The organism is Leptospira selangorensis, assembly GCF_004769405.1.
Taxonomy (GTDB): Bacteria; Spirochaetota; Leptospiria; order Leptospirales; family Leptospiraceae; genus Leptospira_B; species Leptospira_B selangorensis.
Genome location: NZ_RQES01000010.1, coordinates 460,486 through 518,156 on the forward strand (window position 1 = coordinate 460,486; position 57,671 = coordinate 518,156).

The following is a 57,671-nucleotide window of genomic DNA, read 5'->3' on the forward strand; positions in this document are numbered from 1 at the left end:
TAGAGACTTGGAATCCATCACCATAGACAGAGACACACAACATCATAAAGATAAATTATCCGCAGAATTTGCAGAGTTAATCTATAATGGACATTGGTTCTCTTCCAGAATGGCTGCAGTTAGAGCATTCATTTCTGAAACTCAAAGATTCGTGACCGGAACCGTAAAAGTGAAATTATATAAAGGAAACTGCATAATCGTAGGAAGAAAATCCTCCGTTTCACTTTACAATCCGGAAATGGCAACTTTCGAAAAAGAAGAGTTATACAACCAGAAAGATGCGGAAGGTTTTATCAACCTTTACGGATTACCTGCAAAAGAAGCTGCAAGGCTGAGAAAAAAATGACAAGAATTGCTGTTTATCCTGGCTCCTTCGATCCTTTAACTAGAGGGCATTTGGACATTCTCCACAGGTCCGTAGGTCTATTCGACAAAGTGATCATCGGTGTCGCGGTAAACTCCAATAAAAGTCTCCTTTTTTCCATCGAAGAAAGAATAGAATTCATCAGAGAAGCAACCAAGGGTTGGGAAAATCTGGAAATAGACACTTTCGAAGGACTGACAGTGGACTATTGTAAAAAGAGAGGAGCTAAAAGTATCATCAGAGGACTTAGAGCAGTCACTGATTTTGATTACGAATATGCAATTTCTCTAATGAATAGGAAACTTGCTCCGGATGTGGAGACAATCTTTCTGATGTCCTCAAACGACTATTCTTTCGTATCTTCTACAATCGTAAAAGAAGTGGCAAGACATGGAAGGGATGTATCCGCCCAGGTCCCGGATCACGTCAGCAAAGCATTACTTAAAAAATTATACCACAAGTAACTAAGGAATAAAAATGGCTAGAACATTTATCATGATCAAACCCGACGGAGTGAAAAACAAACATGTCGGCGATATCCTACAAAGAATCGAAAAAGAAGGATTCAAAATTTTAGGACTTAAATATCTTAAACTTTCCCTGGAAGATGCAAAACAATTCTATAAAGTGCATTCCGCTCGCCCTTTCTATAATGACCTTTGTAGCTATATGTCTTCCGGCCCGATCGTTGCAGCTGCTTTAGAAAGAGACAATGCAGTTCAACATTGGAGAGATGTGATCGGAGCTACCGATCCGAAAGAAGCTGCTGCAGGCACTATCAGAGCTCTATTTGCGGAAAGCAAAGAAGCAAACGCAGTGCACGGTTCCGATTCTGATGATAACGCTGCATTAGAGATTAGCTTCTTCTTCAAAGGAAACGAACTGTTCTAATAGAACCGATCTTTCCCTTTATAGACCCGGTGTCCCTGAAAAGACCACCGGGTTTTTTATTATTATCTTCTAATATACAACAACCTAACATTCGTTCTATATAAAGAGCCTTCTCGATCGACGTTCTTGTCGGAGAAAAAAATCCGGATTATAACGAATTTTTCTTGTACTTTTTGGAAATATCTTTCTCTATTTTTCCTACGTAGGCGAAATAAAACCACCGTTTCGACCGAAGCTAATAATATGAACGCAGTGACCAAAGAGCAGATCATTAAGCATAGCCGTATCATAGAAAAATACAGAACAAAGGATACTTTGTTCGACGGCTCCCCGGATTGGATGGACGATGTTTTGGAAGTGATCTACTCCCAAGACGATTTTATAGCGGAAAAACCCGATATAGATCTGGATATAGAGTAATCCTAATCCTTCTTCTATCTTTTAAAAGTTCTTTAAGCCGGGGCGACCGCTCCGGACTCTCTTAAAATTTTCATTATCTCAGGTTTACAACTTCCACAACCAGTTCCCGCTCCTGTCTTTTCAGATATAGTTTTAAGATCACATACACCATTTCGGATCTCTTCTTCTATATTACCTTTTCCTACTCCATTACAAGAACAGACCAATGCACCTATTGGAGGTTTAAGCGGAGAAGATCCGGTCAAAAGTTTATCTCTCTTATCTCCGAGCTCAATACCGGAAGAGATCATCGCCTTAAATTCTGAAAACTCCGACTTGTCCCCAACCAAGATCGCTCCTACTAAACGATCTCCTTTGATAATACATTTTTTATAGCGGCCCTTTCTTTTATCGAAGAATACGATCTCTTCGTATTCTGGACCTGCCTCGTCCATCGGAACATCAGGCAATCTCAATGACACCAATTCTAAGCCGGGGATTTTAAGAAGATTTGAATGCATTGATCCTGAATAAGAACCAATCTTGTATCCGTACATATGCCAAGCTGCGAACTCAGCCTGCTCTTCCGTGGCGGCAACGGTTCCATACATTCCAGTAGAATGTTCAGCGACTTCTCCTATTGCGTAAATATCCGGATCGCTGGATTGTAAGAAATCATTCACTAAAATTCCAGACTTACAATTGATCCCTGCTTCTTTTGCTAATTCCAAATTCGGGACCGTTCCTACTGCGAATACAATCCCATCCGGGCGTATGCTAGAGCCGTCTCTGAACTTAATACTTTCCAGTCTTTCAGTTCCGTACACTTTTGAAATTTCGGTATCGAATAAGATCTGGATCCCTCTGGCTTCTACTTCTTTCCTTAAAATTTCTCCTGATATCTCATCCAATTGTTTGGACATCAATCGATCCGTTCTCACAAGAACAGTCACATTTACATGCAAAGATCTTAATGCAGCAGCAAGTTCTAAACCGAGCAAACCTCCGCCTACGATCAACGCATGGGTATTGGGGACAAAAAACCCTTTGATCCGATCTGCGTCGTTTTTGGAACGAAGGCTAAAAACGCCCAACATCTTCTCTGGAATATACTTGGGGATAGAAGGTCTACTGCCGGTTGCAATTATCAGTTTATTATAAGAATATAAATTACCTTGGGAATCTCTGACCTTCTTCCCTTCCGGAAGTATTTCCGAGACGGAAATAGATGATTTAACCTCAATATTCCAGGATTCGATCTCTTCTTCGCTGACCGCAGATAATTGAGAAAATTGTTTTTCTCCGCTGATCAGATCCGGCAGTAGAATTCTGTTATAAAATGGATGTTCTTCCTTACATAATACTGTGATCTCATCCTCGGGAGAGATCGCTCTGAACTTTCTCAGGAAAGCAATAGTTCCGTTGCCTCCACCTATAATCAGTATTTTTTCCTTAGGTTTTTTGTAAGGAAGAACTTCTACTGCCGAAATTTTAAAACCTGGTTGTTTGGAAAACGGATCAAACTTTGAACTTGTAAGATTATTCGCTCTTGCCTCATCGTTTCCATTTTTTCTTCCCCAATGCATAGGTAAGAATACGGTACCTTGTCGGATACTTTCGGTAATAGTAGCCCTAACTCTAACACTTCCTCTTTCGTTTTTGACTTCTACAATCTGCGATTCTATAATGTCTCTTTCTTTCGCGTCAATCGGATGGATCTCAAGATAAGGTTCTCTCTTATGTTCTTTGAGTTTTCTCACCTTTCCGGTGCGGGTCATTGTATGCCATTGGTCCCTGATCCTTCCGGTGGTAAGAATTAAAGGAAAGTTCTCATTCGTTTTTTCTGAATTATCTTCCGGTTCTACCGAATGTATTTTTGCCTTTCCGCCAGGACGATAAAACCTTCCATCGGAAAATAATCTTGGAGTTCCCTCATGATCCTTGGAAGGGAAAGGCCATTGCACGGATCTTCTATCTTGTAAGATAGAATAATCCAAACCTCCGATATCCAGATTTGTACCTTTAGTAAGAAGACAATGTTCTAGGAAAACTTCTTCCTCATTTTTATAATTGAAAGAAGGACCAAATCCCATCTTCTCTGCAAACTCTGTTAGTATCCAAGTGTCTGCCTTTGCATCTCCAGGAGGATTGAAAATTTTAGGTAGATACGTTATTCTTCTATCTGAGTTTGTCATGGTACCTTGCTTTTCTGTCCAACCTGCAGCAGGCAGCACATAATGAGCAAATGGAATGGACTCATGACGATTTGAAATATCTTGGACAACTACTAACTCAGCATTCCTAAGTCCCGCCTCCACCGTTCTTGCATCCGGAAGACTTACCGTTGGATTTGTACAAATAATCCAGATAGCTTTCATCTTTCCGTTTTTGAGATTTTCGAACATCTCTGTGGCAGAATAACCCGGCTTGTCCCGAATAGATTCCACTCCCCAAAAATCCGCTACTTCCTTTCTATGATTTTCATCTGCAAGATTTCTGTGAGCAGGAAGAAGATTACATAGCCCGCCTACTTCTCTTCCTCCCATAGCATTCGGTTGTCCCGTTAAGGAAAATGGACCGGACCCAGGTTTGCCTATCTTACCCGTGATCAGATTCAAATTGATTAATGCTAAATTTTTATTCACTCCAACTACACTTTGGTTCAGGCCCATTGCCCAAAGAGTTAAAAATCCTTTTGAATCAGAGATTAAACTCGCCGCTTCTCGGATCGAATTTTCTGAAACTCCGCAAGAGTCCGCATATTCTTTCATACTGATAGAAAAAACTTTTTCTTTCAGCTCTTCGAAACCTTCCGTATGTGATTTGATAAAATTGGGATCTAAAGAATTGGTCTCTATCAGGCTTCTTGCAATTGCATTGAATAATAATATATCAGTTCCCGGGATAATTTGAAGATGTAAGTCCGCGTTCTCACAACTCTCGGTTTTTCTTGGATCGACAACGATAATCTTAACATTCGGGTCCGAATTTTTTCTGGCTTCTATTCTTCTAAAAAGAATCGGATGACACCAAGCCGGATTTGCACCTGCTATCAAAAAACAATCTGCAATTTCTATATCGTCATAAGAGATAGGAACACTGTCCTCACCCAGGGACATCTTATAACCTACAACTGCAGAACTCATACATAGTCTGGAGTTAGTATCTATATTATTTGTATTCAAAAAACCTTTGGTGAGTTTATTCACCACATAATATTCTTCCGTTAATAATTGTCCGGAAACATAAAATCCTACCGAATCAGGTCCGTGTTCTTTGATCAGATTTTTAAAACGAGAAGCGATCTCCCCTAACGCAGAATCCCAATCGGTCTTTTGTAATTCTCCTGTTTTAGGATTTCTTACCATTGGATGTAAAAGCCTGTCGCTTTTATCCAAAACGGTGTGATGCAGATTCATCCCTTTTGAGCAGAGCATTCCTTTATTCGCAGGATGATCCGGATCTCCTTGGACCGTAAAACTAGTCTCACTCTCTTTTTGAATCAATACACCGCATCCGACCCCACAATAGGAACAGGTACTTCGAAATCCATTTTCTGTATTCACAACCAATTTATAGCAATTTTCATGCCAATATATAAATTTTATATTTGATTCGACTAAACTTGCAGTATTTCAGAATAGAAAATGAGCGATTTCAAATTGTGCGCTTTTAAATTAAGCATCATGTACAAAATGTGCGTAATTTCTAGCAATTTTATCCTATGTTATTAGATTCAATCGCGAGTGAATTTATATATGCGTTCGAAAAAGAAGGTCTTAATCCAAATTTTTATATCATTCTATCTTAATATAAGATTTTTCAAAAACTCTTCCAAAAACTTGGCACGACTTTTGCTATAAGATCTATGTGAGCGTTTCTGCTCGTTAACGGAGAGCTTTAAATGAAAAAATTTCGTGAATTTCTATCCTTAGGTCACTTTCCATCGCTCGTGAGCTCCTTTCTATACTTTGACTTCAGCTTCATGGTATGGATGCTGCTTGCCGCTTTAGGCGTCTTTATTTCAGAAGAATTCAAATTAGGCCCTGCTCAAAAAGGGATGTTGGTCTCTGTTCCTTTATTAGGAGGAACATTATTAAGGATCCCTATGGGTCTACTTTCAGATCGTTATGGATCTAAGATTGTGGGTCTTTGCGGAATGGGCGTCACAATGCTCACGCTACTACTTGGCTGGAAATTCGCTCATACTCTTCCTGAAGTGGTCCTTGTAGGATTATTATTAGGAACCGCAGGAGCAAGCTTTGCAGTTGCTCTTCCTTTAGCTAGTAGATGGTATCCTAAAGAATACCAGGGTTTAGTAATGGGAATCGCAGGCGCTGGAAACAGCGGATCTGTGATCGCTACATTCTTCGCTCCTGATCTTGCAAGAAACTTCGGATGGCATGCAGTTTTCGGTCTTGCTCTTATTCCTTTAGCTTTTGCTTTCGTATTCTTCTTATTCTTTGCAAAAGATTGTCCGGGAACAATTTCCAAAAAACCTTTAAAACAATATTTGGTACCTATCAAATCCAGAGACGCTTTATTCTTCTGTTTGCTGTATAGCGTAACGTTCGGTGGATTCGTAGGTATAGCAAGCTTCCTTCCTATCTTCTTCCATGACCAATATGGTGTGGATAAAGTCACCACAGGGTTTTATACATCTTATTGTATCTTAGGTGCAAGTTTAGTTCGCCCTATCGGTGGATATCTTTCCGACAAATTTGGCGGAGTAACGGTTTTACTTGGAGTATTCGCTGGAGTTGCTTCTTGTCTAATCGCGGTCTCTTGGTTGCCTTCCGTAGGGATCATCCTTCCTACATTCATCACTTTAATGATCTTCTTAGGTTTAGGGAATGGTTCCGTATTCCAACTCGTTCCTCTTAGATTCAGCAAAGAGATCGGGATCATCACTGGATTTATAGGTGCGTTCGGAGGTTTGGGAGGATTTTTCGTTCCGAATCTATTAGGAAGTTTGAAAGCGATTTCCGGAACCTTCTCCGTCGGATTCGTAGTGTTGTCCGTAGTAGTAGCGTTATCCGCCTTCCTTCTATTCCTGATGAACACTTATGTTTGGGAAAAAAATAGAAAAAACGAATCCTTAGAATTGGAGTCGGCTTAAGCCGACTCCTTAAAAGGGAAAGGAGATAGATAAAAATGAAACGGAAGTTAGTTATTCTTGGAAATGGGATGGTGGGTCATAGATTCGCCGAAAAAATCGCAGAGTATGGTGGAACGGAAAAATTTGAAGTAACTATTTTAGGCGAAGAACCTAGAAGAGCCTACGATAGAGTTCATCTTTCCGAATACTTTACAAATAGATCCGCAGATTCACTTTATCTTTCTCCTTCCGATTGGTATAGAACCAACGGGATACGCTTATTGCTTTCCGAACCTGCTATCTCAGTGGATACAGTTTCCAGAAAGATAACTACTTCTGCCGGAACTGAATTACCTTTTGATGAATTGGTAATCGCAACAGGTTCTTCGGCTTTTGTGCCGAATTTCGAAGGTGTGGACAAACAAGGCGTTTTCGTTTATCGCACGATTGAAGACCTAGAAAAGATCATGTCTTATGCTAAACAAGTTTCCAAAGTAGCAGTACTTGGCGGCGGTTTATTAGGTTTAGAAGCAGCCAAAGCAGTTTTAGACATGGGAAAAGAAAGCCATGTAGTTGAATTCGCATCTCGTTTGATGCCTAGACAATTGGATGAGGCCGCTTCTTCCGTTCTAAAATCCAAAATCGAATCCTTAGGCGTTCGTATTCATTTAAATAAAGAAACCAAACAAGCATTAGGCGAATCTAGCTTTCAAGGACTGGAATTCGTAGATGGTTCCGTTTTAGAAGTGGAGATGTTAATCGTATCCGCTGGTATCCGGCCCAGAGATGAACTTGCAAAAAATTCCGGAATTGAGGTCGGACAAAGAGGTGGGATCATTGTAGACGATGAGTTAAGAACTAATGTCTACGGAGTTTATGCAATCGGAGAAGTTGCACTTCATAAAGGAATGATCTACGGACTTGTGGCTCCAGGTTATGAAATGGCGGAGATACTCGCTTATAATCTTTGTAGTCCTGGACAAAAAACGAAATCTTATGCAGGTTCGGATCTTTCTACAAAACTAAAACTGATCGGAGTAGATGTTGCTTCTTTCGGAGATGCTTTAGGCCAAACAGAACATCTTCCTATCGCTTATACAAATCCTCGTACAGGTGTGTATAAAAAATTAGTTCTTTCTACTGACGGTAAAAAGCTGAAAGGGGGAATTTTGGTAGGAGATGCGGATGCATATTCTAACCTTCTGACTCTTTACTTAAATAATGTAGAACTTCCTGCAGAGCCAGAGTCCTTGATTGTTGGAACTCCTTCGGAAGAAGGTTCCGCATTCGGCTCTCTTCCGGATGATGCAAAGATCTGTTCTTGTAATAACGTTTCTAAGGGAGATCTTTTAGGTGCAATCCGTTCAGGTGCTTGTTCCGATCTGAAAGGTTTGAAAGAATGTACTAAGTCTGGAACCGGTTGTGGCGGTTGTATCCCTCAGATGAATTCCATCTTGAAGGAGGAACTTCGTGCACAAGGTAAAGTAGTCACCGAACATGTATGCGAACATTTTAAATACTCAAGACAAGAGTTATTCCAGATCGCAAAAGTAAAAGGGATCCGCAGCTTCGAAGAGATGATCCGTACTCATGGAATGGGGAATGGTTGTGAAGTCTGTAAACCTGCTGTGGCTTCTATCATCGCAAGTATTTACAACGAACCGATCCAAAAACATAGAGAGATCCAAGATACCAACGACAAGTATCTTGCAAACATCCAAAGAGGCGGGACTTACTCTGTTGTTCCACGTATTCCAGGCGGAGAGATCACTCCGGATAAATTAATCGTGATCGGTCAGATCGCAAAGAAGTATGATCTTTACTGCAAGATCACAGGTGGTCAAAGAATAGATCTACTCGGTGCAAGAATGGAACAACTTCCTGATATCTGGAAAGATCTAGTAGAAGAAGGTTTCGAAAGTGGACATGCATACGGTAAAGCAATGCGAACCGTTAAAAGTTGTGTGGGTTCTACTTGGTGTAGATACGGAGTACAAGACAGTACTGCGTTCGCAATCCGTATCGAAGAAAGATATAGAGGGATCAGGGCTCCTCATAAATTAAAATCAGCGGTCTCAGGTTGTATCAGAGAATGTGCGGAAGCAAGAGGTAAAGACTTCGGTATCATCGCCACTGAAAAAGGTTGGAATCTTTATGTCGGTGGAAACGGAGGTGTAAATCCTAAACATGCAATCCTTCTCGCAGCCGATTTAGACGAAGAGACCTGCGTTAAGTACATAGACAGGTTCATGATGTTCTATATCAGAACTGCCGACAAACTTGTTAGAACTTCCGCATGGTTGGAACAATTAGAAGGTGGAATAGAGTATCTGAAAGATGTGATCATCAATGATAGACTTGGCATCAACAAAGACTTGGAAGAAGAGATGAACCATCTTGTTGGAACCTATGTTTGCGAATGGAAAGACGTTGTGGATGATCCTGAAAAACAAAAGAAATATAAACATTTCATAAACAGCGAAGATGCCGACCCTACAGTACGTTTTATAGAAGAAAGAGGACAAAAACGTCCGGTTGATTGGCCTAAAAAAGAATTGGTTTCGAACTAGGAGATAAAAATGAATACAACCGCAAAAGAACCTGTTTGGATACCTGTCAGTACAGTAAGTGAATTTCCTGAAGATGGTGGAGTCTGCGCCAAAGTTTACGGAGAACAAATCGCGATCTTTCATTTCAGTTCCAGAAATGAATGGTTTGCGTGCGAGAACAAATGTCCTCATACGGGAGACATGGTTTTAGCAAGAGGGATGATCGGTGATTCTCAAGGAGAACCTAAGGTTGTATGCCCGATGCATAAAAAATCTTTTTCTCTTAGGACCGGTGCTTGTATCAGCGGAGATGAATATTCCATAAAAACATTTCCGGTTCATATCGAGGACGGAACCGTTTATATCGGGATCGAAAGCCCGGGAACTCAGGGTTAAGATCATGAATCCTTCCATAGGAAAAGTATATCTAGTAGGTGCTGGTCCGGGAAATCCGGACCTTCTTACAGTCCGTGCAGTAAAACTTTTAAGAAAAGCGGATATTGTTTTATACGATGATCTTGTTTCCGCGGGAGTTTTGAAATACTGTAAAAAATCCGCGGTATTAGAATACGTCGGAAAAAGGATCGGACAACATAGTTGCCTTCAAACGGAGATCAATCAAAAATTAGGAGAATATGCTAAACAATATTCTAATATAGTTCGTTTGAAAGGAGGAGATCCTTCCATTTACGGAAGAGCTGGAGAAGAAATAGAATATCTTGCATCCTTAGGAATCGAATGTGAAATTTTAGCGGGAGTTACAACTGCTTCCGGAGCTGCTTCTAGTTTAGGAATTCCGCTCACTCATAGAGAATATGCGAGAGAGATACTTTTCTTATCAGGCCATAAAAAGACGGGTAAAAATCCCGAAAGTTTCGAGGATTTAAACTTAGAAGGTAAAACTGTTTTGGTTTATATGGGACTGAACAGTTTGGAAAGTATCCGGGAGAATTTACTGGAGTCCGGAAACTCTGGCTCTACTCCAATGGCATTCATAGAAAACGCCACTCTTCCCAACCAGAGATTGGTATTAGCAAATCTAGATACTTGTTTGGATAAAGCGGAAGAGTTTCAGATCAAGACGCCGGCATTATTGATCTTCGGGGAAATCGTGAGTTTTTATACTGAGCTGCAAAGGTTAAAAGAAGAAGGTAGGATCTCCTACTGTTAGGAAAACTACTCGCAGTTTTCCTTAGCGGAATTATATTGATTCCTGCGGATTTCCGCTAAGAGGAAGCATGAACGATATAACCGGAAAAAAAACAACTCTTAGAACTGCCCAGGCAGAAGGTTTTGTATTTTGCAAACCGGAAACCATTATTAGGATCAAAGAAAATACTCTTCCTAAAGGTGATTTATTCGGAGTTGCGAAGGCAGCCGCACTTCTCGGCTCTAAAAAAACTTCGGAATTAATTCCTCATTGCCATCCAGTTTCCATTGATTCATTTCAAATTGAATTCGAAGTTCTTTCCGACAAAAACGCCGTCAGGATCTTAACAACCGCCAAATCTATCGGAAAAACAGGTATAGAAATGGAAGCTTTAACCGGTGTTAGCGTAGCTTCATTAGTGATTTATGATTTACTAAAACCTATAGATAAAGAACTGGAAATTTCCTCGATTCGCCTTTTAGAGAAGAAGGGTGGAAAAACGGACTCTCAGATAACAAAATTTGCAGCAGGTTCCAAAGCCGGGATACTAGTCTGTTCCGATTCCACCTTCCAAGGAAAAAGAGAAGATGGTTCCGGAAAAGCGATCTTAAATCTATTAAAAGAGCATGATGTAGAAACTGTTAAATCTGAAATTCTTCCCGATGAACCGGAACAGATACGAAATAGAATATTAGAATGGTCTAAACTAGGTTTAGATCTGATCGTTACCACCGGAGGAACAGGTCTCGGCCCCAGAGATAATACACCGGAAGCAATAAAAGAAATTTTGGAGCAAGAAATCCCGGGTATTGCAGAAGCTATGAGATCTTTCGGACAAGATAGAACTCCATTCGCGATGTTATCCAGATCAATTGCAGGCAGGATCGGCAAAACCTTAGTAGTGTCCGTTCCTGGAAGTACAAATGGAGCCACTGAAAGTTTACAGGCAATTCTTCCTGCAGTATTTCATGCTAAAAAAATGATGAGAGGAGAAGGACATTGATCTCCGTCCAAGAAGCTCTAAAACTAGTAGAATCTTCTGCGAGTGAATCTTCTCCCGAAAATACTGATTTAGAAAATTCTCTCGGCAAAGTGCTAAGAGAAAAGATCTATGCGGATAGAGATTACCCTCCTTTTCATAGGGCAACTATGGATGGATTTGCTTTGAAATCGGAAGGTTTTTCCGAAGATCGAATTTATTCTTATACAAGAGAGTTACGTGCGGGAGAGTCTTTTCAACTAGAAAGCGGAGAAGAAGCCATCCGTATCATGACAGGCGCTCCAGTTCCCGAAGGTTTTGATCTAGTCATCAAAATAGAAGACTCTGAAGATTTAGGAATTTCTAATGGAAAGAAACAAGTTCGCTTTCGAACTGAAAAATTCGGCTCCTTCTCCAATATAGCGATCCAAGGAGAAGATCTAAAAAGAAATCAAGAAATCTTAAATGAAGGAACGTTGATCACTGCCTCTGTTCTTTCTTTACTTTCTTCCTTAGGGAAATATTCAGTTCAAACTTCTAAACTTCCTAGAGTAAGAGTGATCTCAACAGGTAACGAGATCGTGGGTCCTGGCGAAATTCCAAAACCTTGGCAGATCAGAGATTCCAATTCTTATTCTATTCGATCTTTATTAAAAAAATATGGTATAGTTCCTCTATCCATCACTCGAGCGGGTGACGATCCGATTATTTTGGAAAAAGCAGTATTGGAAGGTTTAGATTCTGATCTTCTTATTCTCTCCGGTGGAGTTTCTATGGGGAATTTAGACCTGGTTCCTAAAATCTTGGAAACTTCCGGTGTAAAAGAAATCTTTCATAAGGTAAGAATCAAACCCGGAAAACCGATTTGGTTTGGTAAGAAGAATGAACAGGCGGTCTTTGGTCTACCCGGGAATCCATTCAGTGTTCAGGTTTGTTTCCGGATTTTTGTAGAGGCTTATTTACGAAAATTTTTAGGACTTTCTTCGGAGAAACCTATCCTTCTGCCGTTTGCAGGAGAAAGAAAAAAGAAAAACAAACTGACCGAGTTCTTTCCGGTTTCTTATGAGACCAAAGTCCAAACTTTTTTGTCTGAAAAGAAGTTTAACGGAAGTGGAGATATTCGAGCAGGAATTTTTTCAGACGGACTAGGAGTCCAATTTTCAGAAACGGAAAATTTGAAAGAGGGAGATCTGTTGGAATTCCATCCCTGGACCTAATCCAGATTGACCCAAGTGGCTCATCGATTGAAATAAGACTATAAATTATCTCAAAAATGTTTTGTAGGAACTCCTACATCGGAGGGTCTGTATGAGCTCTAAGAAAAAAATCGCTGTAGCTAAGGGGGATGGGATCGGTCCTGAAATTATGGACGCCACTCTTAGGATCTTAGAGGCGGCAGGTGCGAGCATCGAGCCTGTCTTTATAGATATCGGGGAGCAAGTCTACAAAAAAGGCCATAGTGCAGGAATAGAACCTGCATCTTGGGACATTCTTCGCGACACAAAAGTATTTTTTAAAGCTCCAATTACTACTCCACAAGGAGGCGGTTATAAAAGTTTGAACGTAACCGTTCGGACTACCTTGGGACTTTTTGCTAACGTTAGACCTTGTATTTCACTTTATCCGTATGTAGATACGAAACATCCTAAATTAGATGTAGTTATCGTAAGAGAAAATGAAGAAGACCTTTATACTGGAATAGAACACAAACAAACTTCGGACACTGTCCAATGTTTAAAATTGATCTCAAGACCTGGATCAGAAAAGATCATCCGCTATGCTTTCGAGTACGCTAAAGCGTATGGAAGAAAAAAAGTAACCGCAATGGTAAAAGATAATATTATGAAGCAGTCCGATGGACTGTTCCATGATATATTCAAAGAAATTGCAAAAGAATATCCTGATCTAGAAGCAGCAAGTGAGATCATAGATATTGGTGCGGCCCACTTAGCGGAAAGACCTCAGGTTTACGACGTGGTCGTAACCTTAAACTTATACGGAGATATTATTTCGGATATAGTAGCTCAGGTCGCAGGCTCGGTCGGTATGGCGGGATCCGCAAACATCGGAGAAGTTGTCTCTATGTTTGAAGCAATCCACGGCTCCGCTCCGGATATCGCAGGAAAAAATATCGCAAACCCAAGCGGACTTATCAATGCGGCAGTAATGATGTTAGTTCACTTAGGACAACCTGATATTGCGGCAAAAATCCAAAACGCTTGGTTACTCACCATCGAAGAAGGAATTCACACCGGAGATATTTACAAAGCAGGTGTTAGTCGCATCAAGGTTGGTACAAAAGAATTCGGAGAAGCGGTAATCGGGAACCTAGGGCATCTTCCGGAAAAATTCAAACCAATCTCTTTCGGAAAAGCAAAAGCGATCCATATTCCTGAATACAAAAGAAAAACCTTACAAAAAGAACTAGTAGGCGTGGATGTATTCTTAGATTGGGAACCTGGGACTTCAGAGGAACTTGCTAAAAAACTAAGTGCAATCTCCGGAGACTTAAAACTCAGAATGATCACCAATAGAGGAGTTAAAGTTTATCCGAATGGAGCTCCTGAGACTTTTTTAACAGATCATTGGAGATGTAGATTCGTTAACCCTGAAACTCCAGACACGGAATCAGGAGACGGTTTTATAAAAATACAATCTGAACAGATCGCAAAATTATTACTTAGAATTTCAGAAGCTGGATTGGATAGTATCCAAACGGATAATTTGTATAAGTTCCAAGGAAAAAGAGCGTTTTCCTTAGGCGGGGGAGAGTAAATTAAACTTGGTTCATTAGAATTTTTTTAAAAGAATCCAAAGACACAGGTTTGATTATATAATCTTTTACTAATGGAATTTCTTTAGCTCTTCTTAGATCAGAATCATCTACAGAAGAGCTAACCATATAAATTTCAGGTTTTTTGCTGAGTAAGTTCACAAAGTTCGCGTACTCGTCTAAAAATTGCCAGCCGTCCATAAAAGGCATATTAATATCTAAGAATATAAAATCAGGAATGATATCCGGCTCACTCTGGTGTTCTTTCAAAAAGCTGATCGCACCTTCTCCGTCCGGAAATACTTTTAAACTTTCGACAGCACCTGTCTTTTCGATGGTTCTTTTAGCGATCTCGACAAAGATCGCATCGTCATCTACAAGTAATAGTTTCTGTTTTTTAGATAGCGAATTCATTTGCTTTAGAAAGATGTATTATAAATTTCGTGCCCTGTCCAGGGGTACTTTCCACATGGATTTCTCCTCCCAAGGATTCGATTTGGTTTTTGGTCATGAACAGACCTAAACCTCTTCCGTCCGTGTTTCGGTGAAATCTTTTGTGTAATTTAAAAATTTGATCCCCATGTTTATTTAAGTCAATTCCTAAACCGTTATCCTGCACTTCCAAAACGTGATTTCCGTGAGACCAATATGTCCTAAATCGGATCACTGGATGAGGGGATTCACATCTATATTTCAAAGAATTAGAAAGTAGATTTAAGAATATACTCTCCAAATAGACCGGAGGGTAGACAATTGAAGGAGATTCAGAAAAATCTGCAATGATTTCGGCATCACATTCCAATATTTGGCCTAAAAACATTGCCTTTACTCTGGAAAACACCGATTCGAATAGTATTTCTTCCGAAACAACCTTTGGACTTTGTCTTATTTTGATAACTTCAACGATTTCGTTTAATGTTTTAAGTAATTGGTCAGAGGTAGTCTTGAGATAGTCCATATATTCGACTTTCTCTTCTTCCGTTTCCGCTTCTTCTAAAAACTTTACTAGCGTGGAGATGTTACCGATTGGAGATCTCATATTATGGGATACAATCTGGTTAAATTCCTCTAACTGAGAGATCCTTTCTTTTAAATGAGTTCCTACTGATCTAAGCCTTGCATTTTTTTCTCTTAGGATATTTTCTAAGATCCGTTTGCGAGAGATATCCTGGATCTGAGCAACGATGAACATTAGTTCTCCCGAATCTTTTCTAACTGCAACTCCAGTGATAAATACCCAAACTATATGTCCTTTTTTATGGATGTATCTTTTTGCAAATTGAGCGCCGTTTCTTTCCCCATCGATAATTTTGCGAAATGCTTCCGCACCAATATTTAGATCTTCAGGATGAGTAACGTCTTGGAAAGATTTGAAAAGAAGTTCGTCGGGTTCATATCCTAACATCTTTGCAAAGGACTGATTGAGCTCCAAAAAATGCCCATTCTTATCCAATAGAATGATCCCGTTACCGGAACTATGAAATGCTTCGGAAAATTTTTTCTCGCTTAAGCGGATCTCTTCTTCTACCAATTTAGAAAGAGTGATGTCTTGCATCGCACCGTATACCCCAACAATCCTTCCATCTGAATATGCGGGTTTACCTTGGGTCCGAACCCAGATCACTCTTCCAGTCTCTGTGACCATTCTATGTTCCACAGAGTACGTCTCACCTTTTTGATAGACTCTTAAATTATTCTCTCTTAACTTTTCCATGTCTTCAGAATAAGAATATTTCTGATACACAGTATCTCTATCAATACCTAGAGAAGGGTCTCTTTCTAAGATCCTATAAATTTCAGAAGACCAATACAAACTACCTGTTTCGATATTGGATTCCCAAGCCCCTACTTTTGCGAGTTCTGCCATGATAGATGAGAATTTTTTTTCCTGCTGCAAACTCTCCGTTAGTCGTACTTGATCGGTAACATCTCTAGAAGTTGTGTTTAAATAAGTGACCGTACCTTCTTTATTTTTAATTGGCTGGGTCAAGGTTTGGAACCAAACATAGTCCCCATCCTTCTTCAAAAAACGATATTGAGTAGCGACCGTAGGTCTTCCCTCTTTGGCAGGATTATGAGAATCAATAATAATACGTTCCCTATCATCAGGATGAATAAAGTCGTATGGATTCCGACCCAACATTTCTTCCGGTTTAAAACCGGTAAGAGTTTCGATGATAGGATTTACATAAAGATAGATCCCTTCCGGGTCGTGTAAGCAGATTAGTTCTCGGCTTGTTTCGATCAAGATCTGGTACAAATCTTGGTTTTGATCCAATTTGATTTTTTCCTGACCTGTTCTTTCTTCCATAAAATGTAAGAACTTGCTCTATTAGCTAATACATATAAAGACGACTTAGACGAGTACAATGCGAACAAAAAAGGTCGAAAATCCCGAAATGTAAGGGATTTATTGCTGCAAAATAAACTGATCTAAGATTTCAAATTTCACTCAGAACTAAACTTTTCGTCCTAGAACGAGTGATCTGTTTTTGAGGATTCGGTCCCGAAAAAGGAACCATTTTTCGCGTGAGTTTTATCTCTTTTAGAAGAATCAAAAAGAGGAAAAGTAAATTAGAAAAACGTAATTTGATTAATAGGAGAAGTTTTCCGGTCCGGATAAGACCGAAAACTTCAGGCCTGATTATTCTCCGTCGTCTCCGATCGCTTCCACTGGACAGATTTCCATAGCTTTACGAGCGGCAATCGCTTCTTCCGGACTGGCAGGCTGTTTATGAAAATATACCTTAGACTCATCGTCGGTATACTTCAAAAGTTGAGGAGCCTCTTCCAAGCAGTCATTACAAGGCACACAGCTATTATCAATATAGAATTTGCCCGGAACGTTTTCCGGAACTTTGTCATTCTTATCTGCCATGAATACTAAGGATTATCGAACGTTTGGAACGTCAAGTTGGTTTTCTATATAGAAACGGGTAGGATAGGATTGACAACTCCAAGAATCGAAGGAAAACACTGCAATGGCAAATTCAGCCCCACGTTTATCCCGCAGAACATTCTTGAGACTGGGACTCGCCGGTTCAGGAGCTCTAGTACTTGGGGGATCTATCTGTATCTTAAACAGATCTTCCAGACAATTACCTAAGGCACTATTTTTCTCCGAATCAGAATTAGAAATCCTAGCTGCATTATCAGAAGCTATCTTACCTGAAGCCGCTAACGCTCCAACATATAAAGAAGCAAAGGTATTGGAAAGATTAGATGAAGAATTTTATTTCGTGGATCCTTTCTTATCCGATGATTTTAAAACTTTAATAATGGTTTTAGAGTACCTTCCGTTCTTTCATTGGAAGTTTTCCAGATTCTCCAAACTTTCTTTAGAATCTAGAAGAGAGTTTTTATCGGAATTAAATCATTCCGACTCGGATACCGTAAGAGCTGTTTGGGCAAATTTAAGAATGCCGATCTTTCTAATGTACTATGGACACGAATCCACTTTCAAAACGATTTCGTATGACGGACCTTTTTTAAATCCTCCTGAAAAATTAAGCGAATCCAGGATCTATTATCGCAAGTTAGTAGGAGGTTCCGATGTCGGGTAAAATTTACGAATGGAAAAATTTAGGCGAATCCAAAGAGATCCGCACGGAAGTTTTAGTAATCGGAACCGGTTGTGGTGGTGCAACTGTTGCTTACGAGTTAGCAAAGGCAGGGAAGAAGGTAACCTTGATCGAAGAAGGAGGTTACTACCATACAGGATCATTCGATAATCATGAATTGAATATGGCCGGCAAAGTTTCTGCAGAAAGAAATATGGCCACCACTGCGGATGGAACAGTAAATATAGTATATGGAAAAAATGTAGGCGGCGCCTCAGTTCATTATTGGGCTGATAGTTATAGGACTCCGAAAGACAGATTAGAGCTCTGGAAAGACAAATTCGGAATATTAGGCCACAGTGCGGAAGATCTAGAACCTTTTTGGAAAGAGTTAGACGACACACTGAATGTCCATCCCGCCAAAGAAGAAAATTATAATAGAATGAACCAATTGGTTCGTAAGGCTTCCAAAGAATTAGGATGGGAAGGAAATCCAGTCCCACAAGCACGTAAGAACTGTCAAAAATCCGGACACTGTATGCAAGGATGTATGTTCGGAGCAAAACAAAGCCAACTAATCACTCATATTCCGATGGCAATGGCTTTAGGCGCAGATCTTTACGCTGATACCAAAGCTTTAGAACTGGAATATGAAGGAGATAAGGTAGTCGGATTAGAAGCAGTTGTGATCGACAGACCTTCTCAAAAAGAATCAGAAGTAAAATTACGTTTTAAAGCGGACACAATCGTTGTCGCAGCAGGAGGATTCGGAAGTTCTACATTTCTTCTTAAAAACGGACTTAAGAAAAAATTACCTGCATTAGGAGAATTTTTAGCCATCAATCCTTCTCCGTTCGTTCATGCGCTTTATAAAGAATCGATTATACAATGGAGAAATATTCCATCAGCATACGGGGTGGAAGAATTTAGATTGGCACGTTATGCAGGCGGCACTTATAGAGAAGGCGGCTATCTCATAATGGCAAATCAATTACAACCGGGAGCGATAGGCGCTCTTGTACCAGGATTCGGAGAAGAACATTTCGAGATCATGAAAGAACTCCCTAGACTGGGAGGGACAATAGGTTGGATTGACGATCCGGATTCCGAATTAGGAAGAATAGAGATCAAATCCGGTGGAAAAAGAGAAGTGCAATACAGTTTCGGACCGCTCACTAAAGAGATACTCAAAGACTGTATTCGCAAACAAGTTATCCTAAACTTTAAAGCAGGCGCATACAAAGTCATCCTTCCAGATCTAAAAAGAACGGTCTTAACTAAACCGGAAGAAATAGATATTGTGGATTCTCTTCCATTAACTCCTGCATCTATGGCGATGGCTGCTCCTCATCCTGCGGGTGGATGTAGAATGGGACTGGATCCAAAAACTTCAGTCGTGGATTGGAAACATAAGGTGCATGGAATTTCGAATTTATATATAAGCGATTCCAGCGTGTTCCCTACTGCGGTTTCTGTGGATCCAAGCTATACGATTATGGCATTCTCCAAAAGAGCCGCCCAATTTATTTCTGAGAAGAAGTCTTGAATATCCACGTGGAACTTTTGGATCGAATCTCCTTGACCGGACCGCTCCTTAGAAAAACATCGTAATCGCAACCAAGAACCGGAGAGGTGTCCGAGCGGTTTATGGTACTTGCTTGGAAAGCAAGCGTAGGGTAACACCTACCGGGGGTTCGAATCCCCCCCTCTCCGCCAGTTCTTGCTTCCGGTGGATCTAATATGGAACCGCTAGGTAAAACATTTCTTTGGATCGGGGCATTCTTCCTGATTATTGGGGCCATAATCGTTTTCGGCTCCAAACTTCCATTTATCTCTTCTCTAGGAAATTTACCCGGAGACTTCAAAATCGAAAGAGAAAATTTCAGATTTTATTTTCCTTTCGCAACTTCCATTCTGATCAGCATCGGACTTTCACTTCTTCTGTATCTTTGGAACAGATTTATACATTAAACAAACTGCATGGATCCGGAAAACACTCCTCGTTTTAGCGATAGATTCGAATTCATTTCGGGCGAGAATGATCTATATTCTCTTTTGGAATCTTTTAAAAGATCGGGAGAAGATTGGATCGATCTTACAATTTCCAATCCCACAAAAGTAGGACTTGTTTATCCGAGAGAAGCCATACTACATTCTCTGGAAAAACAAGAAAGTATGGAATATGATCCGAATCCTAAAGGAACCCAAAATGCCAGAAAATCTATCATTGGTTATTATAAGGAAAAAGGTCATACTATCTCGGAAGAAGATCTGTTTTTAACGTCTTCTTCCTCCGAAGCATATTCTTATTTAATAAAATTATTATGCAATCCTGGGGAAGAAGTTCTCATCCCTTCTCCAGGATATCCTCTTTTTGAATTTTTATCCTTACTAGACGGAGTAGAATTTAATTCTTATAAATTGGACCAAAACGCGGAATGGAAAATAGATTTCGAAGACTTAAATTCTAAAATTACTAACAAAACTAAGATCCTATTTTTAGTTTCTCCGAATAATCCTACGGGAAATTTACTTACCTCGGAAGAATTCGAAAAACTAAAAATCATTTCTAAAACCAAAGGAATAGCATTGGTCTTAGATGAAGTATTCTCCGATTATTTACATGAAAAAGATCCAAATCAAATCGATTTCTTTCAGACTGATTTTCCTATATTTGTTGTGAATGGGATCTCTAAAATACTTGCACTTCCCCAAATGAAACTTTCCTGGATCCATGTAGGAGGTCCTACAAATTGGAAAAAAGAATGTAAGGAAAGATTAGAGATCATTGCAGATACTTACTTATCCGTAGGAACTCCTATCCAATATGCTCTTCCAGAATTATTCCAGTGGAGAAATATGATCCAGAGCCAAGTGCTCAGGAGAATAAGTAGAAATCTTCAAGTCCTGGAAAGTTTTCATTCTTCTAATCCCGGGATCGTTTATACATCTCCCAAAGGAGGATGGTATGCCGTTTTACAATCTCCATCTTTCTTAAACGATGAAGACTTCTCCTATAGATTATTAGAAAAAGAGAAAGTTCTGGTCCACCCAGGTTCCATGTTCGGATTCGAAGAAGATTTAGGAAGTATAGTGATTAGCTTAATCTCCGAAACAGAACTGTTCCAGGCAGGATTAGAAAAAATTTCGACGTTCTTATAGAATCGCTTTTTGAACGAAACTTTTATATTGTTTCGGCGTAAGACCGGTCGCCTTCTTAAACTCCACGTTAAAAGAAGTTTTAGAACCAAATCCTACTGCAAATGCAATGTTTAGAATATTGTCCTCAGTATCGTTTTTTAGAAGAAGTTTGGCCTCTTCTATCCTTTTAGAATTCAAATACGCGGCAAATCCCATTCCAAGCCTTGAATTTAAAAGTTCGGACAATTGGTGAGTGCTTAATCTTATCTTGGAAGCCACCATCTGGATTGTAACTTCTTCCTCTGTGAATAATTTTTCCGTACTCATCAGATGTTCCAAGGCATTCAGGGATTCATCCACATCCAAACCTGCAATCTTAGAACGAGCGTATCTAGGCTTATTTATAAAACCTCTCAATGCCTCAAGAAGGCTATTCTTCTCCTCTATATTCTGAGAATATTTTTGAATAATATTATAAAGAAGAATGAGAAGGTCCGCTGGAAAGAAAAGCGGCACTGAATACACCGTAAAAAACCCGTATTCCAAAAATCCCATATAGTAAAAAATACTGATATATCCGAATGTGAGATATATTCCCCAGGAAACCAAAAACAGGTTTAATTTCCGATTTCCCCTTCCTCTCAAATAGATCCCTGAAATCATTATCAAAGGAATAGAAATAGAATATATAATCATGATGGTCGTAGTAAGATAGACGATCCTATCCATCGTAAAAATGAGCGGAAGTGTCAGACCCAGAATAACGGAAAAAAAGAATAAGATCCGATCCACCCAAGGCAGAAAAGTCTCCGTTTCCAAAAACTTTCGAATGAATTGGAATCCGAAAATCCCCCCTAAATTAAAGAAAAAGTAATTCACTTTTTCGGCCCAAAGAGGCGAATCTTCCCAAAAAAACTCTATTGCATTTCCGTAATTTACGTCGTAAGAAGCTCCCATACAGAAAGCATAGCAAGTATATAGTAGGAATTCCTTATATTCCGTTGCTCTATAATATAATAAAGCGACTAGGATAAGCATTCCGTATAAGCAGGCAGAAAGTGAAAACACTCCTGTTTCAATCGCTAGATTAGCTCGGACACCCGCCTCATCCATGATATCGATAGGAAATGACATAATGGATTCTGATTTGATCCGAACGATAAATTCTTTTTCTTCTCCAGGCTCTCCTTGTAAGAGTAAGGTTGGGTAGAGAACATTTTTAACAGGCCAATTACTTTTTGATAATGTATCTCCAACTCTTTGTATAGGGGTTACCCCATTTGGGGTATATAATTCAGCTAAATCGTGAGCCTTCCAACGAATTACGAAGTAAAGATTTTCACGAATTTCTTCGCGAAATCGAATTCTGAATTTTAACCAATACGATCTTTTAGAAAAATTGAAATTTAGAGCGTTTGATCTATTTTTTTTCCAACCATCGTTTTGATTCGATGGAGGAGGAATATTTTCGGTATAGGTTTTTTCCCAAAGATAAAGTTCGGGCGTAATGTTTTTATTATGTTCGTTTGTTTTTAGGGTGAACGGAAGTTCTTTAGCGAAGATGGAACCGAAACTCGAAATAAGAACGAGAAGAAAAAACGAAATTCGGATCATGTGTTAAAAAACATTTTTTCGTAATTCAATTAGGTGCAAACAAAAAACGTTCATGTATATAATTCCGAACGATTTTCGATTCTATTTAGTATATTATCGAATTGTTACTCTCCAGTATGAGTTATTACTTAACTCATATACGTTAACTGGAGTTTAAACCAACGCCATTATGGCGTTTTCTATTCGCCTTGCCTCGGACGAGTTTAATCCGCTTGTCCGAATGATTTTCAGGCCCGCATCCGCGGGCCTTTTTTTATCTTTTTCCAAAAATTCTTCCGAAATCCAGTCACAGTAAAACGGCAAATTCGATCCTATTACGCGAAATCAAAAAAGGATATTCACATGCATCCAAACGAAGCCAAAATCAGAGACTTTTATAAAAGTTTTCATTCTAGAAACTCTGCAAGTATTTCAGACTTCTATTCACAGGACGTTGAATTTTCAGATCCTGTTTTTCCTAAATTAAAAGGTGGGGCAGTACCCGGAATGTGGTCAATGCTCTTAGAAAGAATGGATCCAAATGCGACAATAGAATTGGTAGAAGCAAACGCTAGCGCAGAAACGGGAACCGCATATTGGGTGGCGACTTATCTGTTCTCAAAAACGGGAAGAAAGGTCCAAAACCATATCAGATCGGAATTCCAATTTAAAAACGGAAAAGTGGTTAAACAAAAGGATAGATTTCCTCTCTGGAAATGGACCAGAATGGCTTTAGGCGCTCCTGGAGTTCTTTTGGGATGGTCACCTTTAGTCCAAGGAAAGGTAAGATCGGAAGCCGCCAGAAATCTGGAACATTATCTTAGGAAAAAAGGGATCACCGCTTAGAATGGAAAAATCCGTAACGATACAAGACGAGTTTACGGATACAATCCGAATCGCTCTAGAAGGAAGACCTAGAGCGATGGAAATTCTTTTGGAAAAAATACAAGATTATATCTTTAATCTTTCCTTAAGAATGTTATGGGATCCTCAAGAAGCGGAGGATGCGACCCAAGAGATCTTATTCAAAATTTCAAATAAACTTTCAGGATTTAGATTCGAGAGTAAATTTACGACTTGGGTATATTCGATCGCGAGCAATCATCTTCTAACCATCAAAAGACCGAAGAACATCGTATATTTAAGCAGAATACGCCAAGAATATTTAGCCAAACCGAACTCTATCTCTTTGGAAGATCAGGTAGAAGACAAAATTTTAGAAGAAGAGATCAGATTCGGTTGTGTACATGCAGTTTTATTAAAATTGAATTCTGCGGACAGAATAGTATTTGTTCTATCTTCCGTTTACGGTATGAGTAGCGAAGAAGGAGCCGAAATTTTAAGTATTAGTTCCGAAAACTTCCGGCAAAAACTTTCTCGTTCCAAAAAGAAACTGTCCGAGTTCTTATCCAAAGAATGCGGGATGTGGATCGATAATAATAAAGCTTGTCCTTGTATAGGATTGTCAGGTCACCTTTTAAATCGGAACAGGGATAATGTTTCCTTCTTTACGGAACTCAAAAAACTAAAAAGGAAAAGTCCTAATTTAGAAGATTCTAAAGTATTAGAACATTTAAAAGAACTAGATCGACTTGCTTGGATCTATAAAAGCCAAGGAATTTACGAAACTCCTAAGGAAATTTTAGAAAAACTGGGACCTTCAACTTAATATTCTCAAAGATCTATTCAGCTTCAGTCCAATCCTTCGGTTTTGTTAGACCCAAACGTACGAAGTCTCTTAAAAAACCTCTGTATCTAGTTAGAACTTCACTTTTATTATGTTCGGCGGGTCTAAATATTCCTTTTTTAGAAAATAACTTCATAGGCTCTTCTTTAATATCCGACCAAGTCCCCACTTCTAATGTTAAAGGAAGAAATTTGGAACTCCAACTCTCTTGCTCTGAATACAATTCTTGGTAATGATCATAGAACTTATCCCAAAGATCTCCATGAGTTGTGTAACTCGCACTCTGAGGACCATAAGCAAAATTGATATGCCCACAATGATCTTTAAAGTGAGAAGCAATCTTTTCGTATAAAACGGTATCCGTGCAAGGCCTATGAGTATAAGCGTAAGGCCACCAAACATTGTCCACTGTTCCAAAACCGGAGTGTAGATCTAAAACAGGCAAAATTGAATCCTGCACATGGAAAAATTTTTCGAAAACAGTTCTGGAAAGTGTTCTAGACTCAGGCTCCAATCCATGACCTCTAAAATAAGGAAGTTTATTGGAGAACTTTTGGCCCCCAAAAAAAGGAAGTGGTTTCTCTGCATCTATCCCGGAGTTTCTCATTAAATCCACTCCACCAGGATTTGCTCTGGTCTTTGCAGCCACTCCTCCCGGATTCACGATCGGAATAACAATTAATCCTAATTTACCTTTTTTTAATTCAGGAAGGAAGCCCGTGGATTTGGGGCTAATAATATATTCCAGAAAATCGATCAGGATCTGGATACCGATCGTTTCCAATCCATGTACACCTGCCGTGATCCCTACGGGATGTTTTTCCAAACCCTCTTTAGTCCCTATCTCCAAACTATAGATCGGAAATCGGAAACCTTCGTCGGTCCTTCTGGAAAAACCTGCTTGGTTGATTTTTACGAGTTTGCCCCCCAGTTTTGCGATCCTGAGTAATCTTTTCTCGTATCGATTCAGTCTTTTGATACCTCTGAGCAAGGTTTGCCTCCGAAAATTCAGATCGTATCTTTAGTTCCACGGTTGGGTTTATAACCCGGGTCTTTAGACCTTTATATTTTTTACTCTTTAGAGTTTTGAAGAGTTTGTAACCATTTACAATCTTCCGAAAGTTCAGAAACTCCTTTTTTTATCAAAGAGCAATCTGCTTCCGTTGCTGCTTTCAAACAGGAAATAGTCCTATTTATAACCAATTTAGGTTCTTGCGCGGCCAATGTATACACTTTGGATTCTTTAAATTTTTCTAAACAAAAATCCTTTCTTAATCTTTTTTCCAAAATTGCTTCAGAGTCTTGATCCAATGTTTTCATGTCCCCGTCGGCACATTGTCTGACTTTTTCACAATATTTGGAAACCCATGCGAATCCATTGGAGTTCTCCACTCCATCCTGATCCGCCTTCCATACTGATTCTACAGCAGCAGGAGCTTTTTTCTTTTTAGAACAACCAAATGAGAAGGTAACTCCCAATAATACGAGGACCAATCCAAAAGGAATTACAGTTTTATTTATTTTAGAGATCATTCCTTACTCTTCCTTACCTCGTTTACGAATGATGATTTCTATTCTTTCTTGGGAAGCTTTTACTTCCGGGCTGGGACCTTCTTCCGGACCTAATTTTCTAAATCCGTGGTATGCTTGTACTGAAAGTCTTTCTCTAGAGATTCCGTATTTTTCCGCTAATGTTTCTGCGATCAAACCTGCGCGATGAGCATTATATTCCCAAATATTTCTGAAACCTTGGCCTGCTTGTTCTGCGTAAGGAACTTGGACTCTCAATGTGATGTCCACATCCATTCCTTGTGCAACCTCGGCTACTTTTTTGAAAGTGAAGTCAGTGTCCTCATCCGGATGAAATTCACCCTCTCCCAAGGATGGTGCGAATACTTGGATACGGATCTCTTCTGTTTCGTTGATTCCTATGAATAATTTAGTCTTCTCTTTTAGCTTTTTTAATGCATAAGAGATCCTTTCCCAGAAGCGATACATTTGGGTCCTTGGTTGTAGTAAAGGATCCTCTTCTAATGTAATATTGGAACCTTCAAAGAAAGATTCTCCTAAACCGAATCCGCCTCTGACTAAATCGGCAACTTGTTTCAATTTGTTTTGGTCAACTTGGGAAATAGAATATAAGATAATAAAAAGTCCAAGAAGAAGTGTGATCATATCCGCATACGTCAAAAGCCATCTGTCCCGGTTCTCATCTCCGGCTTCGACAGGCTTCCTGTATCTGGAAAAACGTGATCTTCCGTTCAAGCAGACGGCTCCTTAGGTTGCTTTCCATTTAAGAAAGCAGACTCTAGATATTCCGACTCTCTTCTCTCCACTTGCTCGATAAAAGAAACAAAAATTTCAGGTGATACGGGTAAAACTGCGTTATATGCCTTCTCCACTGAATCGAATAAAAGGGAAACTCCTAATAGACCTGCCATAAATCTAGCAGGTCGAATAAGATAAGCTGAGATAGGTTTATGCGCTAATTCATAGAATGTTCTAAGATTATGAAGAACTATCTCTAATTGTTTTTCTCTTTCTTCTTTATGACCGTATGCTTTGTACAGATCGTCGTATTCTTCTCTAGAAAGTTTTTTACCGTCCCAATCTCTTTGGATGAGTAACTGAGCCATTTCGGAATCTAAATGATCTGTTAGATTGTTTAACTCAATCAGAGTTTCTAAATTAGCCCTAGTAGTTTCTTTCATCATACCTTTTACTTTTTGGTATGTGTCCAAGGCTAAATGCATCCAAGCTTCTTTACCATCTAGGTTATAAATCGTTTCGAAAAAATACTCCACCATAGAGATCGTTTCTTCTAGATGAAAATAGTCCGCATAAAATTTGCGGAATCTTTCCACCTGAGCTCGAACGACCTCTACCTTGGCATGTTTAAGTTTATGTTCTTCGAAACTACTCACTATATTATCCGATTATTATTTGGACTTTCCTCTGGATACCAAAGGTAGAGGATAACTTTTAAAACCTTGCTGATCAATTTCGGTTTTTACGGAACTATAATCAGTCGGAAGATTGATCGTGTCTCTATAAGACTTGGAACTAGAGCGAATCAATAGATTCGGAATACTATCATCTGTAGGAGTGTATTTGAAACGTACTCCGTACTTATGATTTCTTGCCCAACCTTCTTTCGTAATTTCTAATAGAGGGACCTTAGAATTAATATATTTTTTTTCGAAAGAATATACGGAAGATCCAGGAGAATAATATCTCAATCCCTCTTTACCGGAATCTACCTCTACCCTTCCACCTTGAGGAAAAGAAAGAGAGATATAAGTAGTTCCTGAATATGATCCTCTGTTCTTGAACCAGATCACTACTTCGGATGTTACGTCCTTTTTCCATTCAGCAGGAACTTCTACACTTAATAAACCTGGAGCGGCAACACTCGGAACATCAGGAACTAGTTCCCATCCGTTAAAATTAAAATTCTGAGCATAAGTACGATTATTCGGAAAGATGGTAAGATTCTTTTCTTCTTTATTATAGGAGAAATCGATACGTTTTGATTTTGCTAAAAATTGGTGGTCTTTTAGAGAAGCAAGTCCGTCCAAAATTTTTTCACCCTTACGGATCACATACGGAACGGAAAAAAGACCTAAAGGAGGTTCTTCACTTAGAACTTCTAAAAAGAGAGAATTAAAAGAATCTCCTGGAAGTTCTTCCATTAGAATTCTTTTGACTACAAAGCCGGATTCTTTTGCATTCTCATCTTCTCCTGGTTTCCAAGTGGAAGCCTTAGGATCATACGCGAAAGGCCCGATGTTTAGAAGATTAAATCCAATCTTGGACTTAAGTGTCCATTCTCCGTTTTGTTTTTTGAAAACTGCGAGAATCTCTTCGGTTCCATTACGGACCAAGGAGAAAACTTCCAAGTCAGGATCCTCATCTAGGTTTCCTAATTTTTTGAGTACCACATCAGGACTTTTTTCTTCGGACTCTGGAATGGTTAAGGAAATGATCTTGGAATCGGATGGTGTTTTTGAATTACAAGCAAGTAGAAGAATGATTGCTGAAAAAAGGATCAGCACTCGGAAAAAAGAAATGAAACGAAACATATTCTGAACTACAGCTTCTTTCCAAGAAAAGCAGATGTCTATCGATTTCCTAGGTCCTAACCAGCCTCCATACCGAATACATTTTTTACGATCCTAGCATTTGTAGTACCGTCGTATTCGTCAGTATAAGCTCCTAAGGCCTCCGCAAACTCAGGCGATAATCCCGCCTTGGTCCTTAGCTCCGGAAAATATAAAAATCCCTTTGCCCTTCGGGGAGTGAATGGATGAGTCAAAAGATCTAGATACTTCTCCCATTGTTGGTCTTGAGAAGTTCCGTCCGAAAACACTACCTTGACTCCCCTTTTGACATGCCGGATCTCATCATCATGAACGATCTGCATGATATCCGCTCTCTTTTGGTCGCCGAATTTTTCGAATGCCTTTTGGTAGATCATAGAAAAATCCAAATTGGCTCCTTCGAAAGAAAGAGCCATGATTGCAAAGAACTTCTGCAACGATTGCATATTAGGAGTTTGTTTCCAGAATATATAATTGAGAGGACGATCCCCCAGATCCATTCCCCATTCTCTAATTGAAGCTAAATAAAGTTTCAGATGTTTCTGTTCTTCCAAAATTGTTTTGTACAAACTTTTACGAACGGAAGAAGGAGCATTCTGAAATTTTAATATGGCCCAAGCAAATATCTCCACGGCCATTAGCTCATGATTCGCAAAATGATGCAGAGAAAGTATTCGATTCTCCTCGGAATTCAAATGTTCTACCCGAGGCATTTTTGATTTTTTATCCGAGAAAATTATCTTAGAAGATCTTTCCGGTCTATCCTTTGGAACGAATTCAGGCCAAAAAATATCTTCCGGCATTTTTTCCGGAGAATATAATTTATCTTCTAAATTGGGAGAACTTAAAAGAAATTGAGCGTATTCGTTTAGGGTCAAGGTCAGTGTTTTTTAGAATCGAATGCTAATTCGATAATGGACCCGCGGATACTGGAATCAGTAGGGTCCGAGGAAATTCTTCCTTCTTTACAATGATACATGATCTTCACTGAGTCCATTAAGGATTGCATGATGAGTAAACCTTTACCTAAATTCCTATGTTGAGTAAGCTTTCCTCTATTAGGAAGCACCTCACATTTTCCTTCTTGGTAGGTTTTTACTTTTTTTAAGAATTCTTGAAGGGAAGAAGGTTTAACTTCCGTGACTTGCTCTTCTATCTTTTCTTTTTTCAGACCGGAACCATAATCCACGATCCATAAAGTAAATTTAGAATTGTCTACGATCCATCTGCAAATGATCGTTTCTTCGGAACTGGAATTATAATTTGCGGAGATTGAGTTGGTGAGTGCCTCGTCTGCGGCTAGCTCAATCTGCTGAATGTCTTTGGAGATAAAAGTATTCTCTTCTAAGGATTGACGAAGTGCTCTTCTGAACTCCCGAATGCTAGCTAAGTCGGGAGGCAGGAACATAACGTACGAACCCGAATGATGCCTAACCAAAAGTGAATCGGCCGTATCCCTCATTTCTTATCTGAGAAGTCCTCTATATATTAATACAGACCGAAAGGGGGGTTTTGCAACAAAAATCCCCCGAAAAAATCTTAAGGTAAAGAAATTCCTACTTGTACCGAGATTTTCTCTATTCGTTTGAGTAGCTTTTCCTTCCCTAAGAGGGGAAATAGGATAGGTAACTCGAGTCCGTGGGCTTTGCCTGTAGCGGAGACTCGGATCGGCATAAATAGGGTCTTTCCCTTTTGGCCGGTCTGTTCTCCCGTTTGGGTCATCAAAGCCTTATAATCCTCATCGGTTTTAGGATCCGACTTTTTAAGTAATTCGTAAAATGTAGTGACCACTTTTGGAGAAAATTCTTGGGAAAGAATTTCTTTCGCTTCTCCATCCTCTACTTTCAGGTCGGATACGAAAAATTCTGCGATATAATCAGGCGCCTGGCGTAAATTATCCAGATACACTCTAACGCTATCTACTAGAGAATGTAATTCTTTGTTTTTTGGATCTCTATATTCCGCCGGAATATCCGTTCTGTTTTCCAAGAATGGAGCCAGACTATCCGCTACCTTTTGGATCGGAAGTTCTCTAATGTATTTATTAGAAAGCCAATTCAATTTAGACTTAGGATTCATCGCTTCTGCGATCTGGTCTAAGCTGGAGAAATTAGTCGCAACTTCTTCATCTCCACCTTTTGGTTTTCTGAATACATCAAAGGTAGAAGGTGATTTGGAACAACGATGTACATCGAATGTTTTAGGAAGAATATCCCCTGGCAAATATTCCTGACCGTCTGGTGAAGTCCAACCCAGTAGTGCCATATAATTTAAGAATGTCTCAGGCAGATATCCTAAATCACGAAATGCTAATATAGAAGTAGCTCCGGCACGTTTGGATAACTTTTTACCGTCCATTCCCACGATCTCGGAAGCATGAGCAAACTCAGGAACCGGGAAACCCAATGCCTCATAGATCAGGATCTGACGAGGTGTATTAGAAAGGTGTCCAACTCCACGGATCACATGAGAAATTTTCATAAGACCGTCATCCACAACCACAGCGTAGTTATAAGAAGGGAAACCATCCGATTTTACGATAATGAAGTCACCGATCAGTTTTGTTTCGAACTTCACTTTTCCTTGGATGATATCATCGAAGATCAGGGTTTTAGAAGGAGTTTTGAAACGAACGGAATAAGGAGTTCCTGCTTTCAGTTTTTCCTGAACTTCTGCTTCGCTCATATTAGCGTGAAGTCCATCATAAACGTATGGAACTCCCATTGCCTCAGCCTGCTTTTTCTTTGCCTCTAATTCTTCTTGGGTACAGAAGCAGCGGTAGGCTTTCCCCTCGGAGATCAACTTTTCAGTATATTCTTTATAGATAGAGATCCTTTCGGATTGTACATAAGGACCGTAAGGACCTCCTACATGAGGACCTTCATCCCATTCTATCCCTAACCATTTTAAGGACTCAAGGATGGTTTTAAAAGATTCTTCGGTGGATCTGGCTTGATCCGTATCTTCTACCCTTAATAAAAATTTTCCGCCCTGGGCTTTGGCGTATAAGTAATTGAATAAAGCGGTTCTAGCTCCGCCCACATGAAGGAAACCGGTAGGTGACGGTGCAAACCTGGTTCTAACTTCCTTATTTTCTGGCATTGTCGTAATCTTTTAAGAGGATGATTGGATAGTTCTTCAAATCGGCCGAAGCAGTAAACGGAATATTATTCGCAGCATCATAAAAATGTATGGATACGAATTCTTCCTTTCTCTTCTGTTTCCATTGAGATATATTCTTTGAAGATAATAGATCTTCCGGAAGAATTCCCCAAGCCCAACGATATTCACCTTCTTCTCGGAATGTCCAAACTGGAAGTCTACCTTCTACCATACTTACGTATTGGAATATTTGGTTCTTATAATCGTAGTCAGCGTATGGGAAACTTCTGCCACCTGGACTCGTATAATCAGTACTCAAACTAGTACGACTATTACGAACATTCTCCCAATTCAATTCTACATTCTTGCCTAAACTTCTGTATTCTTTAGCGACCCATACGATCCCTGATTGGGAAAAATTATATAAGATACCCCAATCGGAAACACTGAGTTGTTTAGGAGGAGAGATCTGCATGCCGGATCTAAAACCTTCTCCTTCCCAGTTCCATGAAAGAACACCTTGGGGATGAAAAGAAATATGTTTAGGATTAGAAGATTCTCCTTCTTCTAATCTAGCCGAACCCGAGAATAAGGAAGCTTTAAAACTTAATTTAGGAAAAACGATCCCTTTAGGAAGAGTAGTATGAAAATCTTCTTTTGTTTCCCAAAGATCCACTTCTCCAGTCCAAATTTTTTCCTTAGAAGATTGAGTTTGCAGTATTAAATATCTGAGATGGCCAGGTTGGTTCCGGAAAGATTCGGAACTTGCAGGGATCGAACTGAAATTAGTATAGATCCGAATACCTGGAAGATTAGAAACTAAAGGTTTTTCTTCCGTCCATTCCGTCAAAAGAGAACAGGACATTAAAAAAAACAAATAGGTCAAACCTAGTGAAAAGAATGTTGCTGTGAGATAAGATCGAGACTTCGGTTCCAAAAAAATACAGCCGGAAAAAGAGGATTTCTTGAAAAACTTTCCGTTTTCATCCGAATCTTCAAGGAAAAACCGGGAAATTTTCTTTCCTTATCGGTGTTTCCCAACGAGAAAGTAAGAATTACTGCAACTTAAGTCGATTTCTTCCTAAAAAGTATGTACGAATTCAGGTAGTACGTTAAAAGGTTGACAGTAAAACCGTCCTAAAATCCTTTGGCAATAAAAGTCCCATGAAAGATTCCAATAAACCAGGTAAAGAAAACTTCCCAAAAATACCATTTGAGGACCAAGTCAACGATGATCAGAGAAAATACTCTCGATATGTCTGCGATTCCCGGGCAATTCCTCACGAAATCGATGGTTTAAAGCCCGTCCAGAGAAGAATTCTTTGGGCAATGTGGAATTCAGACGCAAGGAACCGTTACACTAAGACTGTAAAAGTAGCGGGACTAGCGATGGGATATCACCCGCACGGAGATAGATCCATCCAAGATGCTCTTTCTCAGATGGCTCAAGATTTTACATTCGCAAATAATCGACCATTAGTTGCGGGAGAAGGTACTTTCGGAGACGTTTTGGATCCGAGCGCAATCGCTTCTCCTCGATACACTGAGGTAAAACTTTCTGACTTCGTAAAAGATCTTGGATTTTTCGAAAGTTTACCTGATATAGATTACGTTAAAAATTACGACGAAACAGAAGACGAACCAATCCACTTCGTGGGAAAAGTTCCGATCGTTCTCTTGAATAATATTATGGGAATTGCGACCGGTTTCCGTTGTTTCATTCCAGGCCATAAACTTTCTGCAATCATCAACTCGCAGATCAATTATCTCAAAACCAAAAAGCCTCTTCCTTTAAAACCTTGGTACAAGGATTACAAAGGCGAAGTGAAAATGGCAAAAACCGAAGCGGGCAATATCACAATGACCACTACCTTCGGTTTTACCTGGGAAGGAGATACTCTCTATCTTACTGATGCTCCAATGAACTGGAACAGAGAGAAGGTAATCAATCTTCTGGATGATATTCTGGAAAGAAAAGATTCCTGGCTGAAAGATTACGTGGATCATTCCAGCCAGACCTTCCGTATAGAACTGAATTATAAGAAGGGTGAAAAACCTAGCGCGAAAGAGATCTCTGCAGTAATCTCCAAAGAAGATACACAAACTCTTGCGAATAACGTGATCACTTACGACGGTCGTTTGAAAAATTTCGGACCCGAAGAGATCATCAAACGTTTCTGCGATTTCAGAAAGACCCACTTAATCCGCAGATTCAAACGTCTTGCAGGTTTGGAACAAGAGAAGATCGAGAGAAACTCCGAATTGATCCGATTCATCAAAGAAAAGTGGAACGAAAAAGTAATCGGTATCAAATCCAAAAAGGATTTCGAAGATAAACTCCAAAAAGCAAAATTCGTGTACTACGAATGGTTAGCTTCTATTCCAATTTATAGAATGACTTTGGAAGAAGTTCGCAAATGTGAAGAAGCTATCGTAGAAGCAAAAACCGCCCTCTCCAGATACCAAGGGCTTGTGAAAGAAGATAAAAAATTAACAGAATTCATGGTCGGAGAATTAGCCGAGCTGAAGGATAAATGGGACAAGGAATGAGCACCGCTAAAACCAAAACCGAAAAGAAGCCCGCGACCGGAGGGGAACGGAACTTCAAAAAACTCTCCAACGTAGAACACGTGAGGATGAGGACCGGAATGTGGTTGGGGCAAAACTCTGCGTCCACATTCGAGCAGCATTTTTTCCGTAAGAACAGCGGCAATTTATACGAGATCGTACATGAGGAATTGGAAGATGTTCCTGCCAAATTAAAATGTTTGGACGAGGCTTGTATGAACGCGGTGGACGAATACCGCAAAAACCAAAAGGACAAGGCTATTCCTGAAAAGGATAAGATGTCCAAACTGATCATCCAACTTTCCTCCGACAAAAAGACTGTAACTGTTTCCGATAACGGAAGAGGGATCCCTGCAAAGAATGCGGAAGGTGTATATCTGCATTTGATGTATGGAGAGAACTTTGACGACCACGTAAAACAAGATCATGTGGCCGGTCAGAATGGTGTGGGTATTTCTTTGGTAAGAATGGTTTCTTCTTACTTTAAAGTAAAAACTACTAATGATGGTAGCACTTTCAAAAAACTATTCACTATTCACGAAGATGCGAAGAAACAAATCCGTTCTTATAAACTTTCTAAAGAAGATACTGAAAGAGCTTTTTTATACTTCGACGAGCACGGAAAATTCGATGATTGTCCTCTTCTAACAAAAGACCAGATCGAAAAGTTAGTTCCGATCAGTAAGAAGACAAACATGATAGAAGCGATCGAAAAAGCTTCTAAAGAAGATCATGGAACTTCCGTCGAATTCGAACTGAATCCGAAATATTTTAATAACTTGGATACTTCCTTCAACGTAGATCTGATGAAACAGTATCTACAGGATATTGCAATGACCAATCCTGGATTGGAAGTTCAGTTTGTTCATAAAGGTAAGAAGGAAAAGTATAAGTTCAAAAAAGGTTTGGATGAGATATTCTCCCATTCTGATCTGACTTATTACAAAATGGACTATAATGCTCCTGCTACCGGATCCCAATTACATCTGGAAGCGTACTTAGTAATCGGCCAGAACAAAAACCTAACTTGGGTGAACTCGATCTTTGCTCCTCAAGGTGGCTCCGCTATCGAGTATCTGGAAAACAGACTTTGCGACGAAGTCCGTAAAAAAAGCCAGATCGTTTCCTTAGAGAAAAAACTCAAAACAAGCTGTACACGTAACGACGTAAGGAACTGCTTCCACATGTATGTAAACATGAGGTTGTTGAATCCTCGTTTTAAATCTCAGGACAAGTCTTATCTAATCAATGATTTGAACGAAGATATCCGAAACGCAGTAGACAAACACTTAGATAAGTTCATTAAAAAAACCGGCTTATTGGAAGAAGTGAAACTCCAAATGGAGAAAAGAACTCAGCTAAAAGCTTTTGAAGACGCGCAACGCGGACTTAAAAAAGCAAGTAAGATGAATATTCCTAAACTTATGCCTCCTACAGGAAAACCAAACGATCCGGGCAGAGTATTATTCGTAGCTGAGGGAGACTCCGCAATCGCAGGTCTTCGTCCTGCAAGAAATCCTAAACTTCATGGTTTGTTCCCTTTAAGAGGAAAACCTATGAACTGTAAGGGAGTTTCTCTCGCGAAAGCAATCGCAAACGAAGAGTTAAAAAATATCGTTGCGATACTCGGTCTACCTTTAGATCAAAAAGTAAAATCTATCGAAGAATTGAATTACGATAAAGTAAGTATCATCACAGATGCAGACTTTGACGGATACGCAATTCGTTCTTTAATGCTTTCTTTCTTTTACGAGTATTGGCCTGAACTTTTTGAATTAGGACTTATTCATATATCCAGCGCTCCGCTTTACGAGGTGGATATTAAAGGTGGAGATTCCAAAAAGACAGAGACTATATTCTGTATCGATGATAAAGATTATGATGCTCTCGTTAAACGAGTGGAAAAATCCGGCGGCCAGATCGTCCGTAAAAAAAGGAATAAAGGACTCGGGGAGACCGGAAAAGAAGCAATGAAGTTTGCGGTAGATGAGTGTATGACCAAGATCACTATCGGAAACAAAAAAGAAGCTTCTAAGATACAGAACCTTTGGTTCCATAAAGACTTTGCTGAGCAAAGAAGGGACGCGATCTCTGAATACGCAATGAGCGTAATCGAAGATTAATTTCTTTCTTTAATACTTATAATAAAGAAAAGCCCGGTAATTCCGGGCTTTTTTGTTTTAACAGAATATACATAAATTATATTCTCACGATATAAAAAAGATTTAAATCGCAAGAACCGGGTCGCCTCTTCTTCACTTCCAAATTATATTTCTTCCTTAGGAGAAATAGAATGCAAACGAAAGGAAACATCCTTCTCATCCATGGAATGTGGTGTAGAGGAACACATTTATCTCAAGTACAAGAAACTCTAGAAAAAGAAGGTTATACCTGCCAATCTATAGATTTGCCTATGCATGAGCCTGGAGCAGATTTGCGAAAACTTTCCAAATTAGGAATTTCCGATTATATAGATTATCTGGAGAATACTATAAATCGATTGGGTTGGAAAGAACCTATCTTATTAGGTCATTCTTTAGGAGGATTACTAGCGCAACTTCTTGCGACTCGGATCAAAACGAAAGCTTTAATATTAATCACTCCGGTACAACCCGGGCAAATTAGCGGGCTTTCCTGGACGGGTCTAAAAACGGTTTGGGAAATTCTAAGAGCTCCTTTCTTTTGGAGAAGAACGAATCTATTAAGTAAGAACAAATTTGCATATGGGATTTACAATACTTTAAGCGAATCAAAACAAAACGATCTCTATCCGACTTACGTTCCGGAATCCGGGACAATTGCATTCCAGACTTTCTTACCATTCCTTTCATATTCACAACCCACTCGGGTAAACTTCGAGAAGGTCCAATGTCCGGTATTTGTGGCAACAACCGGAAAAGATAGAGTCACTCCTCCACGGATCGGCAGAAAGATCGCTTCCAAATATTCTAGTTCCGTAATGAGATTATATCCTAAACTTTCTCACTGGGCGATAACAGAGGATGGAATCGAAAAAATCCTATTAGATGCGACTGCTTGGATTGAAGAGAAGACAGGAATGCCTTTGAAAAACTAGAACGAAACGTTTGATCTAATAAAAGTTTCTTACTAAACCAGATTCACCGCTTTGATCGCAGAACTCAAGGCGGCCTCTACGGTTCCGGTAATTTCTCCAGTATGCTCTCCTGCGAAGAAGATACGATCATACGGTTTTCTTAAAATGATCTCAGATCCAAAACTTCCCGGTGGAAACTCAGCGACCCCGTTCGGAATGTAATCCTTTTTAGTTTCTGTAAAATAGAATCTTTGGATCTGTAGATCCTTCTTCAAACCTAGACGCTCCAGAGTAAGACGAATATATTCTACCTTTTGGTCTTGGCTAGCAGAATCAAACACTGAAAATCTATCCCCATTCGCAATTACCCCTAAAACCTTATCTGAAGTATCAGACTTGGTACCTGCATCATATAAAAATTGAGCCGCCGCATCTGAATGAACTGCAAAAGGAGAAGATTCCCAAGGAGATTCTTTTAATACCAAAAATAACTTATAAATTTGAGAATAACGAACTCTTAATGCTGCGAGAAGTTTTTCTTTATCCAAACCCGGGTTCCATTTTACATTAGAGATCTGATTCGCGGGTAAAGTGCAGATACAAGTAGAACCGTTAAATTTTCTTCCGGATGCAGTAGTAACGGTAACTCCGGTAGAATCCTGATCCACAGAAAGGACAGGATCTGAAAAAACAAACTCGGTGTTTTCTATATTCATCACCAAGGTTTTGGCAATATTTTCCATTCCACCTTCTATCTTACTATTCCTTTGAGGGAATTGTGCAAGATCGCTTAAAACTTTTTCAGCGGATAGAACTCTGATACTATCTCCATAATGAAGAGAAAGTTTATGACCCAGTAAAGTCAGATCTTCCGGACTAACTCCTTGATACACTAAATAATTATAAATGCTGATACGATCTAGTGCCTGCTGCTGTGCAGTATCTAATTTAGAATTTTGTGATACTAATTTGCTTAAGATCTCTTGCGATTTAGGAGAAAGTTCCCAGCTGCCAGCTTTCTTATAAGTTCCTAAAAATAGATCCGGAACCAAGGGAGAAGATTGTAATTTTAATCCTAGTTCTCTAACTAAACTACGAACAGTTTTATCTTCAGAAGAAACCCATTCCGCTCCTAGATCAATAACATGACCGGAAGGATCTTGTATGGATCTAACTCTTCCCCCTACTCTATCCGTAGCTTCTATCAGAGTTACTTTACTTCCTGTTTTTCCTAAGATGTATGCCGAATAAAGTCCGGAAAGTCCACCACCAAGTACGATTACTTTTTTTCCGGAGTTTGTATTCTGAGCGAATAAATTTCCCTTACGACTTCCTAACAAAGCTGCGGTAGTTAAAATTCCGGCTTTCAGAAAAGTAGATCGGGTAATTTTCATTGGATTCCTCTTGGAAGTTTTATTAGAACTCTCTCTTCTATATTCGGTCTATGAAAGATCTTTCCCGAATTTTTTGCGGACTATAATGTCTCATCGATCTGAAATTATGTACCGAATCCTTTCTAATCGTTCTTATGCTTTGAATATCGTAGATTTATACTGATATTGCAAGGAATAGATGACTTTCGTATCCTTATAGTTTTTCCCTTGCCAGCGAAAGTACTAAACCAAAACCTGGAATTACGCTTTCAGGGAGGAAGTCGGGTGAAAATCCCGCGCTGACCCGCAACTGTGATGTCCGTTTTAAACGGAATAAGCCAGATCTTCCCCGCGATACTTTAACCTCGAGGTTGGGGGGTATCGTAAATCTCGCTCTTTAGCGCATCCGCGCTTTCTGCGATGGGGCCCCGAAAGCTAAAATGTCGGGGCTCTCGAACGGAAAAAGAAAACCACCGCAAATACAAAATCGTTCAGATCTGAATAAGGTCAATGATCGACTAACGTTATTTTGCTTATATTTTCTTTTTCTGCGGTATCCGGCAGACATCAGGAGAGAAAAATGAGAAAATTCAAAAATTCGGCTGCTTTAACGTTTGCCATTTGTTCATTATTCGTGTTCGCGAATTGTTTTGATCTGGGAGAATCCAGTAAGTCTGACAATCAAAACGTACTTGCCTTAGTTGCTGTAGCAGGCTTAAACCCGATTGCAGGAAATTATAATTATTATAATGGAACTTCGGATTATGCGGGTGGGACTTATACTGCACCGGGAAATGAGATTGTAGGAACCTATAATATCTCTCTTTCTTTAATCGCACAAACGATGTTTGATGCGACTTACGGCAATAGTTATTTATACGGTGATATCCAGGAGATCGACACGAATAAAAAAGTGATCTATGTCCGTTTCCGCGGAGATTCCTCTTTTTCCCAAGGGAATTATTCTTGGTATCGTTGGACCGTTAAGGACGGCAAAACCTATGTTTGCCCTGACCTTTCCGGTGTTTCCTCTCAAACAACTCTAGCTTCGGCCAAAGCGGATGATTTGGATTTTTATTCAGATCCGAGTGATATCAACGCTGGCTGCGGTTTAAATAGCGGATTTGATCCTGCTCCTTGGAGTAGACTCGAAACTCAAAACTAAAATAAGCCGAATAACGGAAGGAAAATAGTAAATGTTAAAGATCAAAAAAGTTATTCAAATTTTCGTAATATTTACTTGTTTTTCTTCAAGTTTCATCGGCTGCGAAGATTCCAAAAGTTCTTCCGGCGCAGAGGCTCTTCTTGCACTTGGGCTGGGAGGATCCGGATTCTTAAGTTCTTGCGATCAGAGAACACCAGAATCGGGCAGAGGAATTTTTGTAGCTGATGAGATCATTTCAGCTCCTACGAGTACTGGTATCGGATTCAAAGATTCGGATTGTTCTATCGACGGAATTCGCGGCCAAGGAAAGTTTAACGGCTCTCTTGACGTATATACTTTAGATGCTTCCGGAATCGGATCTTCTATCATACTTCGCTGGTCAGGAATAAAGGTACTTCCTACAAGCGGCATAGACTTTATAGTTTATGAAAACCCTTTCTTTGTAGGGGTTCAGAACAATTCAAACTCATTCGACAACGTTTTTATGGAACCTCTAATAGTAGAGGTAGGCAACGATCTAACAAATTGGTGCGGATGGAATCCAAACTATACGAATTCAGATCCGAATACTTTTGTGGGAAATCCTACATACTGGAATAATTTTGCAGGAATCACTCCCTTCATCTATAATCAAGACTCGAATCCAATGACTGTCTCCGAGGTTTTTGATACGGATATTATAAACGGAGGTGGGGGTGGAGATGGTTTCGACTTAGCAGATTCTAATTTTGGAAACTCCGGTTCCGGTTGTAGTGGTACCTTAAAAAGCGAAATCCAAACGAACGGATTTACTTATATCAAAATATCCGCAGCTAAAACGATTTTGACTTCTCTACCTATCGATTCGGCTCATGCAAATCCGGATATAGACGGGGTCATCGCGAAATCCGTAACTCCTTAACCTAAAACTGAAAAAGATCTTCCGTTCTTTTTCAGTTCAATATTAAAATTTTAACAAGTGAAAACATATGATCCGCCCAAAAGATGTGCACCAATTGAACCTAGATAAATTATTACGCAATAAAATTGATACCAAAACCAAGCCATTAGGCGCCTTGGGAAAATTAGAAGATCTTGCCTATCGAATCGGTACAATCCAGAACACAGTCGATCCCGTATTATCCAATCCGCATCTATTAGTATTCGCGGGGGATCATGGACTCGCAGACTCGGGAGTTTCCGCATTTCCTAAAGAAGTTACTTACCAAATGGTATTGAACTTTTTGAATGGAGGAGCAGCAATCAATGTGTTCTGCAAACAGCATGGAATCAAATTATTGGTTATAGACTCAGGAGTTTCCGGTAACTTCGAACAATCTCATCCGGATTTTATACCTGCAAAAATTGCCGCCGGAACTAGAAACATTCTGAACGAACCGGCAATGACAAGAGAAGAATGCGAAGAAGCAATTCGTATCGGCGAAGAGATCGCAATTACCAAAGTGCCAAAAGATTGTAATATAATCGGATTTGGAGAGATGGGGATCGGAAATACTTCCAGTGCTTCGCTACTCGCTTCCGTATTTTTAGATCGTTCCGCAGAAGATCTTACTGGAAGAGGAACAGGCTTGGACGATCAGTCCTTAGAACGTAAAAAAAAGATCCTAGCTGAATGCAGAGCAAAACATCAAGTAAATCCAAAAGATCCTATTGAAGTTCTCTCTAAGTTTGGAGGTTTCGAGATCGCGATGATCTGCGGAGCAATGCTTTCTTCTTATAAAGAAAATCGTTTGATCCTGGTTGACGGATTTATCGCAAGTTCTGCGTTTTTAACGGCGTCTAGAATAGAACCCAAGATCGTTCGTAATGCAGTCTTCGCTCATAAATCTTCCGAACAAGGTCATAAATTGATCCTGGAGTTTTTTGACGCAGATCCTATTTTAGATCTTGGACTTCGATTAGGAGAAGGGACTGGATGTGCGCTAGCTTATCCTATCTTAGAATCCGCATTGGCTTTCTTAAGAGATATGGCAAGTTTCGAATCCGCAGGCGTTTCCGAAAAAAAAGACTAGTCTCAAATCAAATTCTCGCTGCCTGAATCGGAGGAATGAATAAATTCGTCTTTGCATGTTTGGATTTATCCGCAAAGAACTGATCATTTTTCTTTCCTCCGTACGTTATAATACTCGTATCATCGTTCCGTCTTGGGTGGAACATTCGGACGAATATCTCAATTCTTCTTCCAGATATTTTCCTTTAGTTGGATGGATTGTTGGAGCTATAGCTTGGTTCGTTCTATGGGTTGCAGATCTTTCATTGAGTTGGGAGATCAGTATCGTTTTAGCAATGGCAGTTTCCGTTTTGGTTACTGGCGCTTTCCATGAAGACGGATTTACAGACGTATGCGACGGGTTCGGTGGAGGATGGACTAAAGAGAAAATCCTAGAAATTATGAAGGATAGCAGGATAGGCGCCTTCGGAACAATCGGAATTATACTCGTACTTCTTCTTAAATTCGTATGCTACAAATCTTTAGAAGAATTTTCCATCGAAGTTCTCTTCATCACCATACTATCCTCTCATTCTTCCAGTAGATTTTGGGCATTATTCACTGCAAAAACTCTTCCTTATGTGAGAGAAGACCAACTCTCCAAAGCAAAACCGATCATCCAAACTTTAAAAACTTCTAATGTAATTATTGCAGGGATTTGGGGACTGGCTCCTTGGCTCGCATTCTTTCACAACGAGTATCTTCCTTCGGATAGGGTTTTTGGATTTTTATTATACCCCTTCCTTTTACAAACATTCGGATATTTATATCTTAGAAGTTTTTACAAAAAATGGCTGGGAGGATATACAGGAGATTGTTTGGGTGCAGTCCAACAAGTTACCGAACTATTATATCTGATCGGGATCGTCGCCGCATGGAAATCTTTTTAGTCAGACATACCACTCCTGAAGTAGAACCGGGAACTTGTTATGGTAAATCGGATCTAGGACTTCCTTCCAGTTTTGAAAAGGAAGCGGAGAATGTTCTGAAACTTCTTCCTGAAAAAGTACATTCAATCCGAACCAGTCCTTTATTCAGATGTTATAGTTTGGCAGAATATATCAGCAAACATCTAGAATCAAAATCGATCACTCCCGCTTGGAAAGTGGACTCGAATATCCAAGAGTTGGACTTCGGTGATTGGGAAGGGCGTTTGTGGGAAGACCTACCAAGATCCGAAACCGATCCATGGATGGAAGATTTTGTAAACAGAAGGCCTCCAGGAGGGGAAACCTACTCCGAATTAAAGACAAGGATCTTAAGATCCTGGGAAGAAGGTCTTCAAGAAGCAAAGTCTTGGGAAAATCTCAAAAAAGAAGAAGGGGAAACATCCGAATACAAAACGATCTGGGTCAGCCACGGAGGACCAATCCGATGTTTATCATCTATGGTATTAGGTTTCCCCTTGGAGAATTCGTTTCGATTAGTTTTAGAATATGGATCCGTTTCTTGTTTTAAGATACGATTTGGAGAAATCGAATCTTATCCTCAATTTGTTTATTGGAATAAGAAGTAAACCTACTTAGAACTAATAAGACATAAACAAATAATCGGATCGCTAAGGTGTTTTTATTTTTATCCGATAAGGAATATAGTATTCGAATCCCTCATGTTCTCTTTCCGAAATTTCAGATATAGTTCCGTTCTTAATAACGAAATATTAAAGTATATTCTTATCATATCTTTACTTCTCGGCCCTTCTTTCCTCGTTTCGGATACTTCGCCCGAGCTTGCAGTACCAGGACAGCCTGAAACTGCAAAACTATTTATATTAGATGCAAGTGGTTCCATGAACGAATACCTTGGGATCTATCAAAAGGTTCATCTTGCAAAAAAGTACGTTCGTCATTATGTGGATAAACTTCCGGAGGAAACTGAAGTAGGTTTTATCGCTTATGGAAATCGTCTGCCTGGTTGCCAATCTTCCAGACTTTATCAGCCATTAGAAAAAGGAAATCGTCCCGGTTTTCAAAATAAACTTTTCGGTCTTACTCCTTCCGGCGCTACTCCACTTGCAGAATCTATCAGGATCGCGGGAGATTATATCGTTCGCAGGAAATCTCCAACCGACTTGATCTTAGTTACTGATGGAATTGAAAGCTGCTACGGAAATCCGGAAAAAGAACTCCAGGTGCTTCAACAAAAAGGTATAAATTTCAAAATGCATATCTTTGGTCTAGGACTGAAACCAGAAGAAAAAAGAATCATGCAATCTTTGGCCAAAATAGGAAACGGGAAGTATTATAATGTTGGAGAAGATAGCGATTTCTTTCTCGCGATGGAAGATCTTTTAAAACAAGAACCTCTACCTAAAAGAACGGAAGTAGAGTCGGAAAAGCGTAAACCTAAGATCAGGATCGCAGGAATCGAAAAAAATCAAACCGATTCAGAAGATAATTTTTATAGAGTAAAATTTATTTTTGAGAATTCAGATTCTGATAATCAATGTGTACTCTTAAATTTGAAAAGAAGAAGTTCTACTTCTTCTAAAATACAAAGCTGGAATCCTCAAAGAGCTTCTGAACCGGAAAGAGTATTGCGAACGGAACAAATCTGTTTCCGATCTAGAAAGGGAGAAGGAGAATTTCAGATCTCTGCTCCGGCACATCTTCCTTTAAACTTGGAATTGGAACTTTGGGACACAAAAGGTATCCCAAGTCCCGTGGACAAAAGTGGAGAAAAAAATCTAACCGAATAAGGTCTTAGAAAGATCTTAAAAAATCCAAGTTTTGATGATTCGGATAAGTTACCTTATATTCTAACTTGATCTCTTTTTTTCCGGAAGGCGGGATCACTAAATTCCACTCAATAATCCCAGAGTTAGCGCGATATTCTTTTGAACCAGGAGTACTTGCCTCTTGATTCACTTCTACTTTCACACTTGCTGATTCAGAAATAGGGATCTGCTCTCTTACTATCACAGTTTTACTTTCTTTACCGAAATTTTCCAAACTTAGATAAACTTTCTTCTCCATCACTTTTTGAGTAGAAATGAGTCCTTCTTTCGTTTGGTTCCAATCCTTTCTATAAGAAAGTCTTAAACTACCTTCCGTTCCAAGAGAGACGGAAAGATTTTCTTTCGGAGAAACATAAGAAACTTTTGTTCTTCCTACAAGCCCCGAACTTCTGAATAAAGAAACTTCCCCAGGAAGGATGGGAAATTCTCCCATATTCTGAAACTCAGCTTCTAATAGAGGAAACGGTTTGTATCTAGGAGAAGCCACGGTTTTTACCTGGATAGGCGCGTTAAAAGATAACATTTCGAATTTTCTGGATTCTTTTTGCGAAGCCAAGGTGATCGTTTTAGGAAGCCTGAATAAAAATCCGCTTCCTCTTTCGCTAGAAGGGGAAGGTTCTTCCGTAGAGGGAATATTGGATTCTTCATTAGGCATTTGAGCGGCACCGACAGCCTGAGTCTGGTTCGTAAGAATTTCCTGCTTCGAATCCACTTCTACATCAAATAACCTTAATGGACGAAGTCTGTCCCTTCTAAGAGACAGATCAGGTCTGGTGGTAGAAAGTAGAAGTTGTACTCCCTTCCAATCTTCTCCGGATTCTTGTCGAATCTCTACTATGTATTCCAGTTTCGCTTTAGTCAAAGAATCATCCGCAGTTAGAATATAAGTAGGTTTCCAGTCGGCGCTTGGAACTAAATAACTCAAACGAAGTTCCACACTCTTGGCCTCTGAACTTGTATTAACGATTTGGACCCAAGTTGTACGTGTACTTTTTTCCGCTTGGGACAATAAGAGTGAAAGTTGAGCTCTCGATTCCTCCAACTCGGTTTGAACCTTACGTTTTGATTTTTCTAATTTCTCCCAAGAGGCAAAAATTGAAACAGCTTCATCTCTGGTTTTTTTAAGATAAGTTCCCCAATTTTTTCCGTCTCCTTCTACCCTTCCGTATAGAAGATTACGGCCCACAACGTCCGAAACTTTTTTACGCATCTCTGATAATAGGTCTTTTTCGGCCCTTAGATCATTCTCTTTTGCTAATATATTTTCCAGATCCTTCTCCAGTTGCTGCACTTTTTTCTGGAGTTGGGCGACTTCCGGATTAGAAGCGGCAGTACCTTCTTCTTTCCAAGTCCTGGAACCTGTAACCTCTACTTGAGGAGAAGTTACCGCTGCCGTTAAAGTTTCCTCTAAAAGAGAAACTGGAAGATACGAAATTTCTATCTTATTAGTTCCGGGTTCTAACTGTACTCTTCCGGATCTTAAAATCTGAGCTGTTCCCTGATGAACGGTCACTTCTTTGATAGGAAGACTGAATTCTTTTCCGAATACCGGAAAAGAAACCAAAACGAAAATAAATACGAATTTCGCGACTGATGAATACATTAAAATTTTATAATTTTTCATAATAAGCCTCAATAAGAATCCGAACCAGGAGTTTCTCTTAGGATATTGTCCGCAGGATAAGAAACCGTGTATTCGAATTGAACTGTTTTGCGTGAGTTTGCACCGATCTCAAACTCGTAAGTCAAAATCCCATCGTCTGTTTTGGATTTAGGCGTATCAGTGCCTAAGGACCATTCCACTTTTACGCTATCATCGTTTGTATAAGGAATACGATCGATCAGGCGGACAGGAACAGCTCTACGTTTATTATTTTTAATAGAAATAGTAACTCTATAACGGATATTCTTTTTACGGGAAATGATCCCCGATTTATCATCCAGCTTTTCTTGTTTTCTCTCCACTTTGATATCTCTATCCGGCCCGAGTTCCATTTTGATCTCTTGGCCAGGTTTCAAAGTGGAGACCGTAGTTGTTCCTAAAAGATTTTCTCCTGAATAAATTTCCAGAGGGCCGGCAAGCAAAGGTTCTCTTTCCGTATTCGAAGAAACCACATTCAGAAAAACTCCATCGTTTGTAAGTGGAGAAGTTTCATAACCAGGACGAACGGTAATATTTCTTTTACGAAGGAATACTCGATTCAATGTGCGATCAGAAGGGATTTTTTCTCTAGACTGGGCAATATATCTGAAATCGAATCCTTCGGAAGAAATTCCCGGAGCAATCAATTGATTGGAATATTTTTTATCCGAACTCAATTGAGAAGATCTATTTAAAAGATTTTGCACTTCGTTTTCCAGATCTTTCAGTTCTTTTCTGGAACTTTCTCTTAAACCTGAAAATCTACGAAGAGCTTCTTTTCCATATCGAATGGATTCTTCGTATGATCCTTGGTCGAAAGAATATTTTTGGCTCGCAAGTTCTCCTTGCAGTCTGTTCATATTCTCTTCTACACGAAGTGAATTGGATCTGTCCTTATAATTTCCTTCTATCAATGCACGAGATTGCATTAAAGGACTATCATTCTTTTCCTGATATTGAACATCATCGATTCTCTCTTCCGCTTTACTTCTTTGAGAAATTTTAGGTGCAGGAGCTTTTTTCTTGGATTCCTTTTTACTTTGGATCATAGCGCCCGCGTTTGCAGAAGGTTTAGAAGGAGCGTCATACTCCTTATCAGCAGGAGAATAATCTTCTTCTCCCGAATACACAGCTACTTCTTTAGAAGCGATCCTGTATTCTCTATATTCTGGTAAGTCTATATCTTGGTTTGGATTCGCTGTGGAAAATTCTAATCGAACGTTTTTCCAATCTTCTCCAGTTTCATTCCGGACCAATGCATGCCAACCTAACTCCGCCTCTTGTCCGTTCGAATTCAATTCTAATGTATAACGAGGAAACCAGTTTGCACCTCGGATCAAATATTTATATTCAAATGGAAAAGTATTCGGAGTATCGGATTCAACATCTAAACGAATCTCTTTCCTGCGGAGTGTATCGCCTTCTGCTAGATGAGCGATCTTAGTGGTGACTATATAAAACTCTTCCCGGATACGATCTAACTCTTCTAACTTTGCTAATCTAAGTTTCGTATTATCTTCCGCTAGTTCGGCATACGTTTTGCGGAAGGAAGAAAAATTTTCCGAGTCGATCTTCTCCACTACTCCGTCCTGGTCTCTGATCGCAGGTTTAATCGATTTGATAGAAGCTTCCCAATCCAAAAGGTCTTGGACCTCTCTCGATTTTGTACTTAAAGCTAATAATAGACTTTCTTTCCTTTTTTCCAACTCTTCCGCTTCTTGGGATTTTTTTCTTCTAGATGCTTTTTCCGAAACACGTATCCCTTTGATCTTAAATTTTTTATTCGGATCGGTAAATGTGATGATCACACTCTTGTCCAAGGAAGCGATCGGAACTTCTCCCAATAAAACTTCCGAAACTCCCGCGGGAAGTTTAACCTCGGATTGTCTAGTAACATAAACCAGATCGGAATACAATAGAACGGAATCAATTCTTGCATAAGAAACGGGGACAGGAGATTTAGAGGCCTTCTCCTCTTCCGTAATGGCTGTAGGAGTGTCACTTGCTGAAGGATCGGATTCTTGGGCGTAAAAATTAGTCCCTAACAAAATCAGAAAAGATGCTGCAAGAACCGAGGAAGAAAAACGAGAAATCATAGGTTCTATGTGGATACTTGCCGAAACATAGTTCGTCAATTTATTTTCACAGCCATAAAAAAAGCGCCTTCGTTGAAAAGGCGCTTTTTAACTCTAAAAACTAGCTCAAAAATCAGGAACTAAACTGTTTTAGGCATGTATCCTTTGATGCTGAAAAACCTTTTTTGAGAAACCAAAAAGCCTCCCAACACAAAGAATGAGATCAATGCTACCTGTTTCATTAATTCAGGAAGATATTGTAAAGTCTCTACAGGAAGAACGGCAGTCAATTTTTCTACATGAGTAAAATCGAAAGGATATACATAGGTCAGAGCAGCGATAGAAGCCAGGCGGATCAGCTCAGAAACAATACCTGAAGTTTTTAGTTCGAAAATCGCGCCTATATTCCATAGAGTCCAAAGCACATAAAAACCTAAGACACACATCTCGAATAGAGGTAATTCTTTTTTGAATTCTAGATAGACCATAGAAGCACCCAACCCGAAGAAGAACTGAGTAATAGAATACGCTAATAATGTATAAGGAATATGTGTATTAAATTTTTGATAAGTAGAACGATCTATCTCAGGAGGAACCACTGATTCTCCCAGATCTTTCGGCTTCCAACCTGGAGGTTTGATCCAAACTAAAAATTTATCCTTCCAATTCTTAGTTTTCCAGGAAAGAAGGAATAACTCTTCGAAATAATGGAACTGTGTCCAAACAGGACTCCAGGTCTGCATAGGTTTTACGATCCCAAAGATAGGCTCTTCTTCTTCCTCTTTATAAGACCCGAACATTCTGTCCCAGATCGCAAATGTTCCCGCGTAATTTTTATCTATATACTTAGGATCTCTTCCGTGGTGTACTCTATGTTGAGAAGGAGTGTTGAATACCCACTCGAAAATTCCTAATTTAGGGATCGCTCTAGTATGAAGCCAGAACTGATAAGCAAAATTAATCTGGATACAAAGTAGGAACATGATAGGCGGAAATCCCATCAATGCCAACGGGAGATAAAATGGAAGAGAGAACGTATTTTGAGTGACTCCTTGTCTTAAAGCCACCGTAAAATTATAATCTTCACTTTGGTGGTGAGCCACATGAGAAGCCCAGAAAATATTGATCTCGTGCCCGAATCTATGATACCAATAATAGAAAAAATCCGCCAGAACGAAACAGAACACCCAACCTATCCAAGAATCGTTTGAAATATTCAATATTCCAAATTTTGCATATACCCAGGAATACACCGCCATCAATCCTAGAGTAATAAACACAGTAAAGATCTGCATAAAGATCCCGGCTGAAAGATTATTGATAGAATCCTTAAAACGATAGAATGGTTTATCACCAAACACTGAATAAAGTAGTTCAACAACTACCAAAACGAAAAATACGGGAGTAATCAGTTCAATTATATTCTTTTCCATCTCTATTACCGAGTTTCGACTATCTCTGTAGCGATCATTCGGTCAAGAAAAAGAACCGAGGCGGTTTTTGAATTCCGCCTCAGATGGAGCTATTAGATAACAGATGTTATTTTATTTCCGCCGAAAGGGGAAATGATTAGAAGAATAAGCTTACGGAGAAGTTTACGGACCAGATATATCCGCCGTAATTATAGCTTGGATTCCTCTCAGAAGGGAAAGTTTTATTGATCTCCACATTTTTCAACTGTTGGTTCGTGATCGCTAAATCAAAAATTACAGGGTTTTTCAATCTATCTTTCAAGAATGCAAAGTTCCTTCCGTTGAAGATATAGGAAACACCAATGGAATAGATCATGCGATCGTTATCCATCCAGTTGTTTGCTCCCGCATAATGAGGAACAGGACTAGGTCTTTTTCCGATACCTCCTCTGAACTTCAAGAAAGGACGGAAAGCATACTCAGCTCCCATACGAACGTTGGTGGTATCATGGAAATCAAGAGGTTCAGAATATTTTTCCTTAATTCTAGAAAGTTTATATAAACTCCAGATCTCTCTGTTCACATCCACGTTTAATAAAAGTTTTTCTGTAGGTCTGAATCCAATACCGTAAGACCAAACTCTTGGGTTGTACTGATCCAACAAAGCCAGATCGAAATCCAATTGAATCCCTAAAAGAGTCGTCTGGGCACGAGCAGGAATCGGGTCCGCAGACAAATAAGTTTCTCTTTTATACGAAACCCCGGCACTCCACTTACCATAAGTGAATTGGAGTCCATAAGTCGGGTTGATGATAGGTTTTAAAGTTAGAACTACTTGTGAGTTCGCTTGTACAGGATCCGGAGAGATCGGAACGTCTTTTAATAAGATCGCACCGGAACCGCCTGCAAGTGCGGTGATACCAACTCCTGCAAAAAGACGATCCTTCCAAAGTTCCACACCGACCCCGGCCATGATGGTAGGACGTTCATTACTTTTTCCTGATTGAAGGTATCTAGGAACAGTAGGGTTTTGATCGTTCACCACCATCAAGTTTCCGGAAGCAGGAACGATTGCGTTCAATCCGAAACGGATGGTTCTACCTATATCGAAAATTTCGTTTAGGTTCATTGTAAAACCCAAACCAACATAACTGTCGTCAGGGTTTTTAGTGTTCTCGTTCTTAGGAGCGTTGTTCTTTAATGTAGGGTTCGCGTAAGTCCCTAAGAAAGACACTTCATGATAAGGACGGTTCGGGCGGAGAAGAGGTTGATAAGTGAACATCCCCTTTCCCATATTCGCAAAGCCGTCTCTGAAATTAAACCAAGCTTTTTTGTACCACTTATCGGGAGGAGCACCGTTTTCAGTTTGAGGTTCGGTGTTAAGTAAAGGACCTTCTTGAGGAACTGGATTCCCATTTGCGTCCTTAGGAGCCTCTCCATTCGCTGCTGCTTCTTTCTCTTTTTCTTTTTGTTCCCATTGGGCGATGAACAAATCAGCTTCGTTCAATCTTCCCAAACCGGCAACGTTATAGAAAACCGCAGATGAGTTATTAACCGTAGCGGTAACTGCACCCGCCATTCCGGCCGCACCCGCATGGGCACCATAAATATCCCCGTAACTACCGGCAGTCAGCTCCGATGTGCCGACTCCTAATATCCCCAGAACTGCGAGGATAATCCTCGACCCGGAGATAATTTTTTGACTAGAAACTCTGTTTCGCATTTTCCTTCCTGCTTTGAACCAATTCCATAACTTATCCTAGCCCATCTAGAATTGGCTGATCTCTTTATTACACATCAGTTATTTTTTAAAAATTTTCCGTATCTTAGCGGAAAGGTCAAAATTGTCCACCAAAATCAAAAAAAGAGCCCTTGGTCATTTTTATCCATAAAATAGTAAAAATGATTAAAAATAGAAGATAAAGATCGATTATTGTAAAAGAATGAACGCTACATATATTTTTAGGTTTTAAAGAAGGATGAAAAATCCAATTTAAGAGCCGGAAATCGGTTTAGCGGACCGAGTCTTTTCAAAATATATCGAAATGATGTCAGCATAACGTAAATATCCCAAATATTTTCCATTCTCTCCCACAGGAATCTTATCCATTCCCATATCCAAGAGAGTTTTAAATGCAGTTGCGAGGTTTGTCCGGACGGAAATGGGCAGAATGGATGTGTCAGTTACATCTTTCACAAGGATCAGGTTCCGAGTGAGGTCTCTACCTTCTAAAAATAAGCGGCTTGTACGTAAGGAAATCATTCCGAAGTAGTTTCCGCTTTCTTCCAAAACGATATAGTCGCTTGCATTGATCTTCAAAGCTTCTTCTTCCAACTTAGAAAGAAGGGTAGAAGTTTTGACCTCTGCAATATTCCTAAGCTTGCCCCGGATATCTTGGATGAGGATACCTTCTAACAAATCTCGATTCATGTCCCAGTCATGAGCTGGAGATTGGAAGCGAGTATTCTTCTGACTTTTATACAAATTCAATTTATGAGAAAGTACAAAAGTGATGATCGAAACGATCATTAAAGGTGGAAGAAGAGAATAACTTCCTATGATCTCGCAGATCATCACCATTCCTGCAATCGGAGCACTCGCTATTCCCGCATAAAATGCTCCCATTCCAACAAGCACGAAAGAAGCAACGGACACTTGGTATCCTAAAACTAATTTTGCGAACGTCCCAAGAGCTCCCCCTAACATTCCGCCTATAAATAAAGAAGGACCGAACATTCCAGCAGATCCACCGCTACCGATCGTAAATGAAGTGGTGATAATTTTTAAGAACGCGAGTAGTAAGAAGAAGAATATAATCTGCAGATCCTGAGTTAGATAAGAAGTGTAATTGTGAAATTTAAAACTGCCTTCCAATACATCTTGCAAAACGCCTGCTCCAGTTCCGAGTACTTCCGGCAGAAAATAACCGATGATACCTACGGGAATTCCGCCTAATGCAGGTTTTATCCACATTGGAAGTTTCAAAGACTTGGACCATTCTTGTATGAATTGAAATACCTTAATTAAAAAGGCTCCATTCAAATAACAAACAATCCCTAAAAACAAATAAAAGATAAGTTCCTTATACTCTATAAATCCTATCTCGGGAACCTTATACACGGAACCGAATCCATTAAAGGAAGAGTATGTTAAGAATGCAGTCACGGAAGAAATGATACAAGGAACCAATGTATCACTTTCTATATCTTCTCGGTACATCATCTCAACAGAAGTTAATGCGCCTCCTAAAGGAGCATGAAAGATTGCGCCAAGTCCACCTGCAGTTCCTGCGAGTAATAATGTGCGTCTTGCTCTTGCGCCTGCCTTAGTTAAGTTTGCAACTAAAGAACCGAAACCTGCACCAATTAAAGAGATAGGACCTTCTTTTCCGCCACTTCCTCCGGAAGATAAAGTGAATATAGTTGCGACGGACTTGATCAAAGGGATCTTAGGATCTACCTTACCTTCTTTATTATGAAAAGAATCGATCAGTGAATCCGTTCCAGTGCCGGCGGAATCGGGGGAAAATTTCCATATAACTAAACCGGCAATCAAACCTCCCAAAACGGGAAGGAGCAGAAGAGCCCATCTTCCTAAATAAATAGAAACGATCGGTTCCAGAGAAACAAAATATTCTCCGCCCGAATGTGTATTATGTAAACCTGATATAGATTCTAAAGAAATGTATTCTGCCCAGGCAAGTGCTCTAGAAAAAAGAAGAGCGCCTAAACCGGAAACAACCCCTGTCAGAACACAATATAAATATAAGGACCTTCTGCCCTTAATTGTAAAATAAGATGAGATCGGTCTTTGCCGGAATTCTGCGTAGATATTTCCGAACATAAAGGATCTTTAAAATGATTTGGAAACCGAGATTTCCATGATCCGATTGTGGGTATAAGTATCCTGCCAACCGCCGATCATTCTATACAATCTAGGTAGGACTAACAAACCTATAAATACGGGTGCTCCTGGAGAATCCAAAACATTTCCCGAAGGAGTAGGCTTTAAAAAGTAAGTCTCAAGAGCGCTATTCTTTTCCATTGTAGTAGTCGCATAATAATATCCGATACCTGCAAGTAAAAGATCCAAACCGATATAACCGAACATACTTTTGAGTCTATCCGAACCTCCATAAACCGGAGATTTATAAGAGTTATAAAAAACGGAAGCAGCAGGTTGGATTATCGCCAAGGACTCGCTCCAAAAATAACTCTTGCGATAAGGTTCGAACTTTGCGTCTTCCGAAACGTCGGTATAATTCGCAAGTCCTCCCGTTAATTCTTTTTTAGTAAGTTCTTCTTGTAGAAAATTCCTAAAGATCCTTTCGCTTCCCTTTTTAGAAGATTCGATTCGGATCAAACTCATCTTATCTCTTTTTGCTAGCCCTAAAACGAATACATCCAGCTGTAAGGGAGAATACCATTTAGAAGTATATCTAAATGCAAAACCTTTCGTGTTTTGATTGGATAATATCCTATCATAAGTCAATCGATTCAAAGCGGAAAGAAGTCTTGTATCATTTTCCCCCGGATCACCTTCTAATTCGAAAACTTCTCCGGCGTATATAGAGGAGAAGGAAGACAAAAAGAAAAATAGGAATAAGGTTTTTAGGATTTTATGTTTAAATCTTTTTTGCATGTTCATTAAGAGATCCGATCCCCAAGGAGAAATCCGGCCAAAAGCATGGACGCGTTATAAGTGATATGTGCAGTCACAGGCACCCATATATTACCGGTTTTTAAATAAGAAATTCCGAATGAAAGTCCCACAAATATAAGAAGGATCGGAGCCACATAAGATCCCCCGTTAAAATGGACCACTCCGAAAATAACGGAGGTGATAATAAGTCCAATCGAACCTATATTTTTTTCCTCAAAGTATTTTAGTAAAAATCCTCTAAAGAAAAATTCTTCGAAAATTCCGGCTCCGAAAGCGATTGCAAGCAAGGTCCATCCTAATAGCTTCCAATTCATGTAAAGGTTTTTGGTAAGAATGATTTCTAAGTAATTGGATTGGGGTTTGCCTATGATAAAAAAGATCAAACTACTTGCTACATTCACAAAACAGAATGTGGCAAATCCAGTTGCAACACCTGCAAGTATATCTCTAACATTTGCTGAATCAGTGAACTCTGCAGTTTCTATCCTAGCGATCTTTCGGATAAAAAAGTAAGAAGGCACTAAAAAGCATAATCCCCAGATGATCCTGTCCAAGGACAATAACCAAGGGCGTTTGGTAACCACATACTCCGTGTATTCTCGAACAGCTTTTTCGGCGGAGGCAGGTTCATTCCAAGCCACTTCGGAAGATACTGTGTTTACTACTTCTTTTGTTTTAACGAAGTTTTGTTTAGGGGTTTTGAGAGATAAGGTGCTCTCCACTTGGAATCGGGTCACCCTCATATAGGAATACATACCGATGAACAGTACGAAAACCTGGATCAGACCCATGAGCAGAACGTCTCTGCCAGGTGCGAGTTTTTGATCTTCCTTTTCTAAATCCATTCCAAAGGGCCCTTCCAATCATTTATGGGGGATTTTTTGCGTCATTGTTTTTTTATAATCTGCCGACTATAGAAAAGATATGCCTTCCTTCAAAAGACATCTCATTTTATTATCCGCACTCATACTAATCTCTCTGAACGAGGTCCAAGCGGTTTATGATCGTCTCCCCTTAAAAAGTTTAGAATATTCGGATACTAAGATCATCCGAGTCAGAGAAGAGATAAAATATAACCTTCAAATTTCAGTTTCCAATTTGGACCAAAAAGATCTGGTCCATCTTAGATTCCTAGTCTACAAAGTTGGACCCAAGGATACTTTTTTTAAGATCATGGCCAGGACCGGAATGGACTTGGACACTCTTTCCTCAGTAAACGAATTAGCTTCTCCTCAAGACATCTATCCTGGGATGGAACTTTTAATCCCGAACATGAGAGGAGTTTACGACTCGGAAGAACATTCTCCGGACGAATCCTCGCGCAAAAAAGTCGCGGCCCGTTTTCGGATCTCTCCCAAATTCTTATACTATGATGACCTCAGAAAATCCTGGTTCGTTCCAGGAAGAGGATTACCTAAAGAAGAGAAGAACTTTTTTTACGGATTAGTATTCTCGGATCCGTTGGCGGAAGAAGGAAGATTGAGTTCCAAGTTTGGAAGAAGAAGGGACCCTTTCACAAAAAAGGACACATTTCATGGTGGAATCGATCTTGCGGCAGAAGAAGGAACTCCTGTATATGCATCTGCAGATGGAGAAGTTTCCTTTTCAGGAACAAGAGGCGGATACGGAAGCCTGATCGTTCTAAAACATGGATTGGGTTACGAAACTAAGTACGGGCATTTAAGCAAACTGCTAGTCTCTCCAGGTACAAAGGTCAAAAAAGGACAGTTGATCGGAGAAGTCGGAATGAGCGGAAGAGCCACCGGATTTCATTTACATTTTGAAGTATTAAGAAATAGTTTGAGACAGAGGCCCATTTTTAAGGGTCATGTCTGATGTTCTATCGATCTATTTCTAATCCAGCTATTAGGATATTTATTCCTTTCGTCCTTTTGACCTCAATTTTTGGACTCTTTATTCTATTAGGTTGGACCAAAACCGACCCGACAGATTATGATCCGGACGATATTATTCGCCAAGAAGAAAGAGATATATTATTTATATCTAATGTAGTAAACGAAAAATCTCCGATAGAAAAACCCTTCGGTCTTGCAATTGATTCTAGAGGATCCATTTATACGGGTTCTTCCGATGGAAATATTTATAAGATCAAAACAGACGGACAAACGGAATTATTCGCTAAAACTTCCGGAAGAGTATTGGGAATCGTATTCGACGGAAAAGAAAATTTAGTTGCCTGTGTTTCAGGACTAGGGCTCGCATTTTATGATATTAAAGGAAATGAGAATGTCCTACTCAGAGAAGATTCGGAAGGAAATCCGTTAACAAATCTGTACGGTTTGGATATAGCATCCGATGGAACCGTTTATTTTACTGAAGTAAGCCGAAAATTTCCTTACGAAGATTCTTATTTGGAAGAATTAGAATCCAAACCTAACGGCAGGATTCTTTCTTATAATCCAAGAACCCAAGAAGTAAAAACAATTTTGGATGATCTATATCATCCAACCGGGATCAGTTTATCTTCTTCCGAAGATTTTTTGGTCTTTGGAGAAAAGTATAGGCATCGTGTTTCTCGTTTTTGGTTAAATGGAAAGAAGGCGGGCAAAGATCAGTTCTTGATCACACATCTTCCTGGAAGTCCTGCATTGATCAGTTCGGATTCTCAGAGAAATTTTTGGATCGCTTTATCTTCTCCAAGACATATAGCGATCGATAAGATCCAAAACTTTCCACTTTTAAAAAAGATAATCGCTTCACTTCCATTCTTCTTTAAACCCCTAGAGGGAGAATTAGCTTATATTCTTTCTATGAATGAAGAAGGAGATATTAGCCTTTCTTTGATGGATAATACTTCGGATAAATTGGGATCTATTACTTCTGCTTTGCAGTATGGATCCGGGGTTTTACTTGCAGGGTTTTCTACTCAAAAAGTATGGAAGTGGAAGTTTGAAACGCTGGAGATGTTTTTCTAAACAAAAAAGCGCCCCGATCGGAGCGCTTTTGGAAAGAATCGATTTACATCGCTCCTAGCAATTCCCTGAACTTATCCAAGGAGTATCGAGCGGCAAAGTCTCCGAATCTTTCATCCGGATTTCCTTCTTTTTTCCAAACTTCGAATGCTTTCTCTAGTTGGACAGGAATATCCGCAAAAGGAACCTTCTTGGCAACATAGTCGCCCACTTTAGTTCCTTCCGGATTTCCTCCAAAGAATAAGGAATATTTTCCTCCAGCTTGTTGACCAACGATTCCAATTTCTGCAGAATAAGGTCTTGCGCATCCGTTAGGACATCCGGTCATTCTTACGATCGGAGCTCTATCGTTCAGATCTAGTTTATCGATCACTTTTTGGATGGATTCTAATAATTGAGGGAAAGTCCTTTCGGATTCGGTCAATGCTAATCCACAAGTGGGAAGTGCAGGACAAGCAAGTGCACGATCATATAAAGGTTTAGGAGAAGCAGGATTAATATTATATTCTTTTAATTTAGCTTCTAACTTCTCTTTATCCTCTTTTTTGACTCCCATCAAAACCAAGTCCTGATCCGCAGTTACCTGCACGCTTAGGTTAAAACCAGAAATGATATCTTTCAAAGCTGTCTTTAAGGGCTTCTCAGGGAAGTCTTTGATCCTTCCGGAAAGAG

Annotated in this window: 51 protein-coding genes, 1 tRNA gene and 1 riboswitch (2 of these 53 only partly in view); of the genes, 29 read left to right on the top strand and 23 right to left on the bottom strand. The window is 39.6% G+C overall.

The window, feature by feature from the left end:
* The 4 genes from EHO58_RS07805 to EHO58_RS19545 all read left to right on the top strand — a co-directional run.
* Positions 1-346, top strand: partial view of an argininosuccinate synthase gene (locus EHO58_RS07805; protein WP_100722202.1) — the end only. It extends 866 nt beyond the left edge of the window; only the last 346 of its 1,212 coding nucleotides appear in the window; its start codon lies beyond the left edge, outside the window; its stop codon occupies positions 344-346.
* Positions 343-828: a pantetheine-phosphate adenylyltransferase gene (gene coaD / locus EHO58_RS07810; RefSeq protein ID WP_135679551.1), complete on the top strand. Its 486-nt coding sequence runs from the start codon at positions 343-345 to the stop codon at positions 826-828. The genes EHO58_RS07805 and coaD overlap by 4 nt, the downstream gene beginning before the upstream one ends.
* 13 nt (positions 829-841) lie before the next feature.
* Positions 842-1,255: a nucleoside-diphosphate kinase gene (locus EHO58_RS07815; RefSeq protein ID WP_008593886.1), complete on the top strand. Its 414-nt coding sequence runs from the start codon at positions 842-844 to the stop codon at positions 1,253-1,255.
* A 243-nt stretch (positions 1,256-1,498) separates the two neighbouring features.
* Positions 1,499-1,675, top strand: coding sequence for a hypothetical protein (locus EHO58_RS19545; RefSeq protein ID WP_165780219.1), 177 nt, complete (start codon positions 1,499-1,501; stop codon positions 1,673-1,675).
* Between the two features lie 32 nt (positions 1,676-1,707).
* Here the strand turns inward: EHO58_RS19545 and EHO58_RS07820 are convergent, their stop codons facing one another.
* Positions 1,708-5,220 (bottom strand): nitrate reductase, encoded by a 3,513-nt coding sequence (locus tag EHO58_RS07820; RefSeq protein WP_135679552.1) that lies wholly within the window; start codon positions 5,218-5,220, stop codon positions 1,708-1,710.
* A 338-nt stretch (positions 5,221-5,558) separates the two neighbouring features.
* Between EHO58_RS07820 and EHO58_RS07825 the strand changes: the two genes are divergently transcribed.
* The 7 genes from EHO58_RS07825 to EHO58_RS07855 all read left to right on the top strand — a co-directional run bounded on the left by EHO58_RS07825 (position 5,559) and on the right by EHO58_RS07855 (position 14,205).
* Positions 5,559-6,773 (top strand): nitrate/nitrite transporter, encoded by a 1,215-nt coding sequence (locus EHO58_RS07825; protein WP_135679553.1) that lies wholly within the window; start codon positions 5,559-5,561, stop codon positions 6,771-6,773.
* 35 nt (positions 6,774-6,808) lie between these two features.
* Entirely contained in the window at positions 6,809-9,322 is a 2,514-nt protein-coding gene (gene nirB, locus EHO58_RS07830; RefSeq protein ID WP_135679554.1) for a nitrite reductase large subunit NirB, read from the top strand.
* Positions 9,323-9,331: 9 nt separating this feature from the next.
* Positions 9,332-9,697: a nitrite reductase small subunit NirD gene (gene nirD / locus EHO58_RS07835; protein ID WP_135679555.1), complete on the top strand. Its 366-nt coding sequence runs from the start codon at positions 9,332-9,334 to the stop codon at positions 9,695-9,697.
* Positions 9,698-9,701: 4 nt separating this feature from the next.
* Entirely contained in the window at positions 9,702-10,472 is a 771-nt protein-coding gene (gene cobA, locus EHO58_RS07840; RefSeq protein ID WP_135679556.1) for a uroporphyrinogen-III C-methyltransferase, read from the top strand.
* Positions 10,473-10,539: 67 nt separating this feature from the next.
* Positions 10,540-11,454 (top strand): bifunctional molybdenum cofactor biosynthesis protein MoaC/MoaB, encoded by a 915-nt coding sequence (moaCB, locus tag EHO58_RS07845; protein ID WP_135679557.1) that lies wholly within the window; start codon positions 10,540-10,542, stop codon positions 11,452-11,454.
* A complete protein-coding gene (locus EHO58_RS07850) occupies positions 11,451-12,647 on the top strand; it encodes a molybdopterin molybdotransferase MoeA (RefSeq protein WP_135679558.1) in 1,197 nt (398 codons plus the stop codon). The genes moaCB and EHO58_RS07850 overlap by 4 nt, the downstream gene beginning before the upstream one ends.
* Positions 12,648-12,738: 91 nt before the next feature.
* A complete protein-coding gene (locus tag EHO58_RS07855) occupies positions 12,739-14,205 on the top strand; it encodes an NADP-dependent isocitrate dehydrogenase (protein WP_135628067.1) in 1,467 nt (488 codons plus the stop codon).
* A 1-nt stretch (position 14,206) separates the two neighbouring features.
* Here EHO58_RS07855 and EHO58_RS07860 read toward each other — a convergent pair whose 3' ends face one another.
* The 3 genes from EHO58_RS07860 to EHO58_RS07870 form a co-directional block, all read right to left on the bottom strand.
* On the bottom strand, positions 14,207-14,617 hold the full coding sequence (locus EHO58_RS07860; RefSeq protein ID WP_135628066.1) for a response regulator: 411 nt from the start codon (positions 14,615-14,617) through the stop codon (positions 14,207-14,209).
* Entirely contained in the window at positions 14,601-16,514 is a 1,914-nt protein-coding gene (locus EHO58_RS07865) for a PAS domain S-box protein (RefSeq protein WP_135679559.1), read from the bottom strand. The genes EHO58_RS07860 and EHO58_RS07865 overlap by 17 nt, the downstream gene beginning before the upstream one ends.
* Before the next feature lie 333 nt (positions 16,515-16,847).
* The gene (locus EHO58_RS07870; RefSeq protein WP_100722215.1) at positions 16,848-17,081 is read right to left on the bottom strand and encodes a ferredoxin; all 234 of its coding nucleotides are present in this window, start codon (positions 17,079-17,081) and stop codon (positions 16,848-16,850) included.
* Positions 17,082-17,184: 103 nt separating this feature from the next.
* Between EHO58_RS07870 and EHO58_RS07875 the strand changes: the two genes are divergently transcribed.
* From EHO58_RS07875 to EHO58_RS07895, 5 genes are all read left to right on the top strand, one after another.
* Entirely contained in the window at positions 17,185-17,766 is a 582-nt protein-coding gene (locus tag EHO58_RS07875; protein WP_135679560.1) for a hypothetical protein, read from the top strand.
* Positions 17,756-19,309: an FAD-dependent oxidoreductase gene (locus EHO58_RS07880; protein WP_135679561.1), complete on the top strand. Its 1,554-nt coding sequence runs from the start codon at positions 17,756-17,758 to the stop codon at positions 19,307-19,309. Before EHO58_RS07875 ends, EHO58_RS07880 begins: the two co-directional genes overlap by 11 nt.
* Positions 19,310-19,389: 80 nt before the next feature.
* Positions 19,390-19,479, top strand: a tRNA-Ser gene (locus EHO58_RS07885).
* 24 nt (positions 19,480-19,503) lie between these two features.
* Positions 19,504-19,734 (top strand): DUF2905 domain-containing protein, encoded by a 231-nt coding sequence (locus tag EHO58_RS07890; RefSeq protein WP_100767098.1) that lies wholly within the window; start codon positions 19,504-19,506, stop codon positions 19,732-19,734.
* 9 nt (positions 19,735-19,743) lie between these two features.
* Positions 19,744-20,925, top strand: coding sequence for a pyridoxal phosphate-dependent aminotransferase (locus EHO58_RS07895; protein ID WP_135679562.1), 1,182 nt, complete (start codon positions 19,744-19,746; stop codon positions 20,923-20,925).
* Here EHO58_RS07895 and EHO58_RS07900 read toward each other — a convergent pair.
* Positions 20,920-22,518 (bottom strand): 7TM diverse intracellular signaling domain-containing protein, encoded by a 1,599-nt coding sequence (locus tag EHO58_RS07900; RefSeq protein ID WP_135679563.1) that lies wholly within the window; start codon positions 22,516-22,518, stop codon positions 20,920-20,922. The genes EHO58_RS07895 and EHO58_RS07900 overlap by 6 nt on opposite strands.
* 342 nt (positions 22,519-22,860) lie before the next feature.
* Between EHO58_RS07900 and EHO58_RS07905 the strand changes: the two genes are divergently transcribed.
* Together EHO58_RS07905 and EHO58_RS07910 are read left to right on the top strand one after the other, a co-directional pair.
* Positions 22,861-23,343, top strand: a complete 483-nt coding sequence (locus EHO58_RS07905) for a nuclear transport factor 2 family protein (RefSeq protein WP_135679564.1) — start codon at positions 22,861-22,863, stop codon at positions 23,341-23,343.
* 1 nt (position 23,344) lies between these two features.
* A complete protein-coding gene (locus EHO58_RS07910; RefSeq protein WP_135628059.1) occupies positions 23,345-24,166 on the top strand; it encodes an RNA polymerase sigma factor in 822 nt (273 codons plus the stop codon).
* A gap of 13 nt (positions 24,167-24,179) precedes the next feature.
* Here the strand turns inward: EHO58_RS07910 and EHO58_RS07915 are convergent, their stop codons facing one another.
* The 9 genes from EHO58_RS07915 to EHO58_RS07955 form a co-directional block, all read right to left on the bottom strand.
* The gene (locus EHO58_RS07915; protein ID WP_135628058.1) at positions 24,180-25,175 is read right to left on the bottom strand and encodes a M14 family zinc carboxypeptidase; all 996 of its coding nucleotides are present in this window, start codon (positions 25,173-25,175) and stop codon (positions 24,180-24,182) included.
* Between the two features lie 80 nt (positions 25,176-25,255).
* On the bottom strand, positions 25,256-25,717 hold the full coding sequence (locus EHO58_RS07920; RefSeq protein ID WP_135679565.1) for an LA_2478/LA_2722/LA_4182 family protein: 462 nt from the start codon (positions 25,715-25,717) through the stop codon (positions 25,256-25,258).
* A 3-nt stretch (positions 25,718-25,720) separates the two neighbouring features.
* Positions 25,721-26,449, bottom strand: a complete 729-nt coding sequence (locus EHO58_RS07925) for a flagellar motor protein MotB (RefSeq protein WP_135628056.1) — start codon at positions 26,447-26,449, stop codon at positions 25,721-25,723.
* Positions 26,446-27,108 (bottom strand): FFLEELY motif protein, encoded by a 663-nt coding sequence (locus EHO58_RS07930; protein WP_135679566.1) that lies wholly within the window; start codon positions 27,106-27,108, stop codon positions 26,446-26,448. Before EHO58_RS07930 ends, EHO58_RS07925 begins: the two co-directional genes overlap by 4 nt.
* 15 nt (positions 27,109-27,123) lie before the next feature.
* On the bottom strand, positions 27,124-28,266 hold the full coding sequence (locus EHO58_RS07935) for an LIC13341 family surface-exposed protein (RefSeq protein ID WP_135679567.1): 1,143 nt from the start codon (positions 28,264-28,266) through the stop codon (positions 27,124-27,126).
* Positions 28,267-28,322: 56 nt separating this feature from the next.
* Entirely contained in the window at positions 28,323-29,162 is an 840-nt protein-coding gene (locus tag EHO58_RS07940) for a DUF455 family protein (RefSeq protein ID WP_135679568.1), read from the bottom strand.
* 2 nt (positions 29,163-29,164) lie between these two features.
* Positions 29,165-29,746, bottom strand: a complete 582-nt coding sequence (locus EHO58_RS07945; RefSeq protein WP_208728739.1) for an ATP-binding protein — start codon at positions 29,744-29,746, stop codon at positions 29,165-29,167.
* Positions 29,747-29,823: 77 nt separating this feature from the next.
* On the bottom strand, positions 29,824-31,386 hold the full coding sequence (gene gltX, locus EHO58_RS07950) for a glutamate--tRNA ligase (protein WP_135679569.1): 1,563 nt from the start codon (positions 31,384-31,386) through the stop codon (positions 29,824-29,826).
* Positions 31,373-32,323, bottom strand: coding sequence for an LIC_13346 family putative lipoprotein (locus EHO58_RS07955; protein WP_135679570.1), 951 nt, complete (start codon positions 32,321-32,323; stop codon positions 31,373-31,375). Before EHO58_RS07955 ends, gltX begins: the two co-directional genes overlap by 14 nt.
* Positions 32,324-32,550: 227 nt before the next feature.
* On the opposite strand from EHO58_RS07955, the gene EHO58_RS07960 reads away from it, so the two are divergent.
* The 3 genes from EHO58_RS07960 (at position 32,551) to EHO58_RS07970 (ending at position 37,030) form a co-directional block, all read left to right on the top strand.
* Positions 32,551-33,936, top strand: a complete 1,386-nt coding sequence (locus EHO58_RS07960) for a DNA gyrase subunit A (RefSeq protein WP_135628049.1) — start codon at positions 32,551-32,553, stop codon at positions 33,934-33,936.
* Positions 33,933-36,077: a toprim domain-containing protein gene (locus EHO58_RS07965; RefSeq protein WP_135628048.1), complete on the top strand. Its 2,145-nt coding sequence runs from the start codon at positions 33,933-33,935 to the stop codon at positions 36,075-36,077. The genes EHO58_RS07960 and EHO58_RS07965 overlap by 4 nt, the downstream gene beginning before the upstream one ends.
* Positions 36,078-36,247: 170 nt before the next feature.
* On the top strand, positions 36,248-37,030 hold the full coding sequence (locus EHO58_RS07970) for an alpha/beta fold hydrolase (RefSeq protein ID WP_135679571.1): 783 nt from the start codon (positions 36,248-36,250) through the stop codon (positions 37,028-37,030).
* A 32-nt stretch (positions 37,031-37,062) separates the two neighbouring features.
* On the opposite strand, the gene EHO58_RS07975 is transcribed toward EHO58_RS07970, so the two are convergent.
* Positions 37,063-38,403 carry a flavin monoamine oxidase family protein gene (locus EHO58_RS07975; protein WP_135679572.1) on the bottom strand — a complete coding sequence of 447 codons (1,341 nt, stop codon included), beginning with the start codon at positions 38,401-38,403 and terminating at the stop codon, positions 37,063-37,065.
* 238 nt (positions 38,404-38,641) lie between these two features.
* A riboswitch (adenosylcobalamin (AdoCbl) riboswitch) is annotated at positions 38,642-38,768 on the top strand.
* A gap of 194 nt (positions 38,769-38,962) precedes the next feature.
* Here EHO58_RS07975 and EHO58_RS07980 point away from each other — a divergent pair.
* The 6 genes from EHO58_RS07980 to EHO58_RS08005 all read left to right on the top strand — a co-directional run bounded on the left by EHO58_RS07980 (position 38,963) and on the right by EHO58_RS08005 (position 44,235).
* Positions 38,963-39,547 carry an LIC13354 family exoprotein gene (locus tag EHO58_RS07980; protein ID WP_135679573.1) on the top strand — a complete coding sequence of 195 codons (585 nt, stop codon included), beginning with the start codon at positions 38,963-38,965 and terminating at the stop codon, positions 39,545-39,547.
* Positions 39,548-39,587: 40 nt separating this feature from the next.
* Positions 39,588-40,448: an LIC_13355 family lipoprotein gene (locus EHO58_RS07985; RefSeq protein ID WP_244241104.1), complete on the top strand. Its 861-nt coding sequence runs from the start codon at positions 39,588-39,590 to the stop codon at positions 40,446-40,448.
* Positions 40,449-40,515: 67 nt separating this feature from the next.
* Positions 40,516-41,559 carry a nicotinate-nucleotide--dimethylbenzimidazole phosphoribosyltransferase gene (gene cobT, locus EHO58_RS07990; protein WP_135679575.1) on the top strand — a complete coding sequence of 348 codons (1,044 nt, stop codon included), beginning with the start codon at positions 40,516-40,518 and terminating at the stop codon, positions 41,557-41,559.
* 55 nt (positions 41,560-41,614) lie between these two features.
* On the top strand, positions 41,615-42,427 hold the full coding sequence (locus EHO58_RS07995) for an adenosylcobinamide-GDP ribazoletransferase (protein ID WP_135628042.1): 813 nt from the start codon (positions 41,615-41,617) through the stop codon (positions 42,425-42,427).
* A complete protein-coding gene (locus EHO58_RS08000; RefSeq protein WP_135628041.1) occupies positions 42,412-43,053 on the top strand; it encodes a histidine phosphatase family protein in 642 nt (213 codons plus the stop codon). The genes EHO58_RS07995 and EHO58_RS08000 overlap by 16 nt, the downstream gene beginning before the upstream one ends.
* 93 nt (positions 43,054-43,146) lie before the next feature.
* Complete coding sequence (locus tag EHO58_RS08005; RefSeq protein ID WP_135679576.1) at positions 43,147-44,235, top strand: vWA domain-containing protein; 1,089 nt, start codon at positions 43,147-43,149, stop codon at positions 44,233-44,235.
* Positions 44,236-44,239: 4 nt separating this feature from the next.
* On the opposite strand, the gene EHO58_RS08010 is transcribed toward EHO58_RS08005, so the two are convergent.
* The 7 genes from EHO58_RS08010 to EHO58_RS08040 form a co-directional block, all read right to left on the bottom strand.
* The gene (locus tag EHO58_RS08010; protein ID WP_135679577.1) at positions 44,240-45,898 is read right to left on the bottom strand and encodes a mucoidy inhibitor MuiA family protein; all 1,659 of its coding nucleotides are present in this window, start codon (positions 45,896-45,898) and stop codon (positions 44,240-44,242) included.
* A gap of 8 nt (positions 45,899-45,906) precedes the next feature.
* A complete protein-coding gene (locus EHO58_RS08015; protein ID WP_135679578.1) occupies positions 45,907-48,012 on the bottom strand; it encodes a mucoidy inhibitor MuiA family protein in 2,106 nt (701 codons plus the stop codon).
* A gap of 119 nt (positions 48,013-48,131) precedes the next feature.
* Positions 48,132-49,424 carry a sterol desaturase family protein gene (locus EHO58_RS08020; RefSeq protein ID WP_135679579.1) on the bottom strand — a complete coding sequence of 431 codons (1,293 nt, stop codon included), beginning with the start codon at positions 49,422-49,424 and terminating at the stop codon, positions 48,132-48,134.
* A gap of 136 nt (positions 49,425-49,560) precedes the next feature.
* A complete protein-coding gene (locus EHO58_RS08025) occupies positions 49,561-51,126 on the bottom strand; it encodes an OmpP1/FadL family transporter (RefSeq protein WP_135679580.1) in 1,566 nt (521 codons plus the stop codon).
* A gap of 270 nt (positions 51,127-51,396) precedes the next feature.
* Positions 51,397-53,247 carry a chloride channel protein gene (locus tag EHO58_RS08030; RefSeq protein ID WP_135679581.1) on the bottom strand — a complete coding sequence of 617 codons (1,851 nt, stop codon included), beginning with the start codon at positions 53,245-53,247 and terminating at the stop codon, positions 51,397-51,399.
* 9 nt (positions 53,248-53,256) lie between these two features.
* Positions 53,257-54,051 (bottom strand): hypothetical protein, encoded by a 795-nt coding sequence (locus EHO58_RS08035; RefSeq protein ID WP_135679582.1) that lies wholly within the window; start codon positions 54,049-54,051, stop codon positions 53,257-53,259.
* Complete coding sequence (locus tag EHO58_RS08040; RefSeq protein WP_135679583.1) at positions 54,051-54,911, bottom strand: CPBP family intramembrane glutamic endopeptidase; 861 nt, start codon at positions 54,909-54,911, stop codon at positions 54,051-54,053. The genes EHO58_RS08035 and EHO58_RS08040 overlap by 1 nt, the downstream gene beginning before the upstream one ends.
* A 79-nt stretch (positions 54,912-54,990) precedes the next feature.
* Here EHO58_RS08040 and EHO58_RS08045 point away from each other — a divergent pair, with 79 nt between their 5' ends.
* Together EHO58_RS08045 and EHO58_RS08050 are read left to right on the top strand one after the other, a co-directional pair.
* Entirely contained in the window at positions 54,991-55,902 is a 912-nt protein-coding gene (locus EHO58_RS08045; protein WP_135679584.1) for a M23 family metallopeptidase, read from the top strand.
* Positions 55,902-57,002: an SMP-30/gluconolactonase/LRE family protein gene (locus tag EHO58_RS08050; protein ID WP_135679585.1), complete on the top strand. Its 1,101-nt coding sequence runs from the start codon at positions 55,902-55,904 to the stop codon at positions 57,000-57,002. Before EHO58_RS08045 ends, EHO58_RS08050 begins: the two co-directional genes overlap by 1 nt.
* 43 nt (positions 57,003-57,045) lie before the next feature.
* Here the strand turns inward: EHO58_RS08050 and EHO58_RS08055 are convergent, their stop codons facing one another.
* A protein-coding gene (locus tag EHO58_RS08055; protein WP_135679586.1) for an NADPH-dependent assimilatory sulfite reductase hemoprotein subunit crosses the window boundary here: on the bottom strand, positions 57,046-57,671 show its 3' portion. 1,060 nt of this gene lie beyond the right edge of the window; 626 of the gene's 1,686 nt are visible here — the last part of the coding sequence; its start codon lies beyond the right edge, outside the window; the stop codon is at positions 57,046-57,048.

Coding starts and splice junctions, on each gene's coding strand:
- EHO58_RS19545 (WP_165780219.1), top strand. CDS start 1,499: ATGAACGCAGTGACCAAAGAGCAGATCATTAAGCATAGCCGTATCATA.
- EHO58_RS07880 (WP_135679561.1), top strand. CDS start 17,756: ATGTCGGGTAAAATTTACGAATGGAAAAATTTAGGCGAATCCAAAGAG.
- EHO58_RS07900 (WP_135679563.1), bottom strand. CDS start 22,518: ATGATCCGAATTTCGTTTTTTCTTCTCGTTCTTATTTCGAGTTTCGGT.
- EHO58_RS08020 (WP_135679579.1), bottom strand. CDS start 49,424: ATGGAAAAGAATATAATTGAACTGATTACTCCCGTATTTTTCGTTTTG.
- EHO58_RS08030 (WP_135679581.1), bottom strand. CDS start 53,247: ATGTTCGGAAATATCTACGCAGAATTCCGGCAAAGACCGATCTCATCT.
- EHO58_RS07960 (WP_135628049.1), top strand. CDS start 32,551: ATGAAAGATTCCAATAAACCAGGTAAAGAAAACTTCCCAAAAATACCA.
- nirB (WP_135679554.1), top strand. CDS start 6,809: ATGAAACGGAAGTTAGTTATTCTTGGAAATGGGATGGTGGGTCATAGA.
- nirD (WP_135679555.1), top strand. CDS start 9,332: ATGAATACAACCGCAAAAGAACCTGTTTGGATACCTGTCAGTACAGTA.
- EHO58_RS07855 (WP_135628067.1), top strand. CDS start 12,739: ATGAGCTCTAAGAAAAAAATCGCTGTAGCTAAGGGGGATGGGATCGGT.
- coaD (WP_135679551.1), top strand. CDS start 343: ATGACAAGAATTGCTGTTTATCCTGGCTCCTTCGATCCTTTAACTAGA.
- EHO58_RS07895 (WP_135679562.1), top strand. CDS start 19,744: ATGGATCCGGAAAACACTCCTCGTTTTAGCGATAGATTCGAATTCATT.
- EHO58_RS07995 (WP_135628042.1), top strand. CDS start 41,615: ATGTTTGGATTTATCCGCAAAGAACTGATCATTTTTCTTTCCTCCGTA.
- EHO58_RS07825 (WP_135679553.1), top strand. CDS start 5,559: ATGAAAAAATTTCGTGAATTTCTATCCTTAGGTCACTTTCCATCGCTC.
- EHO58_RS08050 (WP_135679585.1), top strand. CDS start 55,902: ATGTTCTATCGATCTATTTCTAATCCAGCTATTAGGATATTTATTCCT.
- EHO58_RS08005 (WP_135679576.1), top strand. CDS start 43,147: ATGTTCTCTTTCCGAAATTTCAGATATAGTTCCGTTCTTAATAACGAA.
- cobT (WP_135679575.1), top strand. CDS start 40,516: ATGATCCGCCCAAAAGATGTGCACCAATTGAACCTAGATAAATTATTA.
- EHO58_RS08040 (WP_135679583.1), bottom strand. CDS start 54,911: ATGGATTTAGAAAAGGAAGATCAAAAACTCGCACCTGGCAGAGACGTT.
- EHO58_RS07935 (WP_135679567.1), bottom strand. CDS start 28,266: ATGTTTCGTTTCATTTCTTTTTTCCGAGTGCTGATCCTTTTTTCAGCA.
- EHO58_RS07815 (WP_008593886.1), top strand. CDS start 842: ATGGCTAGAACATTTATCATGATCAAACCCGACGGAGTGAAAAACAAA.
- EHO58_RS07965 (WP_135628048.1), top strand. CDS start 33,933: ATGAGCACCGCTAAAACCAAAACCGAAAAGAAGCCCGCGACCGGAGGG.
- EHO58_RS07910 (WP_135628059.1), top strand. CDS start 23,345: ATGGAAAAATCCGTAACGATACAAGACGAGTTTACGGATACAATCCGA.
- moaCB (WP_135679557.1), top strand. CDS start 10,540: ATGAACGATATAACCGGAAAAAAAACAACTCTTAGAACTGCCCAGGCA.
- EHO58_RS07875 (WP_135679560.1), top strand. CDS start 17,185: ATGGCAAATTCAGCCCCACGTTTATCCCGCAGAACATTCTTGAGACTG.
- EHO58_RS07890 (WP_100767098.1), top strand. CDS start 19,504: ATGGAACCGCTAGGTAAAACATTTCTTTGGATCGGGGCATTCTTCCTG.
- EHO58_RS08035 (WP_135679582.1), bottom strand. CDS start 54,051: ATGAACATGCAAAAAAGATTTAAACATAAAATCCTAAAAACCTTATTC.
- cobA (WP_135679556.1), top strand. CDS start 9,702: ATGAATCCTTCCATAGGAAAAGTATATCTAGTAGGTGCTGGTCCGGGA.
- EHO58_RS07970 (WP_135679571.1), top strand. CDS start 36,248: ATGCAAACGAAAGGAAACATCCTTCTCATCCATGGAATGTGGTGTAGA.
- EHO58_RS08000 (WP_135628041.1), top strand. CDS start 42,412: ATGGAAATCTTTTTAGTCAGACATACCACTCCTGAAGTAGAACCGGGA.
- EHO58_RS07975 (WP_135679572.1), bottom strand. CDS start 38,403: ATGAAAATTACCCGATCTACTTTTCTGAAAGCCGGAATTTTAACTACC.
- EHO58_RS07920 (WP_135679565.1), bottom strand. CDS start 25,717: ATGATCTCTAAAATAAATAAAACTGTAATTCCTTTTGGATTGGTCCTC.
- gltX (WP_135679569.1), bottom strand. CDS start 31,386: ATGCCAGAAAATAAGGAAGTTAGAACCAGGTTTGCACCGTCACCTACC.
- EHO58_RS07945 (WP_208728739.1), bottom strand. CDS start 29,746: ATGAGGGATACGGCCGATTCACTTTTGGTTAGGCATCATTCGGGTTCG.
- EHO58_RS08010 (WP_135679577.1), bottom strand. CDS start 45,898: ATGAAAAATTATAAAATTTTAATGTATTCATCAGTCGCGAAATTCGTA.
- EHO58_RS08045 (WP_135679584.1), top strand. CDS start 54,991: ATGCCTTCCTTCAAAAGACATCTCATTTTATTATCCGCACTCATACTA.
- EHO58_RS07860 (WP_135628066.1), bottom strand. CDS start 14,617: ATGAATTCGCTATCTAAAAAACAGAAACTATTACTTGTAGATGACGAT.
- EHO58_RS07865 (WP_135679559.1), bottom strand. CDS start 16,514: ATGGAAGAAAGAACAGGTCAGGAAAAAATCAAATTGGATCAAAACCAA.
- EHO58_RS07905 (WP_135679564.1), top strand. CDS start 22,861: ATGCATCCAAACGAAGCCAAAATCAGAGACTTTTATAAAAGTTTTCAT.
- EHO58_RS07870 (WP_100722215.1), bottom strand. CDS start 17,081: ATGGCAGATAAGAATGACAAAGTTCCGGAAAACGTTCCGGGCAAATTC.
- EHO58_RS08015 (WP_135679578.1), bottom strand. CDS start 48,012: ATGATTTCTCGTTTTTCTTCCTCGGTTCTTGCAGCATCTTTTCTGATT.
- EHO58_RS08025 (WP_135679580.1), bottom strand. CDS start 51,126: ATGCGAAACAGAGTTTCTAGTCAAAAAATTATCTCCGGGTCGAGGATT.
- EHO58_RS07980 (WP_135679573.1), top strand. CDS start 38,963: ATGAGAAAATTCAAAAATTCGGCTGCTTTAACGTTTGCCATTTGTTCA.